The sequence below is a fragment of the Bradyrhizobium sp. WSM2254 genome (genome assembly GCF_000472645.1).
GTDB lineage: Bacteria > Pseudomonadota > Alphaproteobacteria > Rhizobiales > Xanthobacteraceae > Bradyrhizobium > Bradyrhizobium niftali.
Genome location: NZ_AXAB01000027.1, coordinates 55,636 through 111,617, shown reverse-complemented (window position 1 = coordinate 111,617; position 55,982 = coordinate 55,636). Strand labels below are relative to the sequence as shown.

Genomic DNA, 55,982 nt, shown 5'->3' with positions numbered 1-55,982 from the left:
GTCGAAACCGTGGCGCCGATGCTGATGATCACCTCGCGCGTGCCGCACTTCATCGATCCCGTCGTGATCCTGCGTGGCCGAAAGCTCTCCTTCAAGCAATTCAAGAACGGCACCGTGCTGATCGGCGGCGGGCATCTGGCAACGCCCTATCAGGATCGCAACGAGACGGTGCTGGACTGGAAGAGCCTTGCGATCAGCGCGCGCACGGTGTTCGAGCTGTTTCCGGTGATGCGCAGCGCGACGATCGTCCGTGCCTGGGCCGGCATCGAGGCGAAGATGAAGGACGACATCCCCGTGTTCGGGCCGAGTTCGCGGCACAAGGGCCTCTACCACCAGTTCGGCTTCTCGCTGCACGGCTTTCAGCTCGGCCCCGGTGCCGGCGCCGTGATGGCGGAGCTGATCGTCAACGGCGGCACCCAGACCCGCATCGGCGATCTCGGCATCGACCGCTTCCACCCTTCCACGCTCTAGCAACAAGAGGACATCATGAGCATCACCCGCAGCATCCGCACGCCCATCATGCACCGCGCCGTCGAGGCCAACGGCTTCGTCTTCCTCGGCGGCACCATTGCCGACGACACATCGGTCTCGATGGGCGATCAGACCCGCAACATCCTGGGCAAGATCGCCGGCTATCTGAAGGAGGCCGGCACCGACAAGAGCCGCGTCGTCAGCGCCTCAATCTTCGTCACCGATCTCTCCAAGAAGAAGGAGATGGACGCGGCCTGGACCGAGTTCTTTGGCGACAACCTGCCGACCCGTGCCACCGTCGGCGTTGCCGATCTCGGCGGCAGCGCGCTGATCGAAGTCGTGGTCACCGCGCTCAAGGGCTGACGGCATCGGCCGATGGGGCACGCCAGCGCGCGACGCGCTGTCGTCCCGTTGGCTTGATCTTGCGCGTCTGCCGGACTAGTTAGAGGCATCTCAATCAGGAACTTCGCAGCCATGGATTTTACCCCGACCGCAACGCCGATCCGCCTTGCTCACGGGGAATTCCATGCCTGCTTCCATTGTCCTGTCGAACCTGTCGCTGTCCACGCCTGACGGCCGTTCTCTTTTTTCCAATGTCGATCTGACATTCGCGTCCGAGCGAGCCGGTCTCGTCGGCCGCAACGGCGTCGGGAAAACCACGCTGCTGGCCTCGATCTGCCGGGAACATGTTCCCCAGTCCGGGCGCATTCTGACCAACGGAACCGTCGGCCTGCTGCGCCAGGAAGTTCAGCTGCTCGCGGGTGCCACCGTGGCCGATCTGTTCGGCGTGCGGGAAGCGCTGGCGCTGCTTCGCCGTGCGGAGCGGGGCGATGCCTCCGCCGACGACATCGCCGCGATCGACTGGACCCTCGAAGCGCGGCTCGCGTCCGCGCTGGCGCGCGTCGGGTTCGATCTTGCGCCTGATACGGAGCTGTCCTGCCTGTCCGGCGGCCAGACGACGCGGGTTCGTCTTGCCGCGCTGGTGTTCGCCGAGCCGGACTTCCTGCTGCTGGATGAGCCCACCAACAATCTCGACCAGGACGGACGCAAGGCCGTGATCAATCTCCTCGCCGCCTGGCGCGGCGGCGCGATCGTCGTCAGCCACGACCGGGGCCTGCTCGAAACGATGGACGCGATCGTGGAGTTGACGTCGCTCGGAGCAACGCGATACGGCGGCAATTGGAGCCGGTATCGCGAGCAGAAGGCCGTCGAGCTCGCTGCCGTCAGGCACGACCTTGCGCATGCCGAGAGGCGGCTGTCCGAGATCGACGGCAAGGCGCAGGACGCCGTGGAGAGGAAGGCGCGCAAGGACAGCGGCGGCAGGAAGAAGCGTGCCAAGGGCGACATGCCGCGCATCCTGGCCGGCGCACGCAAGGATCGCAGCGAGGACACCGGGGGAAAGACCGCGCAAGTCGCCGAGCGGCGGCGCGCTGAGGCGCTCGAAGCCGTCGACACGGCGCGCCGGCGCATCGAGATTCTCCAGCCGCTGTCCGTGAAATTGCCGCCGACAAACCTGCCGGCGGGCAGGGAGGTGGTTTGGCTCGATCGGGTCAGCGCCGGCTATCATCCGGAGCGCGCAATCCTGCGGGATCTGTCGTTCACGATCGTCGGGCCGGAGCGCGTTGCGGTGGTCGGACCAAATGGTTCAGGCAAGACAACGCTGCTGAAACTCATTGCCGGCGAGATGTGCCCCCTTGTGGGCACCGTGAAGGTCAGGCCCGACTTCGCGCTGTTCGACCAGAAGGTCAGCCTGCTCGATCCCGCGATCTCGATCCTGGACAATTTCAGGCGTCGCAATCCAAAGGCGGGCACGAATGAGTGCCATGCCGCTCTCGCGCGCTTCATGTTTCGCGCCGACGCTGCCTTGCAGATCGTCGGGAGCCTGAGCGGCGGACAGCTGCTTCGTGCCGGCCTTGCCTGCGTGTTCGGCGGGACGACGCCGCCCTCACTGCTGATCCTGGACGAGCCGACCAACCATCTGGACATCGCGTCCATCGAAACCGTCGAAGCAGGCTTGCGGGCCTATGACGGCGCGTTGCTCGTCGTCAGCCATGACGATGCATTCTTGCAGGCGATAGGGATTACGCGGCGGCTCGATCTTGGCGGTGACCTTGCGGGCTGAGGCCGACCGTTCGGGCCTGCGGAATGATAATGCCGATCCCGGCCACCGGCGCCGCACCATCCTGGCGCGTCGCCCCTCGCAGTGATTATCAAAAGCCCGACGCCCTGCCCCCAGCGCGTCGGGCGGAAACATTGACTATCAATCGGTGATCCCAACGCCATTGTTGTGGCGCGTATCTCGCCAATTATCCACTCCGGGAAACTACCGCGTCGGAACCTGGGCCTGCCGTCGATCTGTGTCGCTTACCCGCTGCCACCCGGTTCCAGCGCCTCGCCGATCTCCAGCGGATGGGCCATGGTCTCGTGCAGCGCGTCGCGGTCGAGCTCGCCTTCGGAGATGCTGATGACGACGCAGGCGACGCCGTTGCCGATCAGATTGGTCAGCGCGCGGCACTCGCTCATGAACTTGTCGATGCCGACCAGGATCGCGATCGACTGGATCGGGATGTCTGGCACGATCGAGAGTGTCGCGGCGAGCGTGATGAAACCGGCGCCGGTCACGCCCGAGGCGCCCTTCGAGGTGATCATGGCGATGCCGAGGATGCCGAGCTCCTGCCAGATCGTCAGATGCGTGTTGGTCGCCTGCGCCAGAAACAGCGTCGCCAGCGTCATGTAGATGTTGGTGCCGTCGAGGTTGAAGCTGTAGCCGGTCGGGATGACGAGGCCGACCACCGAGCGGGAGGCGCCCAGATGCTCCATCTTCTGGATCATCTGCGGCAGCACGGTCTCCGACGACGACGTGCCGAGCACGATCAGCAGCTCGTCCTTGATATAGGCGATGAAACGCAGGATCGAGAAGCCGGCGAGCCTTGCGATCGCGCCCAGCACGATCAGCACGAACAGGATGCTGGTGAGGTAGAACGTGCCGATCAGGGCTGCGAGGTTGAGCAGCGAGCCGAGGCCATATGCGCCGACGGTGAAGGCCATCGCGCCGAACGCGCCGATGGGCGCGACGCGCACGATGATGCGGATGATGCCGAAGAACATCTTCGCGGCCTTGTCGATCGCCTCCGCGATAGGCTCGCCGGCCTTGCCGAGGAAAGCGATGGCGAAGCCCGACAGGATCGAGATCAGCAGCACTTGGAGTAAATCGCCGCGTGCGATGGCGCCCACATAGCTGTCGGGGATGATCGCCATCAGATGGGCGACGATGCCTTCCTCCTTGGCCTTGGTGACGTAGGTCGCGACCGATTTCGGGTCGATCGTGGCGGGATCGATGTTGAAGCCGTGTCCGGGCTGGAGCACCTCGCCGACCAGGAGGCCGACCGCGAGCGCGACGGTCGAGACCGTCTCGAAATAGATCAGCGACTTCAGCCCGACCCGGCCGACGCGCTTGAGATCGCCCATCGAGGAGATGCCGTGCACCACGGTGCAGAAGATCACCGGTGCGATCATCATCTTGATCAGCGCGATGAAGCCGTCGCCGAGTGGCTTCAATTCCTTGCCGAAATCGGGATAGAAATAGCCGATGAGTACCCCGAGCGCGATCGCGATCAGAACCTGGATGTAGAGGATCTTGTACCAGGGCTGGTGCCGGCGACGGATGGCTGGCTGGATCGCGATCTGTGTCATAATGTAGACCCCGGAACGTACTGATCTCGCATGATTTGCATCATGTGATGGCCGCCGCGGGAGCAACAATCACATTTTTGTCGGATCGCACGAAGATCGATCGCTGCACTGCAATTGGGGGGAACATGTCGACTGCAACAGGCTCCGACGGGCAGGCGCAGGGCCGTTCACAAGGCTATTTTCCGCGCTGGACGTTGAAGACCTCCGGCGTGATCATGCCCGAGGAGCGGTTGCCCTGGGGCCAGACGATCGTCGCGGGTCTGCAGCACGGCGTCGCGATGTCGGGCGGCACGATCATCGCGCCTCTTTTGATGGGGTTCGATCCCAATGTTGCGCTGCTGTTCTCCGGCATCGGCACGCTGATCTTCTTCGCGGTCGTGGCGGGGCGCGTGCCGAGCTATCTCGGCTCGAGCTTCGCCTTCATTGCCGTCGTCATCGCCGCCACCGGCTATGCCGGGCATGGACCGAACCCGAATCTTCCGGTTGCGCTCGGCGGCATCATCGGGGCCGGCGTACTCTACGGCGTGATCGCGCTGATCGTGATGTGGTCGGGAGTCGACTGGGTCGAGCGCCTGATGCCGCCGGTCGTCACCGGCGCCGTGGTCGCGGCCATCGGCCTCAATCTCGCGCCGGTCGCCGTCAAGTCGGTGAGTGCTGGTACGTTCGACACCTGGATCGGGCTTGTGACCGTCCTCGTCATCGGTGTGGTCGGCGTTGCGGCGCCGGGGCTGTGGCGCCGGCTGCCGATCATCCTCGGTGCGATCGGCGGATATCTGTTGTACTGGCTGCTTGCCAACGGCTTCGGTCTCGGCAAGCCGATCGACTTCACCCAGCTCGCGGCCGCGCCGTGGATCGGCTTGCCGGGTTTCACCACGCCGACTTTCCAGGTCGATGCGATCGTCCTGATCGCGCCGGTCGCGCTCATCCTCGTCGCCGAGAATCTCGGACACGTCAAGGCCATCGGCGCGATGACGGGGCGGAGCCTCGACGGCTTTCTCGGCCGCGCCTTCCTTGGTGACAGCCTTGCCACGATCGCTTCAGCCTGCGGCGGAGGCACCGGCGTCACCACCTATGCCGAGAATATCGGCGTCATGGCGGCGACGAAGGTCTATTCGACGCTGCTGTTCGCTGTCGCCGCCCTGGTGTCGATCCTGCTCGGCTTCTCGCCGAAATTCGGCGCGCTCATCCTGTCGATCCCGGGTCCCGTCATCGGCGGTCTCTCGATCGTGCTGTTCGGGTTGATCGCCGCGATGGCTGGGCGGATCTGGGTCGAGAACAAGGTCGACTTCGCCAATCCTGCGAACTTGATCACCGTGGCCGTGGCGCTGACGGCGGGCGCTGGCGACCTCACGCTCAAATTCGGCGCGTTCACGATCGGCGGGATCGGAACCGCGACCTTCGGCGCCATCATCCTCTATCAGATCCTCACCTCTTCCCTTGCGCAACACGCGGAATGAATCCCAGGGCTGCGCTGCTGGGATGGAACAAAACGTCGCCTCCGTCGATGATGAGGCACTCCGGAGAAAGCTCATGCCACAGACCGACCGCTCGATCCCGTTTCCCTCGCGCCTCGTTGGCCAATACGCGCTGGTGACCGGCGCCTCGCAAGGCATCGGCCGTGCCGTCGCCATCCGGCTCGCCCAGGAAGGCGCGACCGTCGCCATCAACTATTTCGATCACCCTCAGAAGGCCGAAGAGACGCTCGCGCTGGCGCGGACGGCATCGGCCGATCGCGGCCACGGCAGGCTCGATCATGTCGTCGTCAAGGCTGACGTCGGCAACGAGCAGGACATCGCCGCGATGTTCGAGACCATCCTGGCGCGCTGGAAGCGCCTCGACTGTCTCGTCAACAATGCCGGCTTCCAGCGGGAATCGCCGAGCGATGCGCTCGACGTGGAAACCTATCGCCGCATCATCGACGTCAATCTCAACGGCGCCGTGCTCTGCGCGCAGAAGGCGCTGGCGCATTTCGTCGCGCGCGGCGGAGGCGGCAGCATCATCAATTGCTCCAGCGTCCACCAGATCATTCCGAAGCCCTTCTATCTCGCTTATTCGATCAGCAAGGGCGGCATGGCCAACCTGACGCGCACGCTCGCGCTCGAATTTGCCGGGCAAGGCATTCGCGTCAATGCGGTCGGTCCCGGCGCGATCGACACGCCGATCAACGCGGCCTGGACCGGCGATCCGGAAAAGCGCGGCGTCGTCACCAGCCACATTCCACTCGGGCGCGTCGGAACGCCGGAGGAGATCGCCGCCGTGTTCGCCTTCCTCGCCTCGGACGATGCGAGCTACATCACCGGGCAGACGATCTATGCTTGCGGTGGCTTGACGCTGTTCCCGGAATTCCGCGAGAACTGGGCAAGCTAGAAACGTAGGTTCACGGGCGAAATCACGAACTCATCACCCCGTGCCGACCGCTTCAGAAATCTGCTGCGAGCAAATCGTAGGAGCCTCTGCTGCCGCGGACGTACTTCCTGGCCGCGGTGGCACATATCAAGTCGCGATTGCAATCGAACGCGTTCAGGAATCCCGATTCGGTGGCATTGGCGCTCGGTTGAATCTGCTTCAACGCGCCTTCATCGATGAAGAACGAGGCCTCGATGGCGCTGTCGTGTCCCCAGAACCGCACGGCACGCCGTGTCCGGTCATATGAGCGACTGTGATTTGGAAAATCAATCATGGTTCGGGCCGATCAGGTTGCAGGTGCCGTGCGCCTTCACGCCGTTTGAGCCGGGGGCACGCTGGGTGGCCGACGCTCGGCTTGCGTACGTCAGGAACACGGACGTTTCGTCGAGATCTGACAAGAGCGAGCCGGTTGCGCCTCTTTCAAATGATGCTTTGACGACAGGGTTACAATCCGGTTCGGGGCCGATCGCGACAAATAGTTCTTCTCGAGCCTCGCTATTCGGCGAAAGGTGACTATATCCCGGTTATCACCGCCCGCCCCTCGGCCGTTATCGGTGACTGAGAGCATTGCGCTCCCGCCGCGACCAAGAGGCGGTCAATATGTCGGATTCCCCCGGATTCATCCTTCGCGAGTGGCTCGTACCTCCGGTCTTGCTGCCCATCTTCTTCGTGCTGGTGATCGCCGCTTCGATGTTGATTCAATGGTAGTCGGTTTCGGCGCGCCGTCGCCGTCGGATCAGGCAAGCACCTCATCGGATTCAATTCAGCCGTCGTTGGCTTGCGAGCTGAACTCCAGGGCGATCGACGCCTTGCGTCGCGCTCGCGAATTGCCGTCAGGAAACAAGCGCACGGCGGCAATGCGCAGGGCGGCGATTCTTGGAAATGCCGCCGAAATCCACGCATATTTCTCGGCAACGAAGGCGCCGAAGCAAGATCGCGACGCCGCTGAAATCCCGCCTTCGTGACGAAACGTTCCACTGAAATCAGGTTCGGCAGCCAACCCTCGTGATACAGTCGCCAACGCTCGAGATCGATCTCCGCACGGGCCAGCATCCCGGCGACAGAGAATCGCATGAGGATGCTCTGGCGGCAGAGAATGTCAGCCTGCGGCTTCTCCTTGCCCAGGCCGAGATCAACGCGAGGGGTCTGCTCGCCAGGGCGGGCATCGATGCAAGGGAGCGAGAGACCTCCGACAAGCTGCAGAATCTGATCCTTGAAGAGCTGCACCACCGCATCAAGAACACGCTCGCGATCGTTGCCGCCATCGTCTCCCAGAGCCTGCGCAACCTGCAAGGTGTGGAACACGCACAGCAGGCCGTCGAGGGTCGGCTATTGGCACTCGGCCGCGCGCACGATGTCCTTGTGCGGGCGAGCTGGTCGAGTGCCGACCTCGGGGCGGTCGTCCGCAGCGCCATCGAAGCTTTCGACGATCCCGCCGAATCGAAGTTCTCGATTTCGGGACCCGATATCCGGATCAATTCGGGTGCCGTGATCGCCGTCGCGATGACGCTCAATGAGCTTTGCACGAACGCCACGAAGTATGGTGCCTTTTCGGCTCCAAAGGGGTGCGTCGATCTCCACTGGACGATCGACCCGCAGACGCAGCGCTTGCGCCTGACCTGGATCGAGAAGAATGGTCCGTTGATCCATTCACCCGCAAAGCGCAGCTTCGGAACGCGATTGATCGAGACGCTGGGTCGCCAGCTCCAGGGCGACGTGCAACTGACCTATGAGGAGAGGGGCTTCGCATACACGTTCGAGGCTCCATTGGCTTCTCTGAGTGTCCCGACGCCGGCCTAGCCGGCGGGTCGAAATGCGCGAAGCGTTTCAACGAAAGGAGGCGGCATGTTCAAATTTCTGCAGTATCGTGCAAGAGCGGCCGCATACGGCGAACTGGCCAGGAGCTCGTCCGGCAAGGATGACACCCGCAAATTCGAGAAGTTGCAGGACAGCCTTGCATCGCGCGCGGATAACGAGCAGGTCCTCGCGGACCAATACGTGGACGCAGTCAACGCCGGGGAGACGGAGCGACTGCGCGGCGCAGCCCTCGCGGCGGAGGAAGAGCGTGTTTTGCGGTGTCTCGGCGCGGCCGTCATCATGCAATGGAATTCTCTGCCGACGACGCTTCAGCGGGAGATCTTCGACACCGCCGGATCGGTCGGAACATTGTTGGACACGGCGGCGCTCCGTGGGCAGATCGCCCGGTTTCTTCACAAGCATCGGCATGACACCGATCCCAGCAAGATCTGACGGGTGATGTGTTCGGGCGGGACAAGCTGGTGCGCGAGCATTCGCCGCCGGCATTTCTCCGGCACGGATCAACCCATCGCCGGCTTCGAGCCGCCCGTCCGGGAGTGATCTGGCAAAATGTCGCGGCACGGACTACATCTGCGCCATGTCAAATGCTCCGCTGGCAAATCGACCGCTCCAGGATTTCGTCGCCCGGCACGAACGTCTGTTCGTGCTGACCGGCGCCGGCTGCAGCACCAATTCCGGCATTCCCGACTATCGCGACAGCCATGGCAACTGGAAGCGGACCCAGCCGGTCAATTTCCAGGCCTTCATGTCGGAGGAGCACACGCGCCGGCGCTATTGGGCGCGCAGCCTGATCGGCTGGCGGCGGTTCGGCCAGGCGAGGCCGAACGATGCGCATCATGCGCTGGCCCGGCTCGAGGCGAACGGGCGCTGCGGGATGCTGCTGACCCAGAATGTCGACCGGTTGCATCAGTCCGCCGGCCACCGGCAGGTGATCGACCTGCATGGCCGGCTCGATCTGGTCCGCTGCATGGGCTGCGGGACGAAGACGCCGCGCAACGAATTCCAGGATACGCTTGGCCGCGCCAATGCAGAGTGGCTCGCGCTCGATGCTGCGGATGCGCCCGACGGCGATGCCGATCTGGAGCACGCGGATTTTTCCTCGTTCAAGGTGCCCGCCTGCGACGCATGCGGCGGCATCCTCAAGCCCGACGTCGTGTTCTTCGGCGAGAACGTGCCGCGCGAAATCGTCGCCACCGCACAGGACCATCTGTCGCAGGCTGACGCGATGCTGATCGTGGGCTCCTCGCTGATGGTCTATTCCGGTTTCCGCTTCGTGCAGGCTGCCGCGCAGCGGCAGATCCCGATCGCAGCGGTCAATCTCGGGCGCACCCGCGCCGACGATCTCCTGACGCTCAAGGTCGAGGAGCGCTGCGAAGCGGCGCTTGCATTCCTGCTCTGATCTCCTGCGAGGCGAACACGCCTTGCCTATTGCATGGGTGCCAAGCAGAATGGCCGGGCGCTGCGTTGCCGGCATGCCCGATGGCACGGAAATTGCTGCGTTTTTGTCCCCAGTCTTGACGATCAGCACGGAGAATTTGGAATGCTTGAGGGAGCCGAGGTGCGGCTTGCCGTTGATATCGGTGGCACGTTCACCGACATCGTGCTGGACGTGGGGCAGGACCGCAAGACGCGCAAGGTGCTGACGACGCCGCAGCGGCCCGAGGAGGCGGTGCTGGATGGCATGCGTCTCATTCTTACTGACGCGCGTGCGCATATGAGCGACATCGACGTCTTCATTCACGGCACGACGCTCGCGACCAATGCGATCATCGAGCGCCGCGGCGCCAAGACGGCGCTGATTGCGACCGAGGGCTTTCGCGACGTGCTCGATATCGGCACCGAGAGCCGCTACGACCAGTACGATCTCGCCATCGACAAGCCGACGCCGCTGGCGCCGCGCAGCCTGCGCTTCACCGTACCCGAGCGCATCGACGCGCACGGCGCCATCCGCCTCCCGCTCGATGAAGCGTCGGTGCGCGCGCTCGCGCCAAAATTGCGCGAGTTGAGGGTCGAAAGCGTTGCGATCGCTTTCCTGCACTCCTACGCCAATCCCGAGCACGAGCGCCGCGCGGCCGCGATCCTCAGCGAGGAGATGCCCGGAATTTCCGTGACGGTGTCATCGGCCGTGTGTCCGGAAATCCGTGAATATGAGCGCACGTCCACCGCGGTCGCGAACGCCTATGTGCAACCGCTGATCGACGGTTATCTCGCCCGCATGGCCGATGCCCTGCAGGTCGAGCAGTTCCGCGGTGCCATCTATCTCGTCACGTCCGGCGGCGGCGTCACCTCGATCGAGACAGCGCGGCGCTTTCCCGTGCGCCTCGTCGAGTCCGGTCCTGCCGGCGGTGCGATCTTCGCGGCGCAGATCGCGGCGCGTCTCGGCGAGAGCAAGGTGCTCTCCTTCGACATGGGCGGCACCACCGCAAAAATCTGCCTGATCGAGAAATACCAGCCCGAGACTTCGCGTGTGTTCGAGGTCGATCGCGCGGCGCGCTTCCTGAAAGGCTCCGGCTTGCCGGTGCGCATTCCCGTGATCGAGATGGTCGAGATCGGCGCCGGCGGCGGCTCGATCGCGCATGTCGACGCGATGAAGCGCGTCACCGTCGGCCCCGAGAGCGCGTCGTCCGAGCCCGGCCCGGCCTGCTATGGCCGCGGCGGCCAACGTCCGGCCGTGACCGATGCGGACGTTGCGCTCGGCATGATCGATCCCGACGCCTTCGCGGGTGGCACGATCAAGCTCGACCCCGAACTCTCGAAGCAGGCGCTGCTGCGCAGCGTCGGCGAGCCGCTGGGCCTGTCGGCGGAAACCGCGGCCTATGCCGTGCACGAGGTCGTCTGCGAGAACATGGCGAGTGCGGCACGCGTGCATGCGGTCGAACGCGGCGCCGTGGTCGGCCAGCATACGCTGATCGCGTTCGGCGGTGCCGCGCCGCTGCATGCGGCGCGCGTCGCCGAGAAGATCGGCGTCTCCCGGGTGATCGTGCCGTCGAATGCCGGCGTCGGCTCGGCGGTCGGATTTCTGGCCGCTCCCATCGCCTATGAGCTGGTGCGCAGCCGTCACGTCCGGCTTGACGATTTCGACACCGGCGCGGTTTCCGACCTCTTGCAGGAGATGGCGACCGAGGCGCGTGCGCTGGTCGAGCCCGGTGCTGCCGGTGCCCCGGTGCGCGAACGCCGCGCGGCCTTCATGCGCTATGTCGGTCAGGGCCACGAGATCAGCGTCGAGCTGCCGAACCGGCCGCTGACGTCAGCCGATCTCGCCGGTCTGCGCCAGAAGTTCGAGGCTGATTATTCCGCGATGTTCGAGCGCCCGATCCCGGGTGCCGCGATCGAGGTCCTGAGCTGGTCGGTGCTCGCCACCACCGAGCCGCGCAATCCGTCCGTCGTCGCGGCCGTTGCACGCATGCCCGCCGGCAAGGCGTCCGGCAGCCGGAAATTCTTCGACGGCCGGGCCGGAGAGGTGATCGAGATTCCACTCTATCGCCGCGAGGACATGGCGCCGGGGGCGACGATCGCCGGTCCCGCCGTGATCGCGGAGGATGAGACCTCGACTTTCGTCTCCACCAGTTTTGACGCCCATATCGACGGTGCGGGCAGCATCGTCATGGAACGGAAGGCAGCCTGATCATGAGCAAGGCAAATGGCGCGAGCCTGATCGACCTTCAGATCATGTGGCACCGGCTGATCGCCGTGGTCGAGGAGCAGGCGCAGGTGCTGCTCCGCACCGCGTTCAGCCCGATCGTGCGCGAATGCGGCGATCTCTCGGCCGGCGTGTTCGACCTCAAGGGGCGGATGCTGGCGCAGGCGGTGACGGGTACGCCCGGTCACGTCAATTCGATGGCGGAATCGGTCAAGCACTTCATCGACCACTTCCCGATCGAGACGATGAAGCAGGGCGACGCCTACATCACCAACGATCCCTGGATGGGCACCGGCCACCTCAACGACTTCGTCGTCACCACGCCCTGCTTCAAGGACGGCAAGCCGGTCGCGCTGTTCTCCTGCACCAGCCATCTCATGGACATCGGCGGCATCGGCTTCGGGCCTGATGCCACCGACGTGTTCATGGAGGGGCTCTACATCCCCATGCTGAAGCTGATCGACCAGGGCGTCGTCAACGAGACGCTGATGGCGATGATCCGCACCAACACGCGGCTGCCGATCGACACCGAGGGCGACACCTATTCGCTCGCCGGCTGCAACGACGTCGGCTGCGAGCGCCTGGTCGAGATGATGACCGAGTTCGGCATCGACACGCTGGACGAGCTCGGCGACTACATCTGCGAACGTTCGCGCGAGGCCGTGCTGGCCGAGATCGCCAAGCTGCCGAAGGGCAGCTGGCGCAACAGCATGGTCGTTGACGGCTACGATGCGCCGGTGACGCTGGCCGCGACGCTGACGATCTCGGATGCGGGCATTCACGTCGATTTCGACGGCACTTCGGCCGCCTCGAAGTTCGGCATCAACGTGCCCTTGTCCTATACCACGGCCTACACCGTGTTTGGCCTCGGCTGTGTCGTCGCCTCGCAGATCCCGAACAATGCCGGCTCGCTGTCGCCGCTGACGGTGTCGGCACCTGCCGGCGCGATCCTCAATGCGCCGAAGCCCGCGCCGGTCGCCTCGCGCCACATCATCGGCCAGATGCTGCCCGACGTGGTGTTCGGCTGCCTGCGCCAGATCATTCCCGAGCGCGTGCCGGCGGAAGGCACCTCGTGCCTGTGGAATCTCAACGTGCGCGGACAGACGCGAAGTGGCGTCGGCGGCAATTACGGGTTCTCGATGGCGGTCACCAGCAACGGCGGTACCGGCGCGCGCTTCGGCAAGGACGGCCTGTCGGCCACCGCCTATCCCAGCGGCGTGCGCGGCACGCCGGTCGAGATCGCGGAAACACAGACGCCGCTGATCTTCTGGCGCAAGGAGCTGCGCCCGGATTCCGGCGGGGCAGGGCGCACCCGCGGCGGCCTCGGCCAGATCATCGAGGTCGGCAGCGGCGTCGATGCGCCGTTCGACATTCTGGCGGCGTTCGACCGCATCGATCATCCGCCGCGTGGCCGCGACGGCGGCCGGAACGGCGAGGCCGGCTATGTCGGTCTCAAATCCGGCAAGAAGCTGCGTGGCAAGGGCTTTCAGCAGGTGCCGCCGGACGACCGGCTGGTGGTGCTGACGCCCGGCGGCGCCGGCATCGGCGATCCGACCGAGCGGGCACGCTCGGCCGTCAATGACGACATCGAAAGCGGCCTCGTGTCGGCGGACAACGCGGTTGCAGTTTATGGGTACACGCGGTGACGCGTCAGGCGTCGTGCGTGGACATCGCGCGCGTCACGCTGCCCTATCTGATGATCATGATCGGCTTCGTGCTGCTGCTGACGTTGTGGCCCGGGATCGTCACGATCCTGCCGCGGGTGCTGTACGGATAGAGTTCGCGCCGCCCGGGCCTTGACGATTTGTCGATTGGGACGAAACGGTAAGTGCCACTGCCGTTTCAATTTTCCTCGTGCGTCAAGTTCACGCCGTGGGTGCATTCCGTCTTTGCACTGCCCATGATCCGGCGTACTCTGTGACTGCGAGCAGAAGTGCAATAGCAACCACTCCAGTGAACGTAGCTCCTTTGGCGACATGCGCCGGGAGAGGGGGACATCTGTTGGCAGCTCATCTTCGATGGAAAACAATCGACGCGCACTGAACTGCAAACATCCCTCGCGGCGGCGCTCATAAGACGCAATCACACAGAAGCGGGAGGAAGTGCATATGAGGACGCAGTGGCTTAGCTCGGGTTTACCTGTTCTTGTCGGCGCGACACTTGCGGCGTCGGCGGCGTTTGCTCAATCGGTGGATACGGCCCGGATCGAGGCCGCCGGTCAGAACGATTGGCTCACCTATCACGGCTCATACAAGTCGCATCACTACAGCCCGCTCGCGCAGATCAATGCCAACACCATCGGCAATCTGGGCGTAGCCTGGATGCACATTCCCGGACGATCGACGCGCGGCCTGCAGTCGATGCCGCTCGTGGCCGATGGCGTGCTCTATTACTCGGGTTCTTACAGCCGGGTCTTTGCGCTGAACGGCGCGACGGGCGAGGTCATCTGGTCGTTCTTTCCGGAGCTCGATGAGGCGCTCATCAGCCGGCAGACCCACTCGCCCTACAATCGCGGCGTAGCCCTCGGTGAAGGCAAGGTCTTCGTCGGCACGATGGACGGTCGTGTCTTCGGGCTGGATTCGAAGACGGGAAAGGTCCTCTGGGAGACCAGGCTGATCGATTCGCAGAAGCTCACGGTCGGTTTCACCGGCGCGCCGCTTTACGCGAAAGGGAGCGTGATCATCGGCTCGCAAGGTGGCGAATGGCCGGGCCGCGGCCCGATCTTCGCGCTTGATGCCACCACCGGAAAGAAGAAGTGGGAGTTCCTGACGGTCGCAGGCACCGACGAGGCCATGAAAACCTGGGGCAACGATTCCTGGCGGACTGGTGGCGGTGGCGGCTGGATGCCGGGGACCTACGACTCCGAGACCAACACCATCCTGTGGGGCACCGCGAACCCGGCGCCGCTCTATGATTGGTCGGGCGCCGACTACAAGACGCAAGGCGCGCGTCCCGGCGACAATCTCTATACGAGTTCGGTCATCGCTCTCGATATCGATACCGGAAAGCTGAAATCCTACCATCAGGAACTGCCGCACGACGCCTGGGACTTCGACAGCGCCGTCGGCGAGTTCGTGATGCTCGAACGCGACGGCCAGAAATATGTGGTTCATCCGAACAAGGGCGGCTTCGTCTTCGTCTACGACCGCAATCTCGGTGTGAAGAACGTCTGGCGGCTGGTTGAGAACATCAACTTCGTCAAGGATATCGATCCCAAGACCGGCGCGCTGATCGGTCGACGCGATTTCGCGGCCGGGAAAGTCGCTGAACCGCTGTGTCCGTTCATCGGCGGCGGCGTCAGCTGGAATGCCGGCTCATACAGCCCGAAGACCGGTCTCTACTACAAGATCGGCCAGGAATGGTGCATGACGCTGGAAGTCCAGAAGACGACGCCGGTCACCGCGCCGCAGGTCCAGCTCAACATCGGCGCCGACTTCAAGATGGCGCCTCCTCCGGGCGGCGAGATCTACGGACATCTCGATGCGCGCGATCCGATAACGGGAGCGAAGAAATGGGAGGTCCGCTATCCCGAGCCGCCGCTTGGGAGCGTACTGTCGACCGCGGGCAATCTCGTATTCGTGCCCGACTCCCGCGGCGTCCTTCACGCCTACGATGCCGAAACCGGCGCTGAGCTGTGGAAACACAACAATGGCACCGGCCATCAAGGCGGCATCGTCAGCTACTCCGTCGGGGGCAAGCAATACATCGCAGTGGTCGCAGGCTTCGGCGGGATGCTGGCGGATGAGTATGCGCCAAACTTCGGCGGCGCCTACAAGAGCATGCCGCGTGACGACGGCGCGCTCATCGTCTTCAGCCTGAAATAGTCTGCCGCAAACGTTCGGTCATGGAGCGGGGCGCAAGCCCACACCATGACCGATCGAAGCGACGACGCGTGATTTCAGGAATGGAGCGGACGTGTTGAGACTGCATTTGAAAACGGTTCCTGCGGGACTGGGTGCCGCGCTGCTGTGCGCTGTGATGGCTCAAGCACAATCCACCACGCCCGCGCCCGAGAACGGGTCGTTCGAGGTCGAACCGGTGTTCGCGGGGACTTGCGGCTTCTGTCACTCCGACGGTGGCCGGGCGCCCGGCAAGGGGCCGCAACTGTTGAACTCGCCGCGCGACGACGCCTTCATTCGCGACCGCATCAAGCACGGCAAGCAAGGGGCGATGCCGGCATTCGACGGCGCCTTCACCGACGCCCAGATCGACCAGATCGTCAAATACATCCGCGCCTTGAAGCCGCGCGAGGGCTGAAGCGCACGGCGCGATCCATCTAGATGAGAACGCCGAATGAAGGCATTTGTCCCGCTCATTGCCGCTGCCGCCATAGGGCTATCCGGACCGGCGCAGGCGCGAACCCTGGACGCGATCCGCTCGAGCGGCGCGATCGGGCTGTGCGCGCATCCCAACTCGCTTCCCTTTGCGCGCAAGGCGGGCGATCCGCCCGGCTTTCAGGTCGAGCTTGGTCAGGCGCTGGCACGCGAGCTCGGTGTCTCGCTGCGGCTCGACTGGATCATTACGCAGTACCAGATGCGCAGTGCCGGCTGCGACATTCTTCTGGACATCATCGCTGATCGCGAAGCGCAAGGCGAAACCCGCCTGAGGATATCGAAGCCGTACTATCGCACGGGCGTCGCGCTCGCGGTGCCGTCATCCAGCACGCTCACCTCGTTCAAAAGCCTCAACGAGACCACCAAAGTGGGAGTGCAGGTTGGATCGGTCGCGGCCATGATCATCGGTCAGCGGCGCGTGCCTACATCGACCTTCGGCTTCGAGAGCGACAGCCTCGACGCTGTGTCGAATCATGAGATCGATGCCGCAGCGGTCACCCCCACTGCGGCGAGCTATTTCAATCTGACGCATCCGGACAAGGCGCTCCGGATCCTGGATCGCGACGAGAGCGTGGCCGATCTCAACTGGAATGTCGCCGTCGGCATGATTCGCCCCGATGATGCGTTGCGCGAAGCCATCGACGGAGCGGTGGAACTGCTGCGCAGCGACGGCACGATCGATCGGATCTACCGTCGCTACGGGATCGTGCTGCAAGCGCCGAGATAGTCGAATTGCAACGAAGGAACGACGTCGTCCCGGCCAGCCGGGACGACGTCGCCGCCTTGTCTCAAGCCGCCGCCTTCTTCCTGGCGAGTTCGGCCTTGTACAGCTCGAACTCCTCCGCGATCGCCTTTGCCACCGACGGCCGCTGGCGCAGGCGTTCGTAATAGGCCTTCACGTTCGGCCATTTGGCGAGCTCGATCGGCGGTGTCGCCATGGTCCAGTTGATGACCGTGACGAGATAGGCATCCGCCACGCTGAAATGGTCGAGCAGGAAGTCGCGTCCCTTCAGGTAGTTGTCGAGATAGTCGAGCCGCGACAGGTTCTTCTCCAGCGCGTAGGCCTTGGTCTCCTGCGGCGCCTTGCGGTCGAGCACGGGGATGAAGAGGCCCTTGTGCAGCTCGGTGCCGATGAAGCAGAGCCATTGGTGCAGCCGCGTGCGCTCGATGCCCGCCGCGGCGCCGAGGCCGGATTGCGGGAAGCGGTCGGCGACATATTGCAGGATCGCCGCGTTCTCGGTCAGCACCACGCCCTCGTCCGTGCGCAGCGTCGGCACGAGGCCGATCGGGTTCACGGTGCGGAAGTCGGTACCGTCGTTCAGGACCTTCTTGGTCGGCGGATCGACTTCGAGATAGTTCGCGTCGGCGCCGGCTTCGTACAGCGCGACGCGTGTCGCCATCGAGCAAGCGAGCGGCGAGAAATAGAGATCCATCTGTAGCCTCCTTGGGCAGTTCCTCTTTCGGTGTCGCTCAACCTGGCCAGATTGATTTTTGTACCATCTTGCATAATATGGCGAGGGTCAAGGATTAAATTGCGAAATGGTACAAAAATCGAAACCGCCAACTGCTGCCAATGAGCCCGAGCGCCGCGGCGAACCTAAGCGCCGTGGCCGGCCGCGCGCCTATGAGCCCGAGGTCGCGCTCGGCAAGGCGCTCGACCTGTTCCGCAAACAGGGTTTTGCCGCGACCTCGCTCGACGATCTGAGCGAAGCCACCGGCATGAACCGACCGAGTCTCTACGGTGCCTTCGGCGACAAGCGCGAGCTCTACATCAAGAGCTACCAGCGCTACCGCGAGGAAGCGCGGGCATCCATGGCCGCGATCTTTCGCGAGGAGATGCCGCTGCGCCAGCGCCTGGAGCGCATCTTCGCCTCCGCGCTGAACATCTATCTCTCCGGCGAGACGGGCCCGCGCGGCTGCTTCACGGTGGTGACGGCGGCGTCCGAAGCTGTCGGTGATCCCGACATCCGCGCCATGGTGCTGGACGGTCTCGCCGAGCTCGACAAGGCGTTTGCGAGTTGCTTCCGCCGCGCCAGGGAGAAGGGCGAACTGCCGGAGAGCGCGGACCCGGCCGTGCTGGCCCAGCTCGCATCGGCGACGGTGCACTCGATCGCCATCCGCTCGCGCGCGCGCGTCTCACGGAAAGATCTGGAAGCGATCGTGAAGGGTGCGATTGATGTGATGTTGGGAGTCAAGCCCTAGCTGTCGTCCCGGACAAGCGCAGCGAAGCGGAGCGCCGATCCGGGATCCATAACCACAGGGAGTGGTTTGGCGAAGGCTCGGAGTTATCAGTCTCGCGCCGCAACTTCTCCCTGGGGTTATGGGTCCCGGCCTTCGCCGGGACGACACGGAATATGCGGTGCGAACTATTTCCCCGACGTCGTCCTGGCGAAAGCCAGGACCCATAGCCACCGAATTTGGTTTGGCGAAGACTCGGAGTTGCGACTTCGCGCCGCAACTTCTCCCTGGGGTTATGGGTCCCCGCCTTCGCGGGGACGACACCTTTCGCTGAGGCGCCAGCCGTCGTCTCACTACGCCGCCCGGATATGCGCCAGGAAGCGATCGACCTCGTCGCGCAGACGTTGCGACTGCTTCGACAGCTCGATCGCGGAGCCCAGCACTTCCTCGGCTGCCGTGCCGGTCGCGGCGATGCCGGCGGTGACGCCGGAGATGTTCTGCGAGACCTCGCCGGTGCGGGCGGCGGCCTGCTGGACGTTCTGCGCGATCTCCTGCGTCGCGGTGCCCTGCTGGCCGACGGCGGCGGCGATCGCGGCCGAGATTTCGTCGACCTGCTGGATCGTCGCGCAGATCGACTGGATGCCGTCGACCGCGCCGGTCGTCTCGCCCTGCACCGCCGTGACCTGCGCGCCGATCTCTTCGGTTGCCTTCGCGGTCTGGGTCGCCAGCGCCTTCACTTCGGAGGCGACCACGGCAAAGCCGCGCCCGGCTTCGCCCGCGCGCGCTGCTTCGATCGTCGCATTGAGCGCCAGCAGATTGGTCTGGCCGGCAATGCCATTGATGAAGGCGACGACGTCGCCGATCTTCTGCGCGGCATCCGCCAGGCTCTGCACCCGCGCATTCGACTGCCGTCCGTCGCTCGCGGCCTTGCCGACCACCTCGGTCGCGTGCGCAAGGCGCCGGCTGATCTCGGTCATCGACGAGGACAATTCCTCCGCGGCGGCCGCGACCGTCTGCACGTTCTCCGAGGCCAGCGCCGAGGCCGACGACACCGTGCGGGTCTGCTCGCGCGACTGCTCGACGATATCGGACATCGAGCGCGCCGTGTGCTCCATCTCGACCGCGGCCGCGGACACCGTGGTGACGACCTCGCGGATGCTGGCCTCGAAATTGTCGGCGAGCGCGGCGAAGGCGCGCCGCTTCTCCGCCTCGGACTGCGCCTTGGCCTCGAGCTGCTCGGCCTGGAGCCTGCCGAAATTCACCGCATTGTCGCGGAACACCGCGACCGCCTTCACCATCGCGCCCACCTCGTCATTCGATTTGCTGGTGGGTACAATGACGTCGAGACGTCCGTCCGCGAGCTCGCGCATCACGTTGGTGATCGACAGGATCGGGCGCGAGATGCTGCGGGCGATGAGATAGCCGACGATCGCCGCCAGAACGAGCCCGAGCGCGGCGATCCCGATCGCCAGCAGCCAGGCGCGATCGGCGGAGGCCTCGTAATCGGCATTGTCCATGACGAGCTCGACCGCGCCGAGCGGCTTGCCGGAAAAGTCCCTGATCGGTCCGAGCAGCGCGGCGACCGGCGTGGTGTCGAGCTTGGCCCGTCGCACCGTGAAGTTGCCCGCGGCGGCGCGGCCGTAGTCGGCGGCATCGAAGAAGCTCCTGCCCTTCAGCGTGCCGCCGAACAGCTTGAATCCCGAACCGTCGGCGAGATGGAAGGCGACGTCGACATGGCGGTTGTTCCTGAAATCGTCGAGGAAGGGCTGGCCGAAGGTCAGGCCGAATTCGACCGTGCCGAGGTGCTTGCCGTCCTGCGCGATCGGCACAACGCCGCGGATGCCGAGCCCGGCCACGCCGCCCTCGAGCCCGACCACGACCTTGCGGTCCTGGTTGGCGACGACGACGGTCTTGCGGAAGCCGGAGAGGTCGTCGCCGAATTTGGCCGGCTGGTGCACGCGCAAATAGGACGTCGCCGGCGGCACGTGGAACTGGAACTGGTCGACGCCGTAGTCGGATTTGATGGCCGTGAACACCGGCCCGAACAGGCGCACCAGCGTCTCGCGGTCCTGCTTCGCCATCGCCTCCTGCGTCGCCGGCATCGCGGCCACCACGGCGCTCATCGCGGCCGCGCGGTGCGATTCCTCGGCGATGCGCGATTGCAGGGCGTCGTAATGGCTGCGCAGCTCGCGCTGGTCGGCGCGGTCGATGATGCCGGCGATGATCCACATCGCGCCCAGCACGGCAAACAGCGCGGTCGCCGCCGCCGTCACCGCCAGCGCAACCGTGATCCGCATCCTGAGGCCGAGACTCGTCCGCATGTCCGACTCGTTCTTTGAGCGTTGGTTAACAACGCTTATCAACTTCTCGCTAAAAGAGGGTGAACGGGATACCGGCGGAGCGGGGTGGTTGTGGGTGGGGACGGGCTACCGGCCCAAGTAAAAGGTGTCGTCCCGGCGAAGGCCGGGACCCATAACCACAGGATGTGGTTTGGCGAAGACTCGTCGTTCGGTACTGCGACCGGCCACGATCGATAGATCACGCGGTATGGGTCCCGGCCTTCGCCGGGACGACATGGAGTTTGTAGCGCCAGCGAGCCTCAATACCCCCGCGCCCGGTCCACCACGTTCTCCAGCGCGCCGCCCGCCTCGAACCGTGCGATCTGCTCGGCGACATAGGCCGAGATCGCTTCCGCGTCGGTGTCCGCGGCGTTGTGCGGGGTCAGCAGCACCTTGGGATGGGTCCAGAAGCGGCTGTCGGCCGGCTGTGGCTCCTGCACGAAGACGTCGAGGGAGGCGGCGCCCAGCGTGCCGTCGTCGAGACAGGCGAGGATATCGGCCTCGTTCTGCAAGCCACCGCGGCCGGCATTGATCAGCACAGGTGCGCCGAGCGGGCTTGTGCGGTTGAGCTTGGTGAAGACGTCGCGGTTGAGGATGCCGTGCGTGTCCGGGGTCAGCGGCAACAGCGAGACCAGAATGTCGGTCGCGCGCAGGAACGCATCGATTCCGGCGGTGCCATGGAAGCATTCGACACCGTCGATCGTGCGCGGGCTGCGGCTCCAGCCGACGACACGGAAGCCGAGCCGCCGCAGCACGTCGGCCGCATCTGCTCCCAGCGTGCCCAGCCCCATCACGCCGACCGTCACCGCGCTCGCCGGCCACTGATATTTCGGCTCCCAGCGCTTCTCGCGCTGCGACTGCCGCAAGTACAGCTCCTGGCGGTGGTGCATCAGCACGTGCAGCACGACATATTCGGTCATGCGATTGGTCAGGTCGGGCACGGCGACGCGAACCAGCGGCACGTCCGGCAGGCTCTTGTCCGCTATCAGCGCATCGACGCCGGCGCCGAGATTGAAGATCGCGCGCAGATTGGGGAACGAGCCGAGATCGCCCGGCACCGGTTTCCACACCGCGGCATAGTGCACCTCGGCCGAATCGAGCCCGGCATCGGGCAGCAGCACCACGCGGCGGCCGCCGCAGACCGAATCGAACCGGGCCTTCCAGCGCTCCGGCAGCCAGTTCTGCTGCGTGCTGTTGATCAGGACGGCCAGTGTGCCTTTGGTCATTCGAAGTGCCTCGTCGGTTCCGCTTTTGAGGGCTCTCCTTGGCACGATCTGCCGGATTTTTCTTGCAATTTTTTTCCGCAGCCCTGTCGGGGCAGGGCATATTGGATCGTCTTCAAAACAAGAGGTCAGGGAAGGTACTGCCCATGCTTTATGCGATCCTTTGCTATCATGACGAGGACTTCGTCGGCTCCTGGAGCAAGGACCAGGACGAGGCGGTGATGAAGAAGCTCGCCGTGGTGCAGGAGAAGCTCACGAGCCAGGGCCGGCTCGGTCCGGTGGCGCGGCTGTTGCCGACCACCGCGGCGGCGACGCTGCGTAAGGAGGACCCGCCGCTGGTGCTCGACGGCCCCTATGCCGAGACCAAGGAGCAGCTGCTCGGCTTCTACATCGTCGATTGCAAGAACCTCGACGACGCGCTCGACGTCGCGCGCGACCTCGGCGCCGCCAATCCCGGCGGTGCCTATGAGGTGCGCCCCGTCGGCGTGTTCAGGCCGGGAGGAAACCTGACGTGAGCGAGACCGACACCGCCTGGATCGAGACCGCGCTGACTTCGGCGCGACCCCAGGCGGTCGGCGCGCTGCTGCGCTATTTCCGCGATCTCGACACCGCCGAGGAAGCGTTCCAGAACGCCTGCCTGCGCGCGCTCAAGACCTGGCCGCAGAACGGGCCGCCGCGCGATCCGGCGGCCTGGCTGATCATGGTCGGCCGCAATGTCGCGATCGACGAGGTGCGGCGCGCCCGCAAGCAGCAGCCGCTGCCCGAGGACGATCAGGCGATCTCCGATCTCGGCGATGCCGAGGGCGCGCTCGCCGAGCGGCTCGACGGCTCGCATTATCGCGACGACATTCTGCGCCTGATGTTCATCTGCTGCCATCCGCAATTGCCGGCGACGCAGCAGATCGCGCTCGCCCTGCGCATCGTCTCCGGCCTCACGGTGAAGCAGATCGCCCGTGCTTTCCTGGTCTCGGATGCGGCGATGGAGCAGCGCATCACGCGCGCCAAGGCGAAGGTCGCGGAAGCCGGGGCGCCTTTCGAAACGCCCGGTGCAGTCGAACGCTCCGAGCGGCTCGCCATTGTCGCGGCGATGATCTACCTGATCTTCAACGAGGGTTATTCGGCGAGCGGCGACACCGCCGAGATCAGAAAGCCGCTCTGCGAGGAGGCGATCCGGCTGGCACGGCTGCTCCTGCGGCTGTTCCAGAGCGAGCCGGAGATCATGGGGCTGGCGGCGTTGCTGCTGTTGCAACATGCGCGCAGCGCCGCACGGTTTGCCAACGACGGTTCGCTGATCCTGCTGGAGGACCAGGATCGCTCCCTGTGGAACGGCACCATGATCGCGGAAGGGTTGGCGCTGATCGACAAGGCGATGCGCCATCGCCGCAGCGGGCCCTACCAGATCCAGGCCGCGATCGCCGCGCTGCATGCCCGAGCGGCGACGCCGGCGGAGACCGACTGGGCCCAGATCGACCTGCTCTACGGCGCGCTGGAACTGGTGCAGCCTTCGCCGGTGGTGACGCTCAACCGCGCGGTCGCGGTGTCCAAGGTGCGCGGGCCGCAAGCCGCGCTCGACCTGATCGAGCCGCTGGCGCCGAAGCTTGCCAATTACTTCCATTTCTACGGCGTGCGCGGCGCCTTCCTGATGCAGCTCGGCCGCAACGACGAAGCCCGCATCGCCTTCGACCGCGCCATCGCGCTCGCCAACACCTCGGCGGAAGCCGCCCACATCCGCATGCACATTGATCGCCTGATCCGGGACAGCCAGCCGAAGAGTGGCAACGGGAGCGCCAGGCAGGGTGCGACGGCGAAATAGGGCGGGGCACCATCCACACTGTCATTCCGGGGCACCCGAAGGGTGAACCCGGAATCTCGAGATTCCCCGGTGCGCAATTGCGCACCTGAGGTCTGGTCCTTCGGACCATCCCGGAATGACAACCAAAAAAAATCCCCGTCTTGTCGGCCCCAGCCTCCTCCCTTCGTCCTTAGCCCATATCCAGGGAGCCGTTCATGCTGAAAGCCATTGCCATCATCGCCATCGTGCTCGCGGTCGGACTAGCGGGCGTCCTCGTCTTTGCATTGACAAAACCCGACACCTTCCGTGTCGAGCGCTCGCTCGCCCTGAAGGCGCCGGCCGATGCGATCTATCCGCTGGTCGCCGATTTCCATCGCTGGACCGCCTGGTCGCCCTATGAGGATCGTGACCCCGCCATGAAGCGTACCTTCGGCAGAACCGCGTCGGGCAAGGGCGCGACCTATGCCTGGGACGGCAACAATAATGTCGGCGCCGGGAATATGGAGATCCTCGAGGCGAATTCGCCGTCGAAGCTCCGCATCAAGCTCGATTTCGAGCGCCCGTTCGAAGGCCACAACACCGCCGGGTTCACCTTTGTGCCGCAAGGCGATGCCACACTGGTCACTTGGGCGATGTATGGTCCGGCGCCGTTCATGTCCAAGGTGATGCAGGTGTTCATCAACATGGATAACATGATCGGCAAGGACTTCGAGGCCGGCCTCGCCAGCCTGAAGAAGCTCACCGAGAAGAAATGAGCCTCACTGCCCAAGGAAAGAAAAGGAGAGAAACGATGCTCAATCCCTATCTGTTCTATCAGGACACCTGCGAAGCGGCGTTCAACTTCTACGCCAAGGTTCTCGGCGGCAAGATCGACGCGATGATGCGCGCCTCGGAAGCGCCGCCGGACATGCCGGCCGCACCCGGCCGCGAAAAGACGATCATGCATGCGCGGATGTCGCTGCCCGGTGGCAGCGTGCTGATGGCCTCCGACGCACCGCCCGAGCATGTTCAGAAGCCGCAGGGCTTCTCGATCTCGCTGACGATCGCCGATGTCGCGGACGCCGAGCGCAAGTTCAACGCGCTCGCCGACGGCGGCACCGTCACCATGCCCTTCAGCAAGACGTTCTGGGCCAAGGGTTTTGGCATGTGCGTCGACAAGTTCGGCATCCCCTGGATGGTGAACTGCCCGGCAGAAGGCATGTGACAGGCGCGACCGCCTGATACGTGGCGCCCCTCCCTCGATTGTTGCGGGTGAGGGGCGCGCCCAAGACGGTCACGCCCAAGACGGTCACGCCATCGCCGGATCGGCCGCTCGCTGTCTCAACGGACCGATCCGGTCACATCCTCGCCGGGTGACGGCGACTGGACGCAGCGAGGGCAGATCACGAGCTTCGTGCCGAGCTGCCTGTCGTTCTCCGCCTCGATTTCGTCATGGACCGCCCACCACGCTTCGGAGTAGGGGCGCAAGGTGCCGAGCACTCTTTCCCGTTCCTGGTTGGGATTTTCCTGCGCAGGTGCGGGGTTCGCTGCGCGCCGCTTTGTGACAGGTGGCCGGTTCGGGTTCTGTCCGAGGCCGTCCCATGCGATCGGACGACGCTCCTGCGCCGGCGCCGCCGCGCAGCCCATGAGCGCTGCGCAAAAAGTGAGCAAGACCAAGCCGTGTCGCATCATGCCGAACCCTCAGTGCGGTACGCGACACGCAAAATCCGCGTGAGAGACTTTGCATCGCGTCGGTTAAATGGAACCTAAGGGAAAAGACGTGGCCGGCACGGCCGAATATGGAGTCTCGATTCGCATGACTTTGCGCGAGCAGTGGGGCCGCTTCGTGAAATGATCGGGACCGCATCGCACAACAACTGGCGCAATAATAGGCTGTGAACAGCGCGTCAGAATCGCTAATCATTCCTTCATAAATTGTACAAACTGGGATGGGCGTGACTTGGAAGGGGAGCGACCGATGGCGGCGGCGCTACAGATCAACTTTGCACTCTGGGGTATGCTCATCTGCGCAAGCATGGAATTGGCGCAGATGATCCAGGGGTTCTTCTAGAACCCGACGTCGCGCGAGACCGGCGCAATTTCGCTGGCGTGCTTGCGTGCGAGTTCACGAGCGCCCTTAGCTCACAAGCAATGCGATGAGCGTGAAGCTGACGCTTGCGATCACGATCATCGAAACGACATAGCCGCGCGGCCGCGCCGTCCGCGAGGGCGGCGGTCTCTTCGGTCGCGGCGCGATCTGATGCCAGGCGAGTTCCGTCGGCGCGAGCGCGGCTTCTGCGCCCGAGCCGACATACTTCACGTAGAGCTCGAGCAGCCGCAGCTCGGACGGCAGGTCCATCAGTCCCTCGCGGTCGCGCCGTGACAGGAGTTCGAATTCGACGGTTTCCTCGGAGCTTAGTTGGCCAAGGACGATCCGTCCCTGGTCCGACAGGCGGTAGCGAAAGTCGATGGGCTGCATGGCAAGCGCCCCATTTGAAAATGAGTAATCTTGAAAAAGCCGAACCATTCTCGTCTGTGACCATTGCTGAGATTGTGACGACGCCGCAGCCTCAGTCTGGCCGCAACCATCATAGACTGCAGGGAAAAGCTGCAAACCGCGTAAATTGTGCAGGCATTGCGAAGCGGATGAGCGGATTCAGCGTCCGGAGAGGCGAAATTCCGCAAAATTGCTCAATCGTCGGACAGCGACGGGCTCAAGCTGCTCACACGGCCGATAGCCGCCCGATCCTCACCGGCAGCGCGGATAGATCGCGGCGAGGTCGCGCCCCTTCAACAACAGCAACCGTGAGGTGAGGCCGCCGCGGCGGCCGATCCAGTCGCGCACCGGCCCCGGATAGGCTTGGAGCACCGCGTCGGAGGCTTCCGGCTCGGCATAGAAGCGCCCACGCCGGTCGACCGAACGCGCAGCATGGAATCCGAGCACGGCGCGTTTGGTGACACAGATGCGCTCGCCCGGCACGATGCTCAGCACCAGCGTGCAGGCGGACAGGCAGGGGCCGTCGATCACCACGCGCTCGCCGCTGTCGCGCACCTTCTCGAACAGGTCGAGGAACGGCCCGACCTGTCCGCCCGGTGACTGGATGATGCGGATTTCGGCGGCAACGGGTGTCGAGGCGAGCAGGGCGGTCGCGAGCATCAGGGCTTTGACCAAAGCAGCACGTTGCATCGTACTCTCCGCACATTCGACGTCGTAGGGTGGGCAAAGCCACCGGGTCGCGCGAATGCGCGCCCGATGACAGGCTCCGCGTGCCCACCAATGGCACCACAATTCCGCAGAAGGTGGCGGGCACGGCACGTCGCGCCCTTGCCCATCCCGCAAATCCCGTGCCTACCCGTTGCGCCGTTGCCCACGCAGCGTCGGCAGGCCAATGCCGGCTGCATCAAAGCCGCCATCGACGGCCAAAATTTGGCCGGTGATGTAGCTCGCGCTTCCCGAGCACAGAAAGAAGATCGCCTCCGCGAGTTCCTCCTCGAGACCGTAGCGGTTGAGCGGAATGGCGTCGTGATAGTCGGCGCGGATCTCCTTGGTGTGCACCTGCTTCGCCATCGCGGTGTTGACCGGCCCCGGCGCAACCGCGTTGACGCGGATGTTGAGCGAGGCGAGCTCGACCGCGAGCTGCTTGGTCAGGTGCGCGAGCCCCGCTTTGCTGGTGCCGTAGGCCGCGCGCAAGGTCGAGGCGCGCACCGCCGAGATCGAGGTGATGTTGACGATGGCGCCGCCGTCGCTGTCGCGCATCAAGGGCACCGCGGCCTTGGTGCAGAGGAACGGGCCGGTGAGGTTGACCTCGAGCACGCGGCGCCAGTCGGTATCCGACGTCTCCATCAGCGGCGCGAACACGGCGATGCCGGCATTGTTGACGAGCGCATCGAGCCGGCCGAACCGCCGCTCGATCGTCGTCATCGCGGCGCCGACCGCGGCCGCGTCGGAGACGTCGCAGGTCAGCGCGAGCGTCGCCTCGTCCTGGCCGATCTCGGCGACCGCGCGGCCGAGCAACTCCCCCTCGATGTCGAGCAGCGCCACGCGCCAGCCCTCGCCAAGGAACTTCTTCGCGGTCGCAAGCCCGATGCCGCGCGCGGCTCCGGTGACGAGGGCGACTTTTTGCGGGGCCTGCGGCATTTGCTAATCTGTCCTGTGTTCGAAAGGCTGTTCCCACGCGAGGGCCGGCCCCTTTTACTTCGCTTTCGTTCTCACAAGAAAGGGCCTGAAGCCATGCCCATCGATCCCGGCGCGACCCCGCTCGAGGAATGGCGGCCCGGTGTGACGACCCGCATGGTGACCTCCGCGCGCAATGGCGCGGCCGCGCTCTGCATCTTCGAGCAATGGGTCGCCCCCGGCGCCGGCGCGCCGACGCACAGCCATCCGGTCGAGGAGGTGCTGACCGTGCGTGACGGCGAGGCCGAGATGTGGATCGAGGCCGAGCGCGTCACGGTGAGGGCCGGCCAGTTGCTGCTGATTCCAGCCGGCCGCAAGCACGGTTTTCGCAATTCGGGAACGACCATACTGCATGTCCATGCGGTGTTGGCCTCGCCGGTCTTCGAGATGCTGCCGGAAGGGGCGAGTGAAGTGACGCGACGCTGGGAGCAGTAGGGTAAGGGCGTCGTTATCTATCGCCGTCACCCAGAGGTGGCCGCTTCTTCAGCGGCCCTCGAAGGGCGACGGCCGGGGGCCGATTCATCCTTCGAGGCTCACACTGCTTTGCAGTGTGAGCACCTCAGGATGACGGGGATAGTGATAAAGCCAGAGCTTACGCCAGTTCCGCCGATGCGCGCTGCATGTTCGACGACATGTCGGAGGTCACGCGAGCGCGTGCTGGATCCTGGCCTTGCTGTTGAAATTGAACTTGAAGTTCCTCGGAATGGTTCAATTTGGCATCGTCTCTGGCGAAATTCGGCAAGCAATGTCGGCGCAAGCGTGCGTGCATCGTCTTCAAGAGGATTCTCTGCGGAGACCGATCAATGTCTGACGACCGCGAGCGACTGATTCGAAACCTCTTCGCAGCCTATCTCGGCAATGACCGGCAACTGGTGAGCGAGGCGCTCGCCGACGACTTCCGCTTCACCAGCCCGTTCGACGACGACCTCGACAAGGCGACCTATTTCGAACGCTGCTGGCGGGACACCGGCTGGATCGCGCACCACGATATCGAGCGCATCTTCGTCGTCGGCGACGAGGCCTTTGTCACCTATCGCTGCCTTGCGACCGATGGCAGGAGCTTTCGCAACACCGAGTTCTTCACCTTCGCCGGCGGCAAGGTTCGCCGGATCGAGGTCTATTTCGGCGCTGTGTTCCAGGACGGTCGGTTCCTGCCGCAGCCGCGCTGACGCAGGAACCTCCCAAGCATGACCTCCGAAATAATTTTCGTCACGGTGTCGATTCGATAGCAAGGCATTCGTCTAACAGGGGAGAGCGGGCTGGCTCGGCCCGCCCATCTCCCCCGTCCTTCCGGGGCAGCCCGCAGAGCTGACGGACCAGGTAAGCAAGGAACTGCCCATGCGATTCATGATGCTGATGATCCCGCTCGGCTACGAGACCGCGCCGCCGGACGTGCATCTCGATCCCGAGCGCGTCGCCGCGATGATGCGCTACAACGAGGCACTGAACGATGCCGGCGTCCTGATCACGCTCGACGGCCTGCATCCGCCCTCGATGGGCGCACGCGTGTCGTTTGCGACCGGCGAGCCTGTCGTGACCGACGGCCCCTTCACTGAAGCCAAGGAAGTGCTGGGCGGCTACTGGATGATCGAGGTCGACTCGCGTGCCGAGGCGATTGCGTGGGCGAAGCAGTGTCCGGCCTCGGCCAATGAAGTCATTGAGATCCGGCAGGTGCAGGAGATGGCCGACCTTCCGCCGGACGTGCAGGTCGCGGCCGCCGGCTTCGACGGTCTGAAGAACTAGCCAGAGCGGCCGCGATTGGAATTCGCGGCCGTCATCAACAAAGTCATCAACAAAGGAGAGAACCAATGACCGACACCTATCTCGCCGTGTTCCTCGGCAGCAAGACCAGCCCGAAATGGGCTGCATGGAACGCGATGTCGGACGCCGAGCGCAAGGCGAAGGAGCTGGAGGGCATCGCGGCCTGGAAGGGTTGGGTCGAGAAGCATCAAGGCGCGATCCAGGCGATGGGCGGTCCGCTCGGCAAGACCAAGCGGGTCGACGACAAGGGCACTGCCGACACCGCCAACGAATTGGGCGCCTTCACCGTGGTCCGTGCCGCGTCCCATGAAGCGGCTGCGAAGATGTTCGAGAACCACCCGCACTTCGCGATCTTTCCCGGCGAGCGTGTCGAGATCATGCCGGTGCTGCCGATCCCGGGCGGTTAGTCAGCTTCGTCATTCCGGGGCGCGCGCAAGCGCGAACCCGGAATCTCGAGATTCCGGGTTCGGCTCGTTCGAGCCGCCCGGAATGACAGTGAAAATACGGGTTCACCAAATCCAGCTTGCGCTAGTGACCTTCACCCCCGGCTCATGTAAAAGCCGTTCACATGAGCTGGCGCAAGGAGACGCGCCGCGCCGAGCGCGGCTATCACCACGGCAATCTGAAGGAAGCCCTGTTGCAGGCTGCCCTCGGGTTGATTGCCGAGAAGGGCGCGGCCGGCTTCACCTTTGCCGATGCCGCGCGCATGGCCGGCGTCAGCGCGGCGGCGCCCTACCGGCACTTCCGCGACCGCGACGAGTTGTTGTCCTCGATCGCCCAGCGCGGCTTCGAGCAGTTCGAGGCGCGCTTGACCGCGGCCTGGGACGACGGCCGGCCCGATACGGTCACCGCGTTCGAGCGGGTCGGCAGGGCCTATCTCGCCTTCGCCCGCGAGGAGCCGGCATTCTACAACGCGATGTTCGAATCCGGCCTGCCGGTCGATGCCAATCCGGCGCTCCAGGCCGCGAGCGAACGTGCCTTCAACATCATTCGCGCCGCGGCGGAACGGCTCGCGGCACTCGCACCCCCCGGCACACCACGGCCGCCGGCGATGATGATGGCACTGCACATCTGGTCGATGGCGCATGGCGTGGCCTCGCTGTTCTCGCGTGGCGATGCTGCGCGACGAAAACTGCCGATGTCGCCGGACGAACTGTTAGAGGCCGAGGTGCTGATCTATCTGCGCGGTCTCGGCTTCCCGACCGATCGCCGTCCGCCTGCGAAAAGCGCCGAGCCGCCGCCGGTACCACCGGAGGCGTCCTCCGGTTCTGGCGTGCCGCCCGGTGGCCCCTGGGGCAAGCCGAAATAAAATTGCGCAAATAATTCCGCGACCCTGTCAGGCGGCCGGCTTGACAAAATCGCGGGATGGGCTAGCTATGTAAATGTTATTTACATTCACAACGGCGCTGGTGCCGTGATGGAGATGGAAATGGCCTACACCGCTGATGTCAATCGATGGCGCGGTTCCTCTGACGAACACTATGAGCGCCCCCATATGCTCGACACGCCCTGGCATCCCGGCTGGATCGCCGTGACCATCCTCGGCTTCATCATCTGGTGGCCGATCGGACTCGCCCTTCTCTTTTTCACACTCGGGAGCAGAAAAATGGGTTGCTGGAGCCACCAGGATCGCTGGCAGAACAAGATGGAGCGGATGCAGTACAAGATGGACCGCATGCGCGGCCGCATGGAGCGCCGCGGTTTCGGCTTCGGCTTCGGCCCGCCCTCCAGCGGCAACCGCGCCTTTGACGAATACCGCACCGAGACGCTGCAGCGGCTCGAGGAGGAGCAGGTCGAGTTCAGGAACTTCCTCGACCGTCTGCGTCACGCCAAGGACAAGGAAGAGTTCGACCAGTTCATGGCGCAGCACAAGACGCGTCCGACCCCGCCGCCGACCGACCAGCAGCAGGGTTGATCTGGACACTTCTCAAAGCCTTCAGGCGCATGCCCCCAAAGTCCTGATGGCCCCGAGCCGCCCGCCTGCGTAGCCCGCAGGCGGGCGGTTTGATTTTGGGGAGAGCTCCGTTCCACGCAGATGAGAGGTCGTCATGCCCGGGCTTGTCCCGGGCATCCACGTTCTTCGTACCGCATGGCAAGGCGTGGATAGATAGGCCAGCGCTTTTGATTCAGAACCGGCGCACGGTTCAGCGACACCAAGACTTGCGCGCGCTGTCTCACCGGGCCGCGCTGCTCTTGCATGGACGAGGCGCATCATGGACCTCTGGACCCGCCTGCTGCTTGGCGTGACCGCCTTCGCGGTGCTGGGCTACATCAGCGTCGTCTATGGCAGCTGCGCGTCCGATCCCGACTGCCATTTCCGCCTGTGTCCCGGCCGGCATTCGCTATGTGGCGTTGATCACGCACATGTGCAGGACCGGTAGAACCCGATTCGCGCCAGGCCCGACCAAGCCCTGACAGCGCGCCTCCCGAGCGCGCCAACGGGTACGACCATGACCGCCGCCGAACGCAAAGAGATCAGCCAGCGTATCGCGCTCCTCGAGCGCGCCTCGGCGCTGTTCGACCGGTTCGGAACCCTTGTGCCGATGGCGATCGCATTCCTCAATCGATGGCCGACGGAGGTTCAGGTTTATCCGCAGTGGCAGGTCGGCGAGTCCTGGCGGCTCTTTCTCAGCCTCTATTTCTATTGGCTTGCGTCGTTCGCACTCAGTCGTGCGGTCTCGTTTGCGCAGAAGAGCATCGAACCATGATCCCGCTCCGCGATTTCGCACTCTATGTCCTGCCCGCCCTGGTCGCGGCGGGTGGGTGGCTGTACGCCCTCAGCCTGCGCAAGCGGGCCCGGCCTGAGCTCGCGGGCGAGAGCAAGCGCGTCCCGGCAAGAAGGCTGGCGCCCTGATGCGGACCGCCTATATTCGCCGCTACAGACGCGGATGGACCGGAGGCGGCAATGGCGGAAGCTGCGATCATGGCGAGCGACAGCCTCTGGCAACAGGTCCGCGGCGAGGCGCAACGCGTGGCGGACGCCGATCCCGTCTTCGGCAGGGCCCTTGCCGGCACCATTCTCGCTCATGATGGTTTCGCCGCGGCCTTGTCCGATCTGATCGGACGTCGGCTCGGCGGCAGTGAAGCCGAGCGCGCGCGCGTCTCGACCTTTTCCCTTGCTGCCTTTCGCGGCTCGCCCGATCTGATCGAGCTGGCCAGCCGCGACTTGCAGGCCATCGCGATCCACGATCCCGCCATCGCCGACCTGTTGCCGCCACTGCTGCATTTCAAGGGTTATGTCGCGCTGCAAGCCTGGCGCGTCTCGAACTGGCTCTGGCACCACGATCATCGCGATGCGGCGCTGCTGTTCCAGAACGAGGCCTCGAATGCCTTGCAGGTCAGCATTCATCCGGCCGCCAGCATCGGATCGTCGGTCTATCTCGACCATGCCACGGGCATCGTGATCGGCGCCAACGTGGTGATCGGCGACGAGGTCACCATCCTCCAGAACGTCAGCATCGGCCGCGGCAGTGAACTGCCGACGCGCTCGCCGCGGATCGGCCGCGGCGTCTATATCGGCGGCGGTGCGACCATCCTCGGCGACATCAGCATCGGCGATTTCGCCAAGATCGGCGCCGACGCGCTCGTGACGTCAGACGTGCCCGCTGGCTGCACGGCCGTCGGCAATCCCGCGCGCCTGACCAACTGCCCCGAACCTGCCTCGGCGGCCTGATCCCATCATTGTACGGAGCCACCCCAATGAAGACGGCAATCGTGATCGGTGTCGGCCCGGACCGCGGGCTCGGGGCCCGGCTCTGCAAGCGCTTTGCGGCCGATGGCCTCAAGGTGATCGTCGCGGGCCGCACGCAGTCCGCGTTGCAGGCGGTTGCAGACGACATCGTCAAGGCGGGCGGAGCGGCCGTGCCCATCGTCGCGGACGCGACCAGCGAGAGCGAAATTGTCGCTCTGTTTGATGCCGCCGGCGAAGACCTCGATCTCGCCATCTACAACGCCGGCAACAATACGCCCGGCAAGATCATCGAGATGGAAGCCGACTATTTCGAGAAGGCCTGGCGCGTCGTGTGCTTCGGCGGCTTCCTGTTCGGCCGCGAGGCGGTGCGTCGCATGGTGCCGAAGAAGGCAGGCACGCTGCTCTTCACCGGCGCCAGCGCCTCGCTGCGCGGACGCTCCGGCTATGGTGCTTTCAACTCGTCAAAAGCCGCCCTGCGGACGTTGGCACAGGCCATGGCCAAGGAATATGCGAGCGACGGCATCCATGTCGGCCATGTCGTGGTCGACGGTGCGATCGCCGGCGACAAGATCCTTTCGCGCTTTCCCGATGCGGCGAGCCGCGAAGACAGCCTGATCGACATCGAAGGCATCGTCGATGGCTTCGCGTTCCTCTACCGCCAGCCCGAACGAGCCTGGTCGTTCGAGCTCGATGTGCGGACCTCGAAGGAGAAGTGGTGAGGGCAGGGCGCCGTAGCCCGGATGAGCGAAGCGATATCCGGGACCGCCCGAAAATCCCCCGTGTCTCTCTGCTCATGCGGGCTTCGAACTACCGCCGTCATTGCCCGCGAAGGCGGGCAATCCAGTATTCCAGAGACAGCATTGAGATACGGAGGAGCCGCAGCGTACTGGATACCCCGCTTTCGCGGGGTATGACAGTCGTGAGGGTGGCGTAGACGATCAGTACCCGGCCGCCAGTCCACTGTTGCGGCGTGGATCGTTGGCCCCGTAGTAGCGGTTATTGCCGACTTGCTCGCCGTTAAGCGACGGCGCGCCGACAATGATGACCGCGAGGTGGTTCGCCGGTTGCGGCGGCCCGAATTTGTGCCCCATCCCCTCCAGAATCTTGCGCGTGTCCGGTGACAGCGCATAGTTCTCGACGTTGGTGAGGTCCGGCAGCCATTGCTGGTGGATGCGCGGCATGTCGACGGCCTCCTGTGCGTTCATGCCGTAATCGATCGCGTTGATCATGGTCTGCAACACGGCCGTGATGATGCGGCTGCCGCCGGGCGTGCCCACGACCATGACGGTCTTGCCGTCCTTGGTGACGATGGTCGGGCTCATCGAGGACAGTGGACGCTTGCCGGGAGCAATAGCGTTGGCCTCGCCCTGCACCAGGCCATAAAGGTTCGGCACCCCGACCTTGGCGGTGAAGTCGTCCATTTCGTCGTTCAGCAGCACGCCGGTCTTCGCCGCCGTCACCTTGGCGCCGAACCAATCGTTCAGCGTGTACGTCACCGATACCGCGTTGCCGTCCTTGTCCGCGATTGAATAATGCGTGGTGTTGCTGCCCTCGTGCGGCGCGACGCCCGGCTTGATGTCCTTGGAGATCGCGGCCTTGTTCGGATCGATCACGCTGCGGATCTTGGTCGCGTAATTCTTGTCGAGGAGGCGGTCGAGCGGATTCTTCACGAAATCCGGATCGCCGAGATAGCTGTTGCGGTCCACGTAAGCGTGCCGCATGGCCTCGATCTGCACGTGCACGGCCTGCGCGGAATGATAGCCCAGCTCCTTCAGCGGATAGCCCTCCAGGACATTCAGGATCTCGCAGATGACGACGCCGCCAGAGCTCGGTGGCGGCGCGGAAATCACGTGATAGCCGCGATAGTCACATTCGACAGGTGCGAGCTCGCGCGTCTTGTAGCCGTCGAGGTCGGCCTGCGTCAGCAGGCCCTTGCCGGCCTGGCTCGATGCCACGATGGCGCTGCCGACCCAGCCCTTGTAGAAACCGTCGGTGCCTTTGCTGCTGATCTCGCGCAAAGTCTTGGCGAGCTCCGACTGCATCAGCCTCTCACCCACTTCGAACGGTTTGCCGTTGTTGAGGAAGATACCGGCGGACGCGGGGTCTTCCTCGAAATCCTTCGTCGCGGTGCGCAACAAGTCGATGTCGCCTTGGTCCAGCGCAAAGCCCTGCTCGGCGAGCAGGATCGCGGGGGCGAGCAGGTCGGCGCGCTTCATGGTGCCGTACTTCTCGCGCGCATATTCCATCCCCGAGACGGATCCTGGCACACCCACAGCCAGATGCCCCTTGGTCGAGATGCCCTTGATGACGTTGCCATCCTTGTCGAGATACATATTGGCCGTCGCTGCCTTGGGCGCGGTCTCGCGGAAATCGAGGAAGGTCTTGCGGCCGTCGGCGAGCTGGATCGTCATGAAGCCGCCACCACCGAGATTGCCGGCGGCCGGATAGACGACGGCCAAGGCATAACCGACGGCCACCGCGGCATCGACGGCATTGCCGCCGCGCTTCAGCACATCGACACCCACCTGGGTCGCCAGATGCTGTGCGGACACCACCATGCCGTTTTGCGCGGCGACCGGCGCGACCGATGCCGCGCGCGCGGCGCCGAACGTGACGAGGCCGACCGATACGATCGCGGCGGCCATCCACCGCATATTGGTTTGTGGTTTCGACATAGGATGCTCCTCGGGCTGGCCGGTGATGCCGGCACATTGTTGTCCGCGAGCTCAGCCTATCAGCTCGTGCCCGCCGTGAGATGCGAGATGGAGCATGTGGGCGTGGTGTAGCTGTGGCGCACACGACGCTCCCTGCGATTTCGGGCTGGGCGGGGGAGGAGGTTCCAGAAGGGGCGTCGGTTGCGCAGTGTCGTAGCGCCACGAATCCCACTGCGCTTCCTCCCCCCTTGCGGGGGAGGGCAAGGGGTAGCCCAGGAAATGGTGTGTCCGTCGTGCGCGTCCGATTTCTTCGTCACCCCCTAGCCTTCCCCCGCAAGGGGGGAGGGAACCGGCCTCGCCAGTGAGGATCCGGCTCCGGCCCGTCGGCCGCCATGCACCGCCCAGAGCGGCCAACCGCCTGCACCGCCTGGCTTTCCCGCAGCCAAATTCAGCTCCGGTAACCTCGCATTAACTATCGCCGGGCTCTGGTAAGAACGGACAATCGCGCCCATAGCCGTCGTCGAGGCCCATAGTTTTGACATCTTGGCAGGGAATGCAGGCGGCCGGCTTTGGAAGAGCCCCCTTGCACCCCAGAAAGACAAGGCTTTGAGCGGGCTTGCCGGCCGCGCCGGTTCTAGCGCGGCAGTTGGGGAACCGGCGGTCATTTGCTGCCGTGGAGCATCAGGTAACGATCGCCTTGAGAGGATACTGCTTATGAATCCGGCCGACGTGGCTCAGTCAGCCCTTCCGGTTGCCGCTTCCGCGGACGTGTCGCTGATTGCGCTGTTCTGGCAGGCTCACTGGATCGTGAAAGCGGTGATGCTGGGACTTCTGTCCTGCTCGGTCTGGGTCTGGGCGATCGCCATCGACAAGATCTTCCTGTTTGCCCGCACCCGCCGCTCGATGGACCGTTTCGAGCAGGCCTTCTGGTCCGGCGAGTCGATCGAGGAGCTCTACCGCACCCTCTCGGCCAAGCCGACGCATTCCATGGCGGCCTGCTTCGTGGCGGCGATGCGCGAGTGGAAGCGCTCGTTCGAGAGCCACGCCCGCTCGGTCGCGGGCCTTCAGATGCGCATCGACAAGGTGATGAACGTCTCGATCGCCCGCGAGGTCGAGCGCCTGGAGCGCCGCCTGCTGGTGCTCGCCACCGTTGGCTCCGCCGGTCCCTTCGTCGGCCTGTTCGGCACGGTCTGGGGCATCATGTCGAGCTTCCAGTCGATCGCGGCGTCGAAAAATACCTCCCTGGCGGTGGTCGCCCCCGGTATCGCCGAGGCGCTGTTTGCGACCGCCGTCGGCCTTATCGCCGCCATTCCTGCCACTATTTTCTACAATAAGTTCACATCCGAGGTGAACCGGCAGGCCCAGCGGCTCGAAGGCTTCGCCGATGAATTTTCAGCCATACTGTCGCGTCAGATCGACGAGCGGGGCTGACGGACGGCATGTATAGTGTGAAGGGCAATTTGGGCATTCGATCATGGCGATGAACGTAGCCAGTTCGTCCGGAGGCGGCGGGCGCCGTGGTCGGCGCAAGCCCGTCGTGGCCGAGATCAACGTCACGCCGATGGTCGACGTGATGCTGGTGCTGCTCATCATCTTCATGGTCTCGGCGCCGATGTTGACGGTCGGTGTGCCGCTCGACCTGCCGCAGACCCAGGCCAAGAGCCTCGAAAACAACGACCAGAAGCCGCTTCAGATGTCTGTCGATATCAAGGGCAAGGTCTTCATCAACGACGCCGAGGTCGCGATCAACGAGCTGGTGCCGAAGCTGAAGGCGATCACGGATGCGCGCGGCGGGCTCGAGGAGCGCATCTATCTGCGCGCCGACAAGAAGGCGGATTACGGCACGGTAGCCAGGGTCATGGGCCTGTTGTCCGGGGCCGGATTCAAGAAGCTGGCGCTCGTCACCGAAGCGGATCAGGGGTCTTAGGCCGGTGAAGGTGAACGTCGACAAGACACTCGTTGCGTCGATTGCCCTCCACGTCCTCGTGCTTGGATGGGGCCTCGTCACCTTTAGCAGCAGGGCCTTTGTCGCGCCGGAGGAGTCGCTCCCGGTCGACATCATCTCCTCCGATCAGCTCGCCAAGATGATGGCGGGGCAGAAGACCGGCAAGAAGGAAGAGCCGAAGCCCAAGGTCGAGAAGATCGCGGAAGCCAAGCCCGAAGAGGACGCCGTCGGGAAGGTCACCGAGAAGAAAGAGCTGATCAAGACCAACTCGACGCCCGAGCCGCCGCCCAAACCCGTCGAGAAGCCGGTCGAGAAGAAGCCCGAGCCGCCGAAGCCCGTGGCCGAGGCGAAACCGAAGGAAGAGCCGAAGCCGCAGGAGAAGAAGCCTGATCCGGCCAAGGAAGATCCGATCGCCGAGCTCCAGAAGAAGCTGGACACCAAGAAGCCGCCGCCCAAGCCCGTGGAGCAGAAGGTCGCAGCGGTGCAGCCGCAGCAGCAGCCGAAGCCCAAGGAGCGCAGCTTCGATCCCGCGCAGATCCAGCGCGACCTCGACAAGCGCGCTGCGACCCGGCACGAGCTCACCGGCTCGGCGCTGAATGCGTCCGCCGCGCTGGGATCGGCGACCGGGACGGCCGCCAACAACGTCGCGACCTGGCGAGGTGCATTCCAGGGCGCGGTCAAGCGCTGCTTCACGCCGACCTATAACGGGCAGGACGCCGACCAGTACGAAGCCGACATCGACATTCCCATGAAGATCGACGGATCGCTCGCGTCCGAGCCCGTCGTCGTCGCGGTGCGGGGGCCGTCGCGCTCGATCGCCCAGGCGGTGGCCGAGAGCGCCAAGCGCGCCATCGTGCAGTGCCAGGTCTATTCATTCATGCCGAAGCAGCAGTACGAGAGCTGGAAGCTCATTCCGATGACTTTCGGCCTGAAAGATATGTTGTGACATCCGAACAAAAGAACTTTGCAATGAATGACGTCTGCTCGATGAACCGCCGCCGCTTCATGACCCTGACAGGATCGACGCTTGCGATGCTCGGGGGCGGACAGGCCTTCGCTCAGCAGCCGCAGGGACGGCTTCGCATCGATCCCACGGAGTTTCGGCCGATCCCGATCGCGATCAGCAATTTCGTGCCGGGCTCGCCCGCCGACGGTGACGTCGGCAACGGCGTCACGCAGGTCATCACCAACAATCTGAAGCGCTCGGGCCTGTTTGCCCCGATCGACCAGGCCGCCTTCATCGAGCGCATCAGCAACATCGACGTCGCGCCGCAATTCGAGAACTGGAAGACCCTCAATGCGCAGGCCCTCGTCACCGGCCGCATGACGCGGCAGCCGGACGGCCGCCTCAAGGCCGAATTCCGCCTGTGGGACGTGGTCACCGGCCAGCAGCTCGCCGGCCAGCAATATTTCACCTCGCCGGAATATTGGCGCCGCATCGCCCACATCATCTCCGATCAGATCTATGAGAAGTTGACCGGCGAGAAGGGCTATTTCGACAGCCGCGTGGTGTTCGTCGACGAGTCCGGGCCGAAGGAGCGCCGCGTGAAGCGGCTCGCGATGATGGACCAGGACGGCGCCAATGTGCGCTATCTGACCCGCGGCTCCGACCTCGTGCTGACGCCGCGCTTCTCGCCGAACTCGCAAGAGATCACCTATATGGAGTTCGGGCAGGGCGATCCGAAGGTCTATCTCTTCAACATCGAGACCGGGCAGCGCGAGATCGTCGGCAACTTCCCCGGCATGACCTTTGCGCCGCGCTTCTCGCCCGACGGCCAGCGCGTCATCATGAGCCTGCAGCAGGGCGGCAATTCCAACCTGTTTGTGATGGATCTGCGCTCGCGCTCGACCACGCGCCTCACCGACACGCCGGCGATCGACACCTCTCCGTCTTACTCACCGGACGGCACCCGCATCTGCTTCGAATCCGATCGCGGCGGCAGGTCGCAGATCTACGTGATGGGGGCGGGCGGGGGAGCAGCGCAGCGTATCTCCTTCTCCAAGGATGACACCAACGCCAGCTATTCGACGCCGGTATGGTCGCCGCGTGGCGATTACATCGCCTTCACCAGGCAAGGCGGCGGGCAGTTTTCGATCGGCGTCATGAAGCCGGACGGCTCCGGCGAGCGGCTCCTCACCTCCGGCTTCCACAACGAGGGCCCGACTTTCTCGCCGAACGGCCGCGTGCTGATGTTCTTCCGCGATCCCGGCGGCAATGGCGGGCCATCGCTGTACTCGGTCGACATCTCCGGCCGCAACGAGCTGAAGGTGCCGACGCCGGGCTTCGCCTCCGACCCGGCATGGTCGCCGCTATTGTCTTCGACGGCGGGTCAATAGATCGCGTCTTCGGACGCGCGATCTTTTCGAAAAATCACACCGATTTTTTCGGTTTCTGGGCGGAAGGCAAGCTTTCCTTCACCTTGCGCCCGGCAACGCTTGCCTAGTTGATTGATATTTCAGCAGAAACAGGTTCGCTATTGCCGAAAAACAACCCGCCTTTAACGATGTTCCCTCAGGAAAGCTTCACCTGGGCTGGGTAAAAGTACGCGCTAAACAGGACGCGTAACAAGCCGATGCAGCTGGCCGACCAGAAGCAGAGCGATCGAGACGAGCTGGAGCCGATTCTCTACGCCGCTCTCATCAACTCTATGGTGCAGAATTTCTGGGCGATTTTCCTCGGCTCGGCCTCCGCGGCCGTGGCCGCGGTGATGACTGCGCTGAAGACCGGCGATGTCTGGCTGTGGCCGCTCGCATTTCTGCTGATCGCCATCGGCACCGCGCGCGCGTTCCAGATGCGCGGATACGAAAACCGTACGCGCCCATTGTCATTCGAAGAAGCCAAGCATCTGGAGCCGCGCTACTGGATCGGCGCGCTCAGCTATGCGGCGGTGCTCGGCATCTGGGCCTTCGTCGTCATCTACAACAACGAGGATCCGGTGGCCGACATGCTCTGTGTCGCCATCGGCATCGGCTATACCGCCGGCGGCGCCGCCCGCAATTACGGCCAGCCCCGGGTGATCCAGTGGCACGTCGCGCTCGCCTGCGGTCCGATGTCGCTCGCGCTGCTCCTGCACGGCGGCTTCTATCACATCGGTCTTGCCATTCTGCTCGTGTTCTTCTTCATCGGCCTGAAGAACATCAACCTCAGCCTGCATGCGATCTTCGTCAAGGCGCTGACCTCGAGCTTCCGCGAATCCGCGCTGGCGAGCCAGTTCGATACCGCGCTCAACAACATGCCGCACGGCCTGTGCATGTTTCGCGCCGACGGGCGCCTTGCGGTGATGAACCATCGTTTCGGCGAACTGATGAGCTTGCCCGAGGACCTGGTCAAGCGCGGCGCCACCGCCGCGGACATCGTGTCGGCCTGCGTCGCCGCAGGCTCCATCTCGGCGGATAGCGGCAACCAGATCCTGGCCGAGATCGAGCACGCGCGGATCCGCGAGATCGTCACCGCCGATCCGAATCCCGCGCGCGGCCGCTCCCTCTCGTGGACGTTCCAGCCGATGACCGGCGGCGGCACCGTGCTGCTGCTGGAAGACATCACCGAACGCACCAACGCGGAAGCCCGGATCAGCCATCTCGCCCGCTATGACGAGCTCACCGCGCTGCCCAACCGGGTCTCCTTCCGCGACGAGATCGAGCGGCTGCTGGCGATTTCGCACCATGCCGAACGGCTCTCCGCGCTGCTGTTCATCGACCTCGACCAGTTCAAGCAGGTCAACGACACGCTCGGTCATCCCTGCGGCGACCAGCTGCTGTGCGCGGTCGCCAACCGCCTGCGCGAGATGCTGCGGCCGGAGGATTTCGTCGCCCGCTTCGGCGGCGACGAGTTCGTCGTGTTCCAGCAGGACATCAGCACGCCCGAGGATGCCGCGAGCCTTGCCCGCCGCATCGTCGAGCGGCTGAGCGAGCGCTACCGCATCGACAATCACCTGGTCGAGATCGGCGCCAGCGTCGGAATCGCGCTGACCTCGCCGGAGGGCATCAGCGCCGATACGCTGCTCAAGAACGCCGACATGGCGCTCTACCGCGCCAAGGCCGACGGCCGCGGCACCTTCTGCTTCTTCCGCGACGAGATGGCGGCGACCGTCGAGGCCCGCCGCATCCTCGAGCTCGACCTGCGCAAGGCGCTCGCCAACGAGGAGTTCGAGCTGTTCTACCAGCCGCTGGTCAATCTCAAGTCCGGCAAGATCACCACCTGCGAGGCGCTGCTGCGCTGGAATCATCCGGTGCGCGGCACGGTGTCGCCGGTCGACATCATCCCGGTCGCCGAGGACATGGGCCTGATCGTCGATCTCGGCCGCTGGATCCTGCGCCGCGCCTGCATGGAATGCATGAAGTGGCCGGAGGGCGTCAGCGTCGCCGTCAACTTCTCGCCGCAGCAATTCCACCAGCGCGACGTGCTGAGCGAGATCCGCTACGCGTTGGAGGTCTCGGGCCTGCCGGCGCATCGGCTGGAGATCGAGATCACCGAATCCTCGCTGCTGCGCAACACCCAGCTCACTCACGACATCCTGTCGCAGCTGCATGCGCTCGGCGTGCGCATCTCGCTCGACGATTTCGGCACCGGCTATTCGAGCCTCAGCTACCTGCATAACTTCCCGATGCAGAAGGTGAAGATCGACCGCTCCTTCCTCGAAGGCATCGACACCGACCGGCCGCTGACGCTGCTGCGCGGCGTGGCGCGGCTGTCCGCCGATCTCGGCATGGCGGTCGTGGTCGAGGGCATCGAGACCAACGAACAGCTCGAGCTGATCAGCGCCGACGGCACCGTCTCCGAGGCGCAGGGCTATCTGTTCAGCCGTCCGGTGCCCGCCGTGCGGATGCGCCAGCTCCTCAACGCCTCGCATGGCCGGCGCGACGAACCCGTGCTCCAGGTCGTCGGCTCGCGTTCCTTCGCCTAACGCCGCTTCCGAGATTTTCCCGTCATTTCAGTCTGTTGCCGGCACCGTAGTGCTACGGGGAGTTAACCCTAACCTTTCGATTGCTTTGCTTCATTGTTAAGAAGCTGTTAATAAATCATCACGCGCGTGGAGGTTGTTCCGCGCGCATGTGTTGAGTGGTGATGGGTAAGGAGTTGGAATGCAGTCCTCAGCCAGAGCGATCATTTCGGCTGTTGGACGGGGTGCAGAGCTCCTGACCGACGTCGATTATCATCTCGCCGACACGGCGGCCGAGAAGGCGAAGATCTACAATCTCCGCTACCGCGCCTATCTGCGCGAAGGTGCCGTCAAGGAATCTGCGGACGCGCGCGTCACCGACCAGTATGACGAACTGCCGAACGCGTGGACCTTCGGCGTCTATCTCCACGGCGAGCTTTGCAGCTCCGTGCGCATCAGCGTGCTGACGTCGGAATGGCGGCAGTCGACCTCGGCCGATGTCTTTCCCGAGATCCTGCTGCCGCGACTCGATCGCGGCGAGGTCATGATCGACCCCACGCGGTTCGTCGCCGATCCCGACCAGGTGAAGCGGGTTCCGGAATTGCCCTATGTGACGACTCGGCTCGCCTACATGGCCTGCGAGCATTTCAATGCCGATCTCGGGCTCGCGATCGTGCGTCCCGAGCATCAGGCCTTCTACCGGCGGGTGTTTCTGCATGAGACCATCGCCGAGCCGAGGCTGGTTCCCGGTCTCACCAAGCCGTTCGGACTGATGGCGGCGGATTTCCCGACCTTCCGCAAGAAGGTGTTCGAGCGTTATCCGATCATGCGGTCCACCGCCTTCGAGCGGCGGATGCTGTTCGGGCGTAGCGCGCAGCGCCAGCTGCCGCCGCAGCAGCCGCTGCTGGTGCCGGATGCCGCTCACGCCTGATTCCGGCGGGGCCGACTGATCGAAGGCGCTCCGGGATTTCCCGGACTCAAGGCCCAAAATTCCAGCAAGGCCAGCCATTTTGCCGGTTAACGCGGCTTGCCTTCACCCTCGCGCCACATTTACAACCCATTAACCATGACGGGTGCTTTTCGCCGGGTGGGGGGCATTTGACCGGCTCTGGCAACATCCCATCAAGGTTGACGGAACGTTCGCTTAACCAACCCCCTGTAGACCGGACAGCAGTGGACTAACGTGAGCGTGGAGGCTCCGGAATGAAACATCCTATGCGTATCCTCCAGGGATTGAAGCTGGCCGCGGTGCTTGCTGTCGCGCTGTCGATGGGCGCCTGCGCCAACAAGAACTCTGCTGCGGATGCGATGGCCAACGCGGCGACGCCGGGCAGCCAGCAGGACTTCGTCGTCAACGTGGGCGACCGCGTGTTCTTCGAAAGCGACCAGACCGATCTGACCCCGCAGGCGATCGTGACCCTGGAGAAGCAGGCGCAGTGGCTGCAGACCTATGCGCGCTACAGCTTCACCATCGAGGGTCATGCCGACGAGCGCGGCACCCGCGAATACAACATCGCCCTCGGCGCCCGCAGAGCCCAGTCGGTGCGTTCGTTCCTCGCCTCGCGCGGAATCGATCCGAACCGCATGCGCACGATCTCCTACGGCAAGGAGCGCCCGGTCGCCGTCTGTAACGATATCTCCTGCTGGTCGCAGAACCGTCGCGCTGTGACCGTGCTGAACGCGAGCTCCTGACGTTCGGTCAGGCGCCGTTCATCTTCAGGGAATCGATCATGCCGGCGCCCTCATGGGCGCCGGTTTCGTTTCAGCGATCTGTGACAGAAACCCCTTTGTAGCAGTCACATTTTTGGCGTACTCCCCTTCAATGTGTGGCGCGTCGAATGTTCCGTCGCAGGCCATTTCGCTTTCGTCGTCAGGGCAAGATGTCATCCAGATTTAAGGTATTAACCGGCACCGTGGCGACCGCCGCGCTGCTCTCCTTGTGCTCGCCCGTCTTCGCGCAAACGGACGATGATCCCGAGATGCGGATCGAGCGGCTGGAGAACCAGCTGCGCCAGCTCACCGGCCAGAACGAAGAACTGCAATACCGCAACCGCCAGCTCGAGGAGCGCCTGCGGGCGCTCGAAGGCGGTGCGCAAGCCGCACCCGGGCAGGCGCCGGTCCAGCCCAATGTCGCTGCCGTGCCGCCCGCCCAAATTTCGCCCTCTCAAGGCGCGCCAGGCTATCGCCAGCAGCAGCAGCCCGCCCAGCCGAACTACGAGCAGCCGCAGATCGCTTCTCCCGCGCCGATCGTTCAGGAGCAGCCGGCGCCCGGCGCTCCCGGCTCGCGCCGCCGCGGCGATGCCTTTGACCCCAGCCAGAATCCCAGCGCGCCCGGCGCGCCGCGCGCCCTCGGCGGCGGCCAGCAGCCGATGCAGGGAGGAGCCCCCGGCGGGCGCAACGCCGGCGAGCCGCTCGATCTCGCCAATACCAGCCCGCGCTATCAGCCGCAGGCCGCGCCCCCCGCAGCCCAACCCGGCTATCCGCCGGCCCAACAGGGTTATCCCGCGCCTGCCGCAGGCGCTGGCCTGACCACGCTGCCGCCCTCGGCAACGCCGCGCGACGAGTTCGATCTCGGCATCGGCTACATGCAGCGCAAGGACTACGCGCTCGCCGAGCAGACCATGAAGAACTTTGCGCAGAAGTATCCGAGCGACCCGCTGCTCGGGGATGCGCAATACTGGCTCGGCGAGAGCTACTTCCAGCGCCAGCAATATCGCGACTCCGCGGAAGCCTTCCTCGCCGTCACCACCAAATACGAGAAGTCGGCCAAGGCGCCGGACGCGCTGCTGCGGCTCGGCCAGTCGCTGGCCGCGCTGAAGGAGAAGGAGGCCGCCTGCGCCGCCTTTGGCGAGGTCGGCCGTAAATATCCGCGCGCCTCCGCCGGCGTCAAAGCCGCCGTCGACCGCGAGCAGAAGCGGGTGAAGTGCTGACCACGCGGCGTTGCTCGCTGACAACGCGGACGGCGCTGCGCTAAAACGTGCCCGCCATTCGGTGGTGATTGCTGGGCAGCGCCATGTCAGACGACGATAATTCTCCGATCTCGGTGCGCGAGGCGAAGCAGCTCTTCGCCAAGTTGAAAAGTGCGCCCGCACTGGTGCTCGCGGTGTCCGGCGGTCCTGACTCGATCGCGCTGATGTGGCTCGCGGCGCGCTGGCGGCGCAGCCTCGCGCGCGGCCCGCTTCTCACCGTCGTCACCGTCGATCATGGCCTGCGATCCGAGGCGGCTCGCGAGGCGCGCGAGGTGAAGCGGCTCGCCACCGAGCTCGGCTTGCCGCACCGGACCCTGCACTGGCGCGGCGCCAAGCCGAAGACGGGACTGCCCGCGGCCGCGCGCGAGGCCCGCTACCGCCTGCTTGTGCAGGCCGCGCGCAGCGCCGGTGCGAGCCATGTGCTGACCGCCCATACCCGCGACGACCAGGCCGAGACCCTGTTGATGCGCCTCGTCCGCGGTAGCGGACTTGCCGGGCTGTCGGCGATGGCGCGCCTCACGCCACGCGACGGCATCGTGCTGGCGCGCCCGCTGCTCGACGTCCCGAAGGCACGGCTGATCGCGACCCTGAAGCGCGCGAAGATCGGCTTTGCCGATGATCCCACCAACCGCGACACGGCCTTCACCCGGCCGCGGCTGCGCGCGCTGTTGCCGCAGCTTGCGGCCGAGGGCGGCGACGCCCGCAGTCTGGCGCGGCTCGCAGGCAGGCTGGCGCGCGCCAATGCGGCGGTGGAGGTGCTGACCGATGGGGCCGAGCGCTTCCTTCGCTTGAGGGATCGCGACGATGCGCCGCATGGGCCGGGCATGCGAAGTTTCGAGGCTGGCGCCTTCGCCACCCTGCCGGAGGAGGTCCGGCTGCGGCTCCTGCTGCGGGCCATCAACGCGCTCGGGCACGAAGGGCCGGCGGAACTCGGCAAGGTCGAGACCCTGATGGCCGTGCTCGATCAAGCCATCCTTGATCAGGACATGGCCGCGAGCCCCCGCGCAGCCGCAAACGGCCGCCCGGTCCTGAAGCAGACCCTTGCGGGAGCCTTGATCAGCCTTGCCGGCGGGCGTATCCAGATCGCACCGGCGCCGGCCCGGCGGCGCAGGGACAGATGAGGGCGGATCATGACACCGGCTGTTTCGAGGCAGCGCCGTCAGGTCACCTTAACCAGGCAGGAAAAACCCCGGGTAGGTCGCCATTATTTCAGCGGGAATCGCCCTAAGATGGGATAAATAGTCCCATCTCGTTCCCTTGGCAGCGACCGGGGCGGCACCTAAATTGTATGCGTCTAACCGAGAGGATTCCTTGGGGATTTCCTCGTACTGCCCAAGGATTCAGGCCGCGATCCGCGCGACCACGAAGGAAGATCGATGAACGCCAATCTGCGCAATTTCGCCCTCTGGGTCATCATTGTCTTGCTGCTGTTGGCGTTGTTCACGCTCTTCCAGAATCCGGGCCAGCGCGCCTCCTCGCAGGACATCGCCTTCTCCCAGCTGCTGAGCGAGGTTGACCGCGGCAATGTGCGCGACGTCGTGATCCAGGGGCCGGACATCCACGGCACCTTCACCAATGGCTCCAGCTTCCAGACCTATGCGCCGAACGACCCGACGCTGGTCAAGCGCCTCTATGACAGCAAGGTCCAGATCACCGCGAAGCCGCCGGGCGACAACGTGCCCTGGTTCGTCTCGCTGCTGGTCTCCTGGCTGCCCTTCATCGCGCTGATCGGCGTCTGGATCTTCCTGTCGCGGCAGATGCAGGGCGGCGCCGGCAAGGCGATGGGCTTCGGCAAGTCGCGCGCGAAGATGCTCACCGAGGCGCATGGCCGCGTCACCTTCGAGGACGTCGCCGGCGTCGACGAAGCGAAGCAGGACCTGCAGGAGATCGTCGAATTCCTGCGCGACCCCGGCAAGTTCCAGCGCCTCGGCGGCCGCATTCCGCGCGGCGTGCTGCTGGTCGGCCCTCCCGGTACCGGTAAGACCCTGATCGCGCGTGCGGTCGCGGGCGAAGCCAACGTGCCGTTCTTCACCATCTCCGGCTCCGACTTCGTCGAGATGTTCGTCGGCGTCGGCGCGAGCCGCGTCCGCGACATGTTCGAGCAGGCCAAGAAGAACGCGCCCTGCATCATCTTCATCGACGAAATCGACGCCGTCGGTCGTCACCGTGGCGCCGGTCTCGGCGGCGGCAATGACGAGCGCGAGCAGACGCTGAATCAGCTGCTGGTCGAGATGGACGGCTTCGAGGCGAACGAGGGCGTGATCCTGATCGCCGCCACCAACCGCCCCGACGTGCTCGATCCCGCGCTGCTGCGTCCCGGCCGCTTCGACCGTCAGGTCGTGGTGCCCAATCCTGACGTCGTCGGCCGCGAGCAGATCCTCAAGGTCCACGTCCGCAAGGTGCCGCTGGCCCCCGATATCAACCTCAAGACCATCGCGCGCGGCACCCCGGGCTTCTCCGGCGCCGACCTGATGAACCTCGTCAACGAAGCCGCGCTCACCGCCGCCCGCCGCAACAAGCGGATGGTGACCCAGGCCGAGTTCGAGGAGGCCAAGGACAAGGTGATGATGGGCGCCGAGCGCAAGTCGCTCGTCATGACCGAGGAAGAGAAGCTCCTGACGGCCTATCACGAGGGCGGCCACGCCATCGTCGGCCTCAACGTGCCCGCGACCGATCCGATCCACAAGGCGACGATCATTCCGCGCGGCCGCGCGCTGGGCATGGTCATGCAGCTGCCCGAGCGCGACAAGCTGTCGATGTCGCTGGAGCAGATGACCTCGCGCCTCGCCATCATGATGGGCGGCCGCGTCGCCGAAGAGCTGATCTTCGGTCGCGAGAAGGTGACCTCGGGTGCCGCCTCCGACATCGAGCAGGCGACGCGCCTTGCCCGCATGATGGTGACGCGCTGGGGCCTCTCGGAAGAGCTCGGCACCGTCTCCTACGGCGAGAACCAGGACGAGGTTTTCCTGGGCATGTCGGTGTCGCGCACGCAGAACGCCTCTGAAGCGACCGTCCAGAAGATCGACTCCGAAATTCGGCGCCTGGTCGAGGAAGGTTACAAGGAAGCGACCCGCATCCTCACCGAGAAGCATGCCGACCTCGAGGCGCTGGCCAAGGGCCTGCTGGAGTTCGAGACGCTCTCCGGCGACGAGATCGTCGATCTGCTCAAGGGCAAGAAGCCGAACCGCGAGTCCGTGCTCGAGCCGACCACGCCGCGCGCCTCCGCGGTGCCGCCGGCCGGCAAGTCGCGTCCGCGGCCCGATCCGGATCCGGGCCTGGAGCCGCAGCCGCAGGCGTAAAGCCTCTTGCGCCGTGGCCGGCTATTCCGGCAAACCGTTAGTGCAAAAGCTCGGCATCAAGCCGGGCTTTTGTATTTTTGTGGACGGCCTTTCGACGGCCTATCGCGATGTCGTCGGTGAATTGCCTGATGACGTGAAGATCGCAAGGACCGCCAAGGCGCCGCTCGACATGGTGCATGTCTTCGCGACCGAAGCGAAGGGCTTTGCGGTCAAGCTGCGCAGCTACCGCAAGGCGATCGCACCCGACGGGATGATCTGGGCATCATGGCCGAAGAAGGCCTCAGGTGTCGTCACCGACGTGACGGAAACGCTGGTGCGCGAGACCGCACTCGCAAACGGTCTCGTCGACATCAAGGTCTGCGCCGTCGACGACGTCTGGTCCGGCCTGAAGCTCGTGATCCCCGTGAAGGATCGCGTCAGGGGGGCGAAATAGCACCGGCGCCGCGCCCACCCTTGCTACGGCGCGTCCGGGCTACGAGAGGGAGGCGCGCAATAGCCGCAAGCTCCGTCATTGCGAGCGCAGCGAAGCAATCCAGAAATCCCGCCGCGGAAAGACTCTGGATTGCTTCGCTGCGCTCGCAATGACGTTGCTGATGCTGTTGAGCTCGCAATGACTTGGCGTCGCTTCGTAGGGTGGGCAAAGGCGCTTTAGCGCCGTGCCCACCGTCTCTCGGCAATCGCGATAGACATGGTGGGCACGCTGCGCTTTGCCCACCCTACAATCCTCTCATTTCGGCGACGCGCGCTGGCCTTCCCTGCCACGCTCAAGAAAACGCATCACATCGTCGTTGAACTGCTCCGGATCCTGCAGGAACGAGAAGTGGCTGACCTCCGGCTGGATCAGCAGGCCGGCCCCCGGAATGTTCGCCGCCATGAACTCGGTGTTCTCGCGCTTGATCGCCTCGTCGTGATCGCCATCCACGATCCAGGTCGGGACCTTGATCGTCGCGAGGTCCGACGCCGTCCATTTCGGCTGGCTCTCCCACATCTTGGTGATCTCGTCGACGAAGCTCTTGTACTCGGTCGGGGTCGGCGAGAGGCGCTTGTATTCGTCTCCCGCCCTGGCGATGTAGGCGTTGAAGACGTCGCTCGTCGCGATATCCGCAACGCCTGACGGGTCCGAGTTCGCGGCGAAGGCGAACAGCCTGCTCACCCGCTCCGGGTGCTTCATGGCGATGTCGAGGCCGATGATCGCGCCGTCGCTCCAGCCGACGATCGCCGCCTTCTTGATCTTGAGATGGTCGAGCAGCGCGACCACGTCCGAAGCCATCAAATCGTAGCCATACGGCTCCTGGTTGCGGCTGCTGCGCCCGTGCCCGCGGCTTTCCATGACGATGACCTGATAGCGCCGTTGCAGCGCGCGAACCTGGTGGCCCCAATAGTTGCCGTTGGCGAGGCCACCATGCAGCAGCAGCACCGGCTCACCCCGACCGAACTTTGCGTACCAGACCTTGATGCCGTTGACGGGCGCGAAGCCGCTCTGCGTTGCCCTGGGCAACGTTGGCGTCGGTGGCAGGTTCAGCCATCGTGGCGCCGCGTCGGCGGCGCTGAGCGAGACCGTGACGAGAAGCGCGATGACGAGACTGCGAAGCAGCATGACGTGCTCTCCTGTTCAACCATCGGCTATTACCGCACGGCAGACGGGTGCGTCACTTCCCAACGCGGTGAAGCACGTCCGGGGACGAGGGTGGGACGCGCCTCAGTCTCACGCCCCTCGCGTCGACGACGCGGGAATCGCCGGCCCGCCGGATCTTGCCGGGCTGCGCAACGCGCCGAAGACGAGGCCAATGAGAGCGACGGTGAGGAGCGGTGACAGCCGTCCCGCCGGGACATAGACGGCCGGGCTGAGCAACGGCACCATCCAGATGCCGAGCCCGACCAGCCAGTCGCGAAAGCGCGGAGCATCGATCGACGGGGCAAGCCACAGCACGACGGCGACCACCAGCAGCGTCGCATCATAGGGGCCCGAATGCGGGGCCGCCAGCACGGTTGCCGCAAGCAATACGATCAGCTTGTTGTCGGTGCTGAGCGAGGAGCGAAACGCCACCAAGGTCGCCGCCGCGCTCGAGAGGATCGCGGCCAGTTGCAGCATCGAGGCCAGTCGTTCCGGCAGGCCCAGCAGCACCGCGCAGGCCCAGACGCTGTGGCCCCAGATGCGGCCATAGCCCAGCCATTTCGCATCGGGGCTGACCAGGTTGTTGAGCGCCTGCGGTATCCACCACAGCCACAACTCGACGCCAAAAATCATGGCACTCGCAACCGCCAATGCGAATGCCGAGCATGCAGCAGCGCACAGGCTGCGATATTGGCGCAAGCCCAGCAGCGCGAGCGGGACGAGCAGGAAAAATTGCGGCTTGAAGCTCAGGAGCCCGAGGATTGCGCCGCCAAGGAGCGGCCGCGGTCCGAGCAGCCTGACACCCGCGACCAGCAGCGCGGCAACGAGAAAGGCGCATTGTCCATCGGCCAGGTTGAGGGCCGCGGCTGGCGAGACCAGAACCGCCGCGATGATGTAGGGCGTCAGTTGCGGCTGATCGGCCCGGTTGCGAAGCGCCCAGGCCAGGAAGCCTGCGGTCGCCGCCTGGAATGCAACATAGGAGCCGACAAAACCAAGCGGCGCGACGGGCAGCAGCAGAACGAGAAAGCTGGGCGGATAGAACCACGGACGGAACTCCAGTGGCACCGTGAGCCATGATGCGAACGACTGGTTGAGATAGGCGGTGAACGCGTCGCCATCGATGACCAGCGCAAGATTGCCGGCGAGCATCGACCTGACGGCGCCGTAGAACACCATCCAGTCGGTGCCGGGGCCGATGTGGTTCAGGCCGATCCAGCCGGGATGGACGAGGGTAGAGATCAGGATACCCCAGCCGAACAGCGTAGCGATCGCCATCGCCGGCAGGAGCATGAGGGGAAGCCCGCTCCAGCTGCGCGATGGACCGGGCATCGGCCGCTGAACGGACACGCTCACTTGAAAGCTTCCCTCGATGTTTCCGCTTGCGGCGCCACACCGGCCTGTGCGTCGGCGGTTCGCACATGGATCACCGCGATGTCGTCCGCATAGATCCGCTTCCAGCCCTTGAGCTGATCGAGGATCTGCGGGCCCGGCGCATCGGCGACCAGGAGCGTCGCGTCGATCTTGTACTCATCCAGCAGGCGCGGAAGCAGCTCGGGCTTCTTGCCCTCCGTCGCCTTGAAGAAGTCCATGACGAATGTCTCGCCATAGAGCTCGGCGCGGCCGTCGACGTAGACAGGGATGTCGCGCGAGATCAGATAGCCGCCGAACTGATAGGCGTTGAAGATGCGCTGGGCCTTGCGTTGCTCGAGCAGGTCGACGGCGGCAACCGGCGTCTGCGTCATCGTGAAGGTGAAGCGGTGGTGCCCCATGTAGAGCGAGGTCGAGGTCCAGCCCGCGGCCACGATCATCAGTGCGCCAAGCGCGGTGACATAGCGAGCCGGCCAGCGGTCGGTGCCGGTGGCGTCCGGCTGCGGGCGCGGAACCATCTGGCCGAGCGGCTTCGCGAGCACCAGCGGTACCAGGAAGGCAAATGCCTCGATGCTCCTGACATGGGTCAATGCGCTCCAGGTCAGGAACAGGATCAAGAAGATCCTCGGCGCCGAGAGCACGAGGCCGCGATAATAACCGAATGCGATCAGGCCGAGCAGCGCGCCTTCGAACGAGCTGAACGTGGCAAAGTTCGCCGGCATCCATTCGAAGATCAGCGACAGCAGCTCGCCGAGACTGAGGATGTTGGTCGCGCCCAGCAGCGTCTTCCAGCCGTAGGGCGTGCAGCAGCTCGCGATCAGTGCGCCGATGCCGAACAGCACCCAGCGCATGAACAGCTGAAGCCGCCGCCCCTTTTCCGCGTGCTCGACGGCCTCGAGCGAGATCGGACCGATCAGCGCCAGGCCGAGCACGAAGCCGCCATGCAGGTTAGCCCAGAGTGCCATCAGCGGCAGCCAATACCAGGACGGCGCACGCCTGCGGTCGGCAGCCGCCATCAGCAGGCCGACCCACGCCACCATGACGGGCAGCGCCAGAATATGCGGACGCGCCAGGACATGGTGCAGCGACAGCAGCAGCGCCAGCATCGCAAACAGCACTGCACGCGGCGTCTCGATCTGCGCGTCGAGCAGATAGACGAAGACAGCGGCCGTGAGCGCGACCGCCATCGCGGTGAGGATGACGGGACCTGCCCAGTCCCATTGCGCATGGGAGAAGGCGAACAGCACTTGCGACAGCCACGACGTCGAAATCCACGGCGCGCCCGTCCGCGTGAACGAATAGAAGTCCGTGGTGGGGACAGTGCCGTGATCGAGGATCCATTGCCCGATCTTGATCTGCCAGAACGAGTCGGAGTCCTGAAGCAGCGTGTCGCCGACATGGAGGAAGAAGAGATAGGCGCCGGCACCGACGCAGAGCGGCACCAGGGCGCGCGCGCGGCTCTGCATCGCGATGCTGTTGGCAAAGGAAAGGGACATTCCGCCTCGTCGTCCTGTTGTTCTTGTCGGTTGGCCGAGCGGCGGGCATTGGACCATGGCGGTCATAACTTCGGGTAAACCGGCGGCGGGGGCCGTTTCATGTCCGGACAATTTAACGGATTGTTTTGGATTTCGGTTTACCATCGCCGAATACACGCAACCCGCTCTGTGTTTACGCAGTCGAATTAACTGCGGCGCAATTCTTTGCCACTACGTTCGGTTCCATGGTCGGGCGGCGCTGGGAAGCCGAAAAGACCAGATCAGTTGTAGCCTCGTGTACCCATTTGGAGCACTCTATGAAGAACCTCGTTGCGCGCTTTGTGAAGGATGAATCCGGCGCCACCGCCATTGAATACGGCCTGATCGCTGCCGGCATCGCGCTGGCGATCATCACCGTGGTCAACAACCTCGGCACCACGCTGAACACCAAGTTCACCTCGATCTCGACCAGCCTCAAGTAAGGCCGGACGACCTGAGAATTCTGAGAGCCCCGTCCTCGACGGGGCTCTTTTCTTTTGGCCGGCGATTTCGGTTCGGAGATGAGCAGAGCTCCGTCATGGCTCGAAGACCGAAGGCGGAGCCCACCATCGAGACTTCGGGATATTGAAAATTGCTCGTGGGCACGGCGCTACGCGCCTTTGCCCGCCCTAGGGCAACTCGTTTCTGACCGCGACGATCGCGCCGTCATTCTGCGAGGCTGGTCTGCCAGACTGGCGATAGCTCAGGTGCGGCAGGCACGGGCGCCGTGCGGCCGAGCCGTTGAACATAGAATGTCGTCACCCAGATCGATGCAGCGGCGACCGCGATGCCGCCGGCGACGTCGATGAGGTAATGCGCGCCGATCGCCGGCGTCGCCGCGATCATCAGGAGGTTGAGCGCGGCCGCGATGCCGCCGATGCCGCGCACCGGCCACAGCGCCCACATGTAGAGCACGGCGGATGCGGCGTGAAAGCTCGGAAACGAGACGATGCCGGAGAGGAAGAACAGCCGGAGCTCGTGCAGGCTGCCGTCGCGCAGTGCCAGGATGTCGCGCAACTGCCCGGCATAGACCGCGGTGTTGATCTCGGGGAAATGCGCGGCCGGAAGTTGCAGCCCGTAATAGGTGCCGATCGCCGGCACGACGGCGGAGATTGCGATGGTGACCGCGAGCGCAAGGCTCATCGCGAGCATGAACACTTGCAGCCGCACGTGGCGCGCTGTCAGGGTCAGCACGACGGGGATGCCGAGCAGCGGCCATTTGATCAGCCCGTAGCCGCGAGCCAGGCAGTCGGCGAGCCAGGGATGGTCGTTGACGTAGCGCGCGATCGCTTCGGGATCGAGGCCGAGCGCCCGGTCGATCGCTAGCAGTGCGTCGTCCTGGAGCGGCCAGTTCAGCTTGCCCGCGACATAGCTGAGCGGTCCGACGATGGCGCAGGTGAGAATGACCTGTCCGATCGTGCCCAGCGAGAACACCAGTTTCGGATCGGCGAACTCGCCCTTGGCGAGCCGGTGGCCATAGGCGACTACGACCAGGACGGCGGCGATCGCCACCGTGATGCCGTAGGCAACAGGCTCGAGGCTCAGACCGGTGAGGGGCAGGCCGAGCGCCAGCAGGGCGCCCATGGCCGCGACAGGAAGCCAGTTCAGATTGAAGAGCTGCCAGGCGGTCCGGGCGTCCGGGTCGATCATGCTGCACCGAGGAGAGATCGCAGTACTGCGGTACAGTCGCCGGGCTGCTTTAAGATCGCGGTAACAATTGTGGTTAGCCGTTTGCCAACCGGCTCTGTGCATTTGAGCGAATCCGTCTCGCCGCTTTGATATGACGCTTCGCGCAAATGCATCTTGTCATCCCCCCTGAATAGTTGTTCAGTCCTTGCGGGGCGATTTGCAATTACTGCAGTGACGAAGCGTTCGGCCGCAGGGCGTGCGGCAGGCGTGTGGGACAGGAAGCGCGCCATGGTTTATCGGCGGACGCATCAAGTGGTTAAGCGCCTTGCGGCCCGACGCAGCGCGATATTGGCGGCGGCGCGGGAGGCCGCGGCGGAAGGCGGGATGGCGGCGGTGCAGATTGCGCCGGTCGCGGTCCGGGCCAATGTCGCAGCCGGTACGGTCTACCGCTACTTTCCCTCCAAGGCCGAGCTGATCTCCGAATTGATCGCCGAGGTCTCCCGCGACGAGCTCGCGGCGATCCGCAGGGCGGCCGATGCCGCGCCGGGGCCGTCCTCGGCGTTGGCTGCCGCCGTCACCACGGTGGCGGTCCATACCCTGTCGCAGCGCA

The 55,982-nt window shown here is 64.7% G+C and carries 56 protein-coding genes (2 of these 56 only partly in view); 41 read left to right on the top strand and 15 right to left on the bottom strand.

Annotated elements, in window-relative coordinates:
• The 3 genes from A3M7_RS0120750 to A3M7_RS0120740 form a co-directional block, all read left to right on the top strand.
• Positions 1–471, top strand: partial view of an FAD-binding oxidoreductase gene (locus tag A3M7_RS0120750; protein WP_027545618.1) — the 3' end only. The gene continues 651 nt to the left of window position 1, outside the view; only the last 471 of its 1,122 coding nucleotides appear in the window; its start codon lies off the left edge, out of view; the stop codon is at positions 469–471.
• Between the two features lie 15 nt (positions 472–486).
• Positions 487–834: a RidA family protein gene (locus A3M7_RS0120745; RefSeq protein WP_027545617.1), complete on the top strand. Its 348-nt coding sequence runs from the start codon at positions 487–489 to the stop codon at positions 832–834.
• A 163-nt stretch (positions 835–997) separates the two neighbouring features.
• Positions 998–2,593 carry an ABC-F family ATP-binding cassette domain-containing protein gene (locus A3M7_RS0120740; RefSeq protein WP_027545616.1) on the top strand — a complete coding sequence of 532 codons (1,596 nt, stop codon included), beginning with the start codon at positions 998–1,000 and terminating at the stop codon, positions 2,591–2,593.
• Between the two features lie 242 nt (positions 2,594–2,835).
• On the opposite strand, the gene A3M7_RS0120735 is transcribed toward A3M7_RS0120740, so the two are convergent.
• On the bottom strand, positions 2,836–4,164 hold the full coding sequence (locus A3M7_RS0120735; protein ID WP_027545615.1) for a dicarboxylate/amino acid:cation symporter: 1,329 nt from the start codon (positions 4,162–4,164) through the stop codon (positions 2,836–2,838).
• A 125-nt stretch (positions 4,165–4,289) separates the two neighbouring features.
• On the opposite strand from A3M7_RS0120735, the gene A3M7_RS0120730 reads away from it, so the two are divergent.
• Together A3M7_RS0120730 and A3M7_RS0120725 are read left to right on the top strand one after the other, a co-directional pair.
• Positions 4,290–5,621: a solute carrier family 23 protein gene (locus tag A3M7_RS0120730; protein ID WP_027545614.1), complete on the top strand. Its 1,332-nt coding sequence runs from the start codon at positions 4,290–4,292 to the stop codon at positions 5,619–5,621.
• Positions 5,622–5,694: 73 nt separating this feature from the next.
• Positions 5,695–6,531, top strand: a complete 837-nt coding sequence (locus A3M7_RS0120725) for an SDR family oxidoreductase (protein WP_027545613.1) — start codon at positions 5,695–5,697, stop codon at positions 6,529–6,531.
• A 52-nt stretch (positions 6,532–6,583) separates the two neighbouring features.
• Here the strand turns inward: A3M7_RS0120725 and A3M7_RS0120720 are convergent, their stop codons facing one another.
• On the bottom strand, positions 6,584–6,844 hold the full coding sequence (locus tag A3M7_RS0120720) for a DUF1488 domain-containing protein (RefSeq protein WP_027545612.1): 261 nt from the start codon (positions 6,842–6,844) through the stop codon (positions 6,584–6,586).
• A 489-nt stretch (positions 6,845–7,333) separates the two neighbouring features.
• Positions 7,334–7,570, bottom strand: a complete 237-nt coding sequence (locus tag A3M7_RS48740) for a hypothetical protein (RefSeq protein ID WP_027545611.1) — start codon at positions 7,568–7,570, stop codon at positions 7,334–7,336.
• A gap of 5 nt (positions 7,571–7,575) precedes the next feature.
• Here A3M7_RS48740 and A3M7_RS0120705 point away from each other — a divergent pair, with 5 nt between their 5' ends.
• From A3M7_RS0120705 to A3M7_RS0120665, 8 genes are all read left to right on the top strand, one after another.
• Entirely contained in the window at positions 7,576–8,370 is a 795-nt protein-coding gene (locus A3M7_RS0120705) for a sensor histidine kinase (protein WP_027545610.1), read from the top strand.
• 45 nt (positions 8,371–8,415) lie between these two features.
• Positions 8,416–8,820: a hypothetical protein gene (locus A3M7_RS0120700; RefSeq protein ID WP_027545609.1), complete on the top strand. Its 405-nt coding sequence runs from the start codon at positions 8,416–8,418 to the stop codon at positions 8,818–8,820.
• 145 nt (positions 8,821–8,965) lie between these two features.
• Positions 8,966–9,787: an NAD-dependent protein deacetylase gene (locus tag A3M7_RS0120695; RefSeq protein WP_027545608.1), complete on the top strand. Its 822-nt coding sequence runs from the start codon at positions 8,966–8,968 to the stop codon at positions 9,785–9,787.
• 141 nt (positions 9,788–9,928) lie between these two features.
• The gene (locus A3M7_RS0120690; RefSeq protein ID WP_027545607.1) at positions 9,929–12,013 is read left to right on the top strand and encodes a hydantoinase/oxoprolinase family protein; all 2,085 of its coding nucleotides are present in this window, start codon (positions 9,929–9,931) and stop codon (positions 12,011–12,013) included.
• A 2-nt stretch (positions 12,014–12,015) separates the two neighbouring features.
• Entirely contained in the window at positions 12,016–13,674 is a 1,659-nt protein-coding gene (locus tag A3M7_RS0120685; protein WP_027545606.1) for a hydantoinase B/oxoprolinase family protein, read from the top strand.
• A gap of 462 nt (positions 13,675–14,136) precedes the next feature.
• Positions 14,137–15,852, top strand: coding sequence for a PQQ-binding-like beta-propeller repeat protein (locus tag A3M7_RS0120675; RefSeq protein ID WP_027545605.1), 1,716 nt, complete (start codon positions 14,137–14,139; stop codon positions 15,850–15,852).
• 106 nt (positions 15,853–15,958) lie between these two features.
• Entirely contained in the window at positions 15,959–16,285 is a 327-nt protein-coding gene (locus A3M7_RS46905) for a cytochrome c (protein ID WP_245284298.1), read from the top strand.
• Between the two features lie 36 nt (positions 16,286–16,321).
• Positions 16,322–17,089: an ABC transporter substrate-binding protein gene (locus tag A3M7_RS0120665; protein ID WP_027545603.1), complete on the top strand. Its 768-nt coding sequence runs from the start codon at positions 16,322–16,324 to the stop codon at positions 17,087–17,089.
• Positions 17,090–17,150: 61 nt separating this feature from the next.
• Here A3M7_RS0120665 and A3M7_RS0120660 read toward each other — a convergent pair whose 3' ends face one another.
• Positions 17,151–17,795 (bottom strand): glutathione binding-like protein, encoded by a 645-nt coding sequence (locus A3M7_RS0120660; protein ID WP_027545602.1) that lies wholly within the window; start codon positions 17,793–17,795, stop codon positions 17,151–17,153.
• Positions 17,796–17,901: 106 nt separating this feature from the next.
• On the opposite strand from A3M7_RS0120660, the gene A3M7_RS0120655 reads away from it, so the two are divergent.
• Positions 17,902–18,564, top strand: coding sequence for a TetR/AcrR family transcriptional regulator (locus tag A3M7_RS0120655; protein ID WP_027545601.1), 663 nt, complete (start codon positions 17,902–17,904; stop codon positions 18,562–18,564).
• Positions 18,565–18,893: 329 nt separating this feature from the next.
• On the opposite strand, the gene A3M7_RS0120650 is transcribed toward A3M7_RS0120655, so the two are convergent.
• Positions 18,894–20,861: a methyl-accepting chemotaxis protein gene (locus A3M7_RS0120650; RefSeq protein WP_027545600.1), complete on the bottom strand. Its 1,968-nt coding sequence runs from the start codon at positions 20,859–20,861 to the stop codon at positions 18,894–18,896.
• Positions 20,862–21,139: 278 nt separating this feature from the next.
• Positions 21,140–22,105 carry a glyoxylate/hydroxypyruvate reductase A gene (locus A3M7_RS0120645; RefSeq protein ID WP_027545599.1) on the bottom strand — a complete coding sequence of 322 codons (966 nt, stop codon included), beginning with the start codon at positions 22,103–22,105 and terminating at the stop codon, positions 21,140–21,142.
• A 143-nt stretch (positions 22,106–22,248) separates the two neighbouring features.
• On the opposite strand from A3M7_RS0120645, the gene A3M7_RS0120640 reads away from it, so the two are divergent.
• The 4 genes from A3M7_RS0120640 (at position 22,249) to A3M7_RS0120625 (ending at position 25,098) form a co-directional block, all read left to right on the top strand.
• Positions 22,249–22,617 (top strand): YciI family protein, encoded by a 369-nt coding sequence (locus tag A3M7_RS0120640; protein ID WP_011089906.1) that lies wholly within the window; start codon positions 22,249–22,251, stop codon positions 22,615–22,617.
• Positions 22,614–23,915: an RNA polymerase sigma factor gene (locus A3M7_RS0120635; protein WP_027545598.1), complete on the top strand. Its 1,302-nt coding sequence runs from the start codon at positions 22,614–22,616 to the stop codon at positions 23,913–23,915. Before A3M7_RS0120640 ends, A3M7_RS0120635 begins: the two co-directional genes overlap by 4 nt.
• Before the next feature lie 194 nt (positions 23,916–24,109).
• On the top strand, positions 24,110–24,649 hold the full coding sequence (gene kdpF / locus A3M7_RS0120630) for a K(+)-transporting ATPase subunit F (protein ID WP_027545597.1): 540 nt from the start codon (positions 24,110–24,112) through the stop codon (positions 24,647–24,649).
• Positions 24,650–24,684: 35 nt separating this feature from the next.
• Positions 24,685–25,098, top strand: a complete 414-nt coding sequence (locus A3M7_RS0120625; RefSeq protein ID WP_027545596.1) for a VOC family protein — start codon at positions 24,685–24,687, stop codon at positions 25,096–25,098.
• A gap of 116 nt (positions 25,099–25,214) precedes the next feature.
• Here A3M7_RS0120625 and A3M7_RS0120620 read toward each other — a convergent pair whose 3' ends face one another.
• The 4 genes from A3M7_RS0120620 to A3M7_RS0120600 all read right to left on the bottom strand — a co-directional run bounded on the left by A3M7_RS0120620 (position 25,215) and on the right by A3M7_RS0120600 (position 28,011).
• Positions 25,215–25,565, bottom strand: a complete 351-nt coding sequence (locus A3M7_RS0120620) for a hypothetical protein (protein WP_027545595.1) — start codon at positions 25,563–25,565, stop codon at positions 25,215–25,217.
• A gap of 445 nt (positions 25,566–26,010) precedes the next feature.
• Positions 26,011–26,352, bottom strand: a complete 342-nt coding sequence (locus tag A3M7_RS0120610; protein WP_027545594.1) for a hypothetical protein — start codon at positions 26,350–26,352, stop codon at positions 26,011–26,013.
• A 270-nt stretch (positions 26,353–26,622) separates the two neighbouring features.
• Positions 26,623–27,060 carry a hypothetical protein gene (locus A3M7_RS0120605; RefSeq protein ID WP_027545593.1) on the bottom strand — a complete coding sequence of 146 codons (438 nt, stop codon included), beginning with the start codon at positions 27,058–27,060 and terminating at the stop codon, positions 26,623–26,625.
• Positions 27,061–27,222: 162 nt separating this feature from the next.
• Positions 27,223–28,011 carry an SDR family NAD(P)-dependent oxidoreductase gene (locus A3M7_RS0120600; protein ID WP_027545592.1) on the bottom strand — a complete coding sequence of 263 codons (789 nt, stop codon included), beginning with the start codon at positions 28,009–28,011 and terminating at the stop codon, positions 27,223–27,225.
• Between the two features lie 93 nt (positions 28,012–28,104).
• Here A3M7_RS0120600 and A3M7_RS0120595 point away from each other — a divergent pair, with 93 nt between their 5' ends.
• The 10 genes from A3M7_RS0120595 (at position 28,105) to A3M7_RS0120545 (ending at position 34,218) form a co-directional block, all read left to right on the top strand.
• Positions 28,105–28,482, top strand: a complete 378-nt coding sequence (locus A3M7_RS0120595; RefSeq protein ID WP_027545591.1) for a cupin domain-containing protein — start codon at positions 28,105–28,107, stop codon at positions 28,480–28,482.
• A gap of 368 nt (positions 28,483–28,850) precedes the next feature.
• On the top strand, positions 28,851–29,216 hold the full coding sequence (locus A3M7_RS0120590) for a nuclear transport factor 2 family protein (protein WP_027545590.1): 366 nt from the start codon (positions 28,851–28,853) through the stop codon (positions 29,214–29,216).
• 169 nt (positions 29,217–29,385) lie between these two features.
• Entirely contained in the window at positions 29,386–29,790 is a 405-nt protein-coding gene (locus tag A3M7_RS0120585; protein ID WP_027545589.1) for a YciI family protein, read from the top strand.
• A 65-nt stretch (positions 29,791–29,855) separates the two neighbouring features.
• Entirely contained in the window at positions 29,856–30,215 is a 360-nt protein-coding gene (locus A3M7_RS0120580; protein WP_027545588.1) for a YciI family protein, read from the top strand.
• Between the two features lie 161 nt (positions 30,216–30,376).
• Positions 30,377–31,117, top strand: a complete 741-nt coding sequence (locus A3M7_RS0120575) for a TetR/AcrR family transcriptional regulator (RefSeq protein WP_027545587.1) — start codon at positions 30,377–30,379, stop codon at positions 31,115–31,117.
• A 120-nt stretch (positions 31,118–31,237) separates the two neighbouring features.
• Positions 31,238–31,723 (top strand): DUF2852 domain-containing protein, encoded by a 486-nt coding sequence (locus A3M7_RS0120570; protein WP_027545586.1) that lies wholly within the window; start codon positions 31,238–31,240, stop codon positions 31,721–31,723.
• 298 nt (positions 31,724–32,021) lie between these two features.
• Entirely contained in the window at positions 32,022–32,189 is a 168-nt protein-coding gene (locus A3M7_RS48730) for a hypothetical protein (RefSeq protein ID WP_156936944.1), read from the top strand.
• A gap of 69 nt (positions 32,190–32,258) precedes the next feature.
• Complete coding sequence (locus tag A3M7_RS0120560; protein ID WP_027545585.1) at positions 32,259–32,516, top strand: hypothetical protein; 258 nt, start codon at positions 32,259–32,261, stop codon at positions 32,514–32,516.
• Positions 32,517–32,713: 197 nt separating this feature from the next.
• Positions 32,714–33,481, top strand: coding sequence for a serine acetyltransferase (locus A3M7_RS0120550; RefSeq protein ID WP_027545584.1), 768 nt, complete (start codon positions 32,714–32,716; stop codon positions 33,479–33,481).
• A 26-nt stretch (positions 33,482–33,507) separates the two neighbouring features.
• The gene (locus A3M7_RS0120545) at positions 33,508–34,218 is read left to right on the top strand and encodes an SDR family NAD(P)-dependent oxidoreductase (RefSeq protein WP_027545583.1); all 711 of its coding nucleotides are present in this window, start codon (positions 33,508–33,510) and stop codon (positions 34,216–34,218) included.
• A 219-nt stretch (positions 34,219–34,437) separates the two neighbouring features.
• On the opposite strand, the gene ggt is transcribed toward A3M7_RS0120545, so the two are convergent.
• The gene (gene ggt / locus A3M7_RS0120540; RefSeq protein ID WP_027545582.1) at positions 34,438–36,174 is read right to left on the bottom strand and encodes a gamma-glutamyltransferase; all 1,737 of its coding nucleotides are present in this window, start codon (positions 36,172–36,174) and stop codon (positions 34,438–34,440) included.
• A 693-nt stretch (positions 36,175–36,867) separates the two neighbouring features.
• Between ggt and tolQ the strand changes: the two genes are divergently transcribed.
• The 11 genes from tolQ (at position 36,868) to A3M7_RS0120480 (ending at position 49,679) form a co-directional block, all read left to right on the top strand.
• Positions 36,868–37,584 carry a protein TolQ gene (gene tolQ, locus A3M7_RS0120530; protein ID WP_018641591.1) on the top strand — a complete coding sequence of 239 codons (717 nt, stop codon included), beginning with the start codon at positions 36,868–36,870 and terminating at the stop codon, positions 37,582–37,584.
• A gap of 43 nt (positions 37,585–37,627) precedes the next feature.
• On the top strand, positions 37,628–38,080 hold the full coding sequence (gene tolR, locus A3M7_RS0120525) for a protein TolR (protein ID WP_027545581.1): 453 nt from the start codon (positions 37,628–37,630) through the stop codon (positions 38,078–38,080).
• A 4-nt stretch (positions 38,081–38,084) separates the two neighbouring features.
• Positions 38,085–39,044: a hypothetical protein gene (locus A3M7_RS0120520; protein ID WP_027545580.1), complete on the top strand. Its 960-nt coding sequence runs from the start codon at positions 38,085–38,087 to the stop codon at positions 39,042–39,044.
• A gap of 41 nt (positions 39,045–39,085) precedes the next feature.
• Positions 39,086–40,435: a Tol-Pal system beta propeller repeat protein TolB gene (tolB, locus tag A3M7_RS0120515; protein ID WP_027545579.1), complete on the top strand. Its 1,350-nt coding sequence runs from the start codon at positions 39,086–39,088 to the stop codon at positions 40,433–40,435.
• A gap of 236 nt (positions 40,436–40,671) precedes the next feature.
• Positions 40,672–43,002 (top strand): EAL domain-containing protein, encoded by a 2,331-nt coding sequence (locus tag A3M7_RS0120510; RefSeq protein WP_027545578.1) that lies wholly within the window; start codon positions 40,672–40,674, stop codon positions 43,000–43,002.
• Between the two features lie 178 nt (positions 43,003–43,180).
• Positions 43,181–43,909, top strand: coding sequence for a hypothetical protein (locus A3M7_RS0120505; protein WP_027545577.1), 729 nt, complete (start codon positions 43,181–43,183; stop codon positions 43,907–43,909).
• 272 nt (positions 43,910–44,181) lie between these two features.
• On the top strand, positions 44,182–44,670 hold the full coding sequence (pal, locus tag A3M7_RS0120500; protein WP_027545576.1) for a peptidoglycan-associated lipoprotein Pal: 489 nt from the start codon (positions 44,182–44,184) through the stop codon (positions 44,668–44,670).
• A 188-nt stretch (positions 44,671–44,858) separates the two neighbouring features.
• On the top strand, positions 44,859–45,908 hold the full coding sequence (ybgF, locus tag A3M7_RS0120495) for a tol-pal system protein YbgF (RefSeq protein ID WP_027545575.1): 1,050 nt from the start codon (positions 44,859–44,861) through the stop codon (positions 45,906–45,908).
• A gap of 83 nt (positions 45,909–45,991) precedes the next feature.
• Positions 45,992–47,068 (top strand): tRNA lysidine(34) synthetase TilS, encoded by a 1,077-nt coding sequence (tilS, locus tag A3M7_RS0120490; protein ID WP_027545574.1) that lies wholly within the window; start codon positions 45,992–45,994, stop codon positions 47,066–47,068.
• 255 nt (positions 47,069–47,323) lie between these two features.
• Entirely contained in the window at positions 47,324–49,246 is a 1,923-nt protein-coding gene (ftsH, locus tag A3M7_RS0120485; RefSeq protein ID WP_018641582.1) for an ATP-dependent zinc metalloprotease FtsH, read from the top strand.
• 40 nt (positions 49,247–49,286) lie between these two features.
• Positions 49,287–49,679: a DUF3052 domain-containing protein gene (locus tag A3M7_RS0120480; RefSeq protein WP_245284297.1), complete on the top strand. Its 393-nt coding sequence runs from the start codon at positions 49,287–49,289 to the stop codon at positions 49,677–49,679.
• 294 nt (positions 49,680–49,973) lie between these two features.
• On the opposite strand, the gene A3M7_RS0120475 is transcribed toward A3M7_RS0120480, so the two are convergent.
• The 3 genes from A3M7_RS0120475 to A3M7_RS0120465 all read right to left on the bottom strand — a co-directional run bounded on the left by A3M7_RS0120475 (position 49,974) and on the right by A3M7_RS0120465 (position 53,725).
• Positions 49,974–50,843, bottom strand: coding sequence for an alpha/beta fold hydrolase (locus tag A3M7_RS0120475; protein ID WP_027545572.1), 870 nt, complete (start codon positions 50,841–50,843; stop codon positions 49,974–49,976).
• Between the two features lie 108 nt (positions 50,844–50,951).
• Complete coding sequence (locus A3M7_RS0120470; protein WP_245284296.1) at positions 50,952–52,214, bottom strand: glycosyltransferase 87 family protein; 1,263 nt, start codon at positions 52,212–52,214, stop codon at positions 50,952–50,954.
• Complete coding sequence (locus tag A3M7_RS0120465; protein ID WP_027545570.1) at positions 52,211–53,725, bottom strand: hypothetical protein; 1,515 nt, start codon at positions 53,723–53,725, stop codon at positions 52,211–52,213. The genes A3M7_RS0120470 and A3M7_RS0120465 overlap by 4 nt, the downstream gene beginning before the upstream one ends.
• A 296-nt stretch (positions 53,726–54,021) precedes the next feature.
• Between A3M7_RS0120465 and A3M7_RS0120460 the strand changes: the two genes are divergently transcribed.
• A complete protein-coding gene (locus A3M7_RS0120460) occupies positions 54,022–54,186 on the top strand; it encodes a Flp family type IVb pilin (protein WP_027545569.1) in 165 nt (54 codons plus the stop codon).
• Positions 54,187–54,409: 223 nt separating this feature from the next.
• Here the strand turns inward: A3M7_RS0120460 and A3M7_RS0120455 are convergent, their stop codons facing one another.
• Positions 54,410–55,393 carry a phosphatase PAP2 family protein gene (locus A3M7_RS0120455; protein WP_027545568.1) on the bottom strand — a complete coding sequence of 328 codons (984 nt, stop codon included), beginning with the start codon at positions 55,391–55,393 and terminating at the stop codon, positions 54,410–54,412.
• A gap of 267 nt (positions 55,394–55,660) precedes the next feature.
• Between A3M7_RS0120455 and A3M7_RS0120450 the strand changes: the two genes are divergently transcribed.
• Positions 55,661–55,982, top strand: partial view of a TetR/AcrR family transcriptional regulator gene (locus tag A3M7_RS0120450; RefSeq protein WP_008136878.1) — the 5' portion only. Its footprint extends 359 nt past the window's final position; only the first 322 of its 681 coding nucleotides appear in the window; it begins with the start codon at positions 55,661–55,663; its stop codon lies beyond the right edge, outside the window.

Excerpts from the sequence above, each read along its gene's own strand:
- A3M7_RS0120745 (WP_027545617.1), top strand. The coding sequence starts at position 487 with ATGAGCATCACCCGCAGCATCCGCACGCCCATCATGCACCGCGCCGTC.
- A3M7_RS0120740 (WP_027545616.1), top strand. The coding sequence starts at position 998 with ATGCCTGCTTCCATTGTCCTGTCGAACCTGTCGCTGTCCACGCCTGAC.
- A3M7_RS0120735 (WP_027545615.1), bottom strand. The coding sequence starts at position 4,164 with ATGACACAGATCGCGATCCAGCCAGCCATCCGTCGCCGGCACCAGCCC.
- A3M7_RS0120730 (WP_027545614.1), top strand. The coding sequence starts at position 4,290 with ATGTCGACTGCAACAGGCTCCGACGGGCAGGCGCAGGGCCGTTCACAA.
- A3M7_RS0120725 (WP_027545613.1), top strand. The coding sequence starts at position 5,695 with ATGCCACAGACCGACCGCTCGATCCCGTTTCCCTCGCGCCTCGTTGGC.
- A3M7_RS0120720 (WP_027545612.1), bottom strand. The coding sequence starts at position 6,844 with ATGATTGATTTTCCAAATCACAGTCGCTCATATGACCGGACACGGCGT.
- A3M7_RS0120700 (WP_027545609.1), top strand. The coding sequence starts at position 8,416 with ATGTTCAAATTTCTGCAGTATCGTGCAAGAGCGGCCGCATACGGCGAA.
- A3M7_RS0120695 (WP_027545608.1), top strand. The coding sequence starts at position 8,966 with ATGTCAAATGCTCCGCTGGCAAATCGACCGCTCCAGGATTTCGTCGCC.
- A3M7_RS0120690 (WP_027545607.1), top strand. The coding sequence starts at position 9,929 with ATGCTTGAGGGAGCCGAGGTGCGGCTTGCCGTTGATATCGGTGGCACG.
- A3M7_RS0120685 (WP_027545606.1), top strand. The coding sequence starts at position 12,016 with ATGAGCAAGGCAAATGGCGCGAGCCTGATCGACCTTCAGATCATGTGG.
- A3M7_RS0120675 (WP_027545605.1), top strand. The coding sequence starts at position 14,137 with ATGAGGACGCAGTGGCTTAGCTCGGGTTTACCTGTTCTTGTCGGCGCG.
- A3M7_RS0120665 (WP_027545603.1), top strand. The coding sequence starts at position 16,322 with ATGAAGGCATTTGTCCCGCTCATTGCCGCTGCCGCCATAGGGCTATCC.
- A3M7_RS0120660 (WP_027545602.1), bottom strand. The coding sequence starts at position 17,795 with ATGGATCTCTATTTCTCGCCGCTCGCTTGCTCGATGGCGACACGCGTC.
- A3M7_RS0120655 (WP_027545601.1), top strand. The coding sequence starts at position 17,902 with ATGGTACAAAAATCGAAACCGCCAACTGCTGCCAATGAGCCCGAGCGC.
- A3M7_RS0120650 (WP_027545600.1), bottom strand. The coding sequence starts at position 20,861 with ATGCGGACGAGTCTCGGCCTCAGGATGCGGATCACGGTTGCGCTGGCG.
- A3M7_RS0120645 (WP_027545599.1), bottom strand. The coding sequence starts at position 22,105 with ATGACCAAAGGCACACTGGCCGTCCTGATCAACAGCACGCAGCAGAAC.
- A3M7_RS0120640 (WP_011089906.1), top strand. The coding sequence starts at position 22,249 with ATGCTTTATGCGATCCTTTGCTATCATGACGAGGACTTCGTCGGCTCC.
- kdpF (WP_027545597.1), top strand. The coding sequence starts at position 24,110 with ATGCTGAAAGCCATTGCCATCATCGCCATCGTGCTCGCGGTCGGACTA.
- A3M7_RS0120625 (WP_027545596.1), top strand. The coding sequence starts at position 24,685 with ATGCTCAATCCCTATCTGTTCTATCAGGACACCTGCGAAGCGGCGTTC.
- A3M7_RS0120620 (WP_027545595.1), bottom strand. The coding sequence starts at position 25,565 with ATGATGCGACACGGCTTGGTCTTGCTCACTTTTTGCGCAGCGCTCATG.
- A3M7_RS0120610 (WP_027545594.1), bottom strand. The coding sequence starts at position 26,352 with ATGCAGCCCATCGACTTTCGCTACCGCCTGTCGGACCAGGGACGGATC.
- A3M7_RS0120605 (WP_027545593.1), bottom strand. The coding sequence starts at position 27,060 with ATGCAACGTGCTGCTTTGGTCAAAGCCCTGATGCTCGCGACCGCCCTG.
- A3M7_RS0120600 (WP_027545592.1), bottom strand. The coding sequence starts at position 28,011 with ATGCCGCAGGCCCCGCAAAAAGTCGCCCTCGTCACCGGAGCCGCGCGC.
- A3M7_RS0120595 (WP_027545591.1), top strand. The coding sequence starts at position 28,105 with ATGCCCATCGATCCCGGCGCGACCCCGCTCGAGGAATGGCGGCCCGGT.
- A3M7_RS0120590 (WP_027545590.1), top strand. The coding sequence starts at position 28,851 with ATGTCTGACGACCGCGAGCGACTGATTCGAAACCTCTTCGCAGCCTAT.
- A3M7_RS0120585 (WP_027545589.1), top strand. The coding sequence starts at position 29,386 with ATGCGATTCATGATGCTGATGATCCCGCTCGGCTACGAGACCGCGCCG.
- A3M7_RS0120580 (WP_027545588.1), top strand. The coding sequence starts at position 29,856 with ATGACCGACACCTATCTCGCCGTGTTCCTCGGCAGCAAGACCAGCCCG.
- A3M7_RS0120575 (WP_027545587.1), top strand. The coding sequence starts at position 30,377 with ATGAGCTGGCGCAAGGAGACGCGCCGCGCCGAGCGCGGCTATCACCAC.
- A3M7_RS0120570 (WP_027545586.1), top strand. The coding sequence starts at position 31,238 with ATGGCCTACACCGCTGATGTCAATCGATGGCGCGGTTCCTCTGACGAA.
- A3M7_RS48730 (WP_156936944.1), top strand. The coding sequence starts at position 32,022 with ATGGACCTCTGGACCCGCCTGCTGCTTGGCGTGACCGCCTTCGCGGTG.
- A3M7_RS0120560 (WP_027545585.1), top strand. The coding sequence starts at position 32,259 with ATGACCGCCGCCGAACGCAAAGAGATCAGCCAGCGTATCGCGCTCCTC.
- A3M7_RS0120550 (WP_027545584.1), top strand. The coding sequence starts at position 32,714 with ATGGCGGAAGCTGCGATCATGGCGAGCGACAGCCTCTGGCAACAGGTC.
- A3M7_RS0120545 (WP_027545583.1), top strand. The coding sequence starts at position 33,508 with ATGAAGACGGCAATCGTGATCGGTGTCGGCCCGGACCGCGGGCTCGGG.
- ggt (WP_027545582.1), bottom strand. The coding sequence starts at position 36,174 with ATGTCGAAACCACAAACCAATATGCGGTGGATGGCCGCCGCGATCGTA.
- tolQ (WP_018641591.1), top strand. The coding sequence starts at position 36,868 with ATGAATCCGGCCGACGTGGCTCAGTCAGCCCTTCCGGTTGCCGCTTCC.
- tolR (WP_027545581.1), top strand. The coding sequence starts at position 37,628 with ATGGCGATGAACGTAGCCAGTTCGTCCGGAGGCGGCGGGCGCCGTGGT.
- tolB (WP_027545579.1), top strand. The coding sequence starts at position 39,086 with ATGAACCGCCGCCGCTTCATGACCCTGACAGGATCGACGCTTGCGATG.
- A3M7_RS0120510 (WP_027545578.1), top strand. The coding sequence starts at position 40,672 with ATGCAGCTGGCCGACCAGAAGCAGAGCGATCGAGACGAGCTGGAGCCG.
- A3M7_RS0120505 (WP_027545577.1), top strand. The coding sequence starts at position 43,181 with ATGCAGTCCTCAGCCAGAGCGATCATTTCGGCTGTTGGACGGGGTGCA.
- pal (WP_027545576.1), top strand. The coding sequence starts at position 44,182 with ATGAAACATCCTATGCGTATCCTCCAGGGATTGAAGCTGGCCGCGGTG.
- ybgF (WP_027545575.1), top strand. The coding sequence starts at position 44,859 with ATGTCATCCAGATTTAAGGTATTAACCGGCACCGTGGCGACCGCCGCG.
- tilS (WP_027545574.1), top strand. The coding sequence starts at position 45,992 with ATGTCAGACGACGATAATTCTCCGATCTCGGTGCGCGAGGCGAAGCAG.
- ftsH (WP_018641582.1), top strand. The coding sequence starts at position 47,324 with ATGAACGCCAATCTGCGCAATTTCGCCCTCTGGGTCATCATTGTCTTG.
- A3M7_RS0120475 (WP_027545572.1), bottom strand. The coding sequence starts at position 50,843 with ATGCTGCTTCGCAGTCTCGTCATCGCGCTTCTCGTCACGGTCTCGCTC.
- A3M7_RS0120465 (WP_027545570.1), bottom strand. The coding sequence starts at position 53,725 with ATGTCCCTTTCCTTTGCCAACAGCATCGCGATGCAGAGCCGCGCGCGC.
- A3M7_RS0120460 (WP_027545569.1), top strand. The coding sequence starts at position 54,022 with ATGAAGAACCTCGTTGCGCGCTTTGTGAAGGATGAATCCGGCGCCACC.
- A3M7_RS0120455 (WP_027545568.1), bottom strand. The coding sequence starts at position 55,393 with ATGATCGACCCGGACGCCCGGACCGCCTGGCAGCTCTTCAATCTGAAC.